This is a genomic window from Marinomonas dokdonensis, assembly GCF_052747885.1.
The window spans coordinates 560,711-618,381 of sequence record NZ_JBRAND010000002.1; the positions used below are offsets into that span (position 1 = coordinate 560,711).

At 43.7% G+C, this 57,671-nt stretch carries 41 protein-coding genes, 7 tRNA genes and 1 riboswitch (1 of these 49 cut by a window edge); of the genes, 37 read left to right on the plus strand and 11 right to left on the minus strand.

Annotated features, from left to right (window positions below; all coding sequences use genetic code 11):
* Positions 1-13: 13 nt before the first annotated feature.
* The 19 genes from ACUM5Y_RS07160 to ACUM5Y_RS07250 all read left to right on the plus strand — a co-directional run bounded on the left by ACUM5Y_RS07160 (position 14) and on the right by ACUM5Y_RS07250 (position 23,051).
* Positions 14-89: transfer RNA gene (locus ACUM5Y_RS07160), tRNA-Val, on the plus strand.
* A gap of 50 nt (positions 90-139) precedes the next feature.
* Positions 140-216 (plus strand) — tRNA-Asp (locus ACUM5Y_RS07165).
* A gap of 25 nt (positions 217-241) precedes the next feature.
* Positions 242-317: transfer RNA gene (locus tag ACUM5Y_RS07170), tRNA-Val, on the plus strand.
* 50 nt (positions 318-367) lie between these two features.
* Positions 368-444, plus strand: a tRNA-Asp gene (locus tag ACUM5Y_RS07175).
* A gap of 113 nt (positions 445-557) precedes the next feature.
* Positions 558-633, plus strand: a tRNA-Val gene (locus tag ACUM5Y_RS07180).
* Between the two features lie 50 nt (positions 634-683).
* Positions 684-760 (plus strand) — tRNA-Asp (locus tag ACUM5Y_RS07185).
* Positions 761-898: 138 nt separating this feature from the next.
* Positions 899-974 (plus strand) — tRNA-Val (locus ACUM5Y_RS07190).
* Positions 975-1,374: 400 nt separating this feature from the next.
* Entirely contained in the window at positions 1,375-1,854 is a 480-nt protein-coding gene (locus ACUM5Y_RS07195) for a YHS domain-containing (seleno)protein (protein ID WP_445976180.1), read from the plus strand.
* Positions 1,855-2,096: 242 nt separating this feature from the next.
* On the plus strand, positions 2,097-2,354 hold the full coding sequence (locus ACUM5Y_RS07200; protein WP_445976181.1) for a type II toxin-antitoxin system Phd/YefM family antitoxin: 258 nt from the start codon (positions 2,097-2,099) through the stop codon (positions 2,352-2,354).
* Positions 2,342-2,638: a type II toxin-antitoxin system RelE/ParE family toxin gene (locus ACUM5Y_RS07205; protein ID WP_445976182.1), complete on the plus strand. Its 297-nt coding sequence runs from the start codon at positions 2,342-2,344 to the stop codon at positions 2,636-2,638. Before ACUM5Y_RS07200 ends, ACUM5Y_RS07205 begins: the two co-directional genes overlap by 13 nt.
* A gap of 446 nt (positions 2,639-3,084) precedes the next feature.
* Entirely contained in the window at positions 3,085-4,566 is a 1,482-nt protein-coding gene (locus ACUM5Y_RS07210) for a sigma-54 interaction domain-containing protein (RefSeq protein WP_445976183.1), read from the plus strand.
* A 49-nt stretch (positions 4,567-4,615) separates the two neighbouring features.
* Positions 4,616-7,999: a type I restriction endonuclease subunit R gene (locus ACUM5Y_RS07215; protein WP_445976184.1), complete on the plus strand. Its 3,384-nt coding sequence runs from the start codon at positions 4,616-4,618 to the stop codon at positions 7,997-7,999.
* A gap of 15 nt (positions 8,000-8,014) precedes the next feature.
* A complete protein-coding gene (locus ACUM5Y_RS07220) occupies positions 8,015-9,613 on the plus strand; it encodes a type I restriction-modification system subunit M (protein WP_445976185.1) in 1,599 nt (532 codons plus the stop codon).
* Complete coding sequence (locus tag ACUM5Y_RS07225) at positions 9,610-10,755, plus strand: restriction endonuclease subunit S (protein WP_445976186.1); 1,146 nt, start codon at positions 9,610-9,612, stop codon at positions 10,753-10,755. Before ACUM5Y_RS07220 ends, ACUM5Y_RS07225 begins: the two co-directional genes overlap by 4 nt.
* A gap of 58 nt (positions 10,756-10,813) precedes the next feature.
* Positions 10,814-11,650, plus strand: a complete 837-nt coding sequence (locus ACUM5Y_RS07230; RefSeq protein WP_445976187.1) for a hypothetical protein — start codon at positions 10,814-10,816, stop codon at positions 11,648-11,650.
* A 236-nt stretch (positions 11,651-11,886) separates the two neighbouring features.
* Positions 11,887-12,882 carry a 5'-nucleotidase gene (locus ACUM5Y_RS07235; protein WP_445976188.1) on the plus strand — a complete coding sequence of 332 codons (996 nt, stop codon included), beginning with the start codon at positions 11,887-11,889 and terminating at the stop codon, positions 12,880-12,882.
* Positions 12,883-13,010: 128 nt separating this feature from the next.
* Positions 13,011-13,475: a hypothetical protein gene (locus ACUM5Y_RS07240; protein WP_445976189.1), complete on the plus strand. Its 465-nt coding sequence runs from the start codon at positions 13,011-13,013 to the stop codon at positions 13,473-13,475.
* Between the two features lie 12 nt (positions 13,476-13,487).
* A complete protein-coding gene (locus tag ACUM5Y_RS07245) occupies positions 13,488-16,742 on the plus strand; it encodes an STY4851/ECs_5259 family protein (protein ID WP_445976190.1) in 3,255 nt (1,084 codons plus the stop codon).
* Between the two features lie 3 nt (positions 16,743-16,745).
* Positions 16,746-23,051 (plus strand): DEAD/DEAH box helicase, encoded by a 6,306-nt coding sequence (locus tag ACUM5Y_RS07250; protein WP_445976191.1) that lies wholly within the window; start codon positions 16,746-16,748, stop codon positions 23,049-23,051.
* A 390-nt stretch (positions 23,052-23,441) separates the two neighbouring features.
* Here ACUM5Y_RS07250 and ACUM5Y_RS07255 read toward each other — a convergent pair whose 3' ends face one another.
* Positions 23,442-23,741 (minus strand): type II toxin-antitoxin system RelE/ParE family toxin, encoded by a 300-nt coding sequence (locus ACUM5Y_RS07255; protein ID WP_445976192.1) that lies wholly within the window; start codon positions 23,739-23,741, stop codon positions 23,442-23,444.
* On the minus strand, positions 23,738-23,980 hold the full coding sequence (locus ACUM5Y_RS07260) for a type II toxin-antitoxin system ParD family antitoxin (protein ID WP_445976193.1): 243 nt from the start codon (positions 23,978-23,980) through the stop codon (positions 23,738-23,740). Before ACUM5Y_RS07260 ends, ACUM5Y_RS07255 begins: the two co-directional genes overlap by 4 nt.
* A 281-nt stretch (positions 23,981-24,261) precedes the next feature.
* Here ACUM5Y_RS07260 and ACUM5Y_RS07265 point away from each other — a divergent pair, with 281 nt between their 5' ends.
* Positions 24,262-24,666: a GFA family protein gene (locus ACUM5Y_RS07265; RefSeq protein ID WP_445976194.1), complete on the plus strand. Its 405-nt coding sequence runs from the start codon at positions 24,262-24,264 to the stop codon at positions 24,664-24,666.
* On the opposite strand, the gene ACUM5Y_RS07270 is transcribed toward ACUM5Y_RS07265, so the two are convergent.
* The 5 genes from ACUM5Y_RS07270 to ACUM5Y_RS07290 all read right to left on the minus strand — a co-directional run bounded on the left by ACUM5Y_RS07270 (position 24,663) and on the right by ACUM5Y_RS07290 (position 30,168).
* The gene (locus ACUM5Y_RS07270; RefSeq protein ID WP_445976195.1) at positions 24,663-25,739 is read right to left on the minus strand and encodes a methyl-accepting chemotaxis protein; all 1,077 of its coding nucleotides are present in this window, start codon (positions 25,737-25,739) and stop codon (positions 24,663-24,665) included. The two genes, ACUM5Y_RS07265 and ACUM5Y_RS07270, sit on opposite strands and share 4 nt — an antisense overlap.
* 78 nt (positions 25,740-25,817) lie before the next feature.
* Positions 25,818-27,191: an APC family permease gene (locus ACUM5Y_RS07275; protein WP_445976196.1), complete on the minus strand. Its 1,374-nt coding sequence runs from the start codon at positions 27,189-27,191 to the stop codon at positions 25,818-25,820.
* Positions 27,192-27,236: 45 nt separating this feature from the next.
* Positions 27,237-28,529 (minus strand): NAD(P)/FAD-dependent oxidoreductase, encoded by a 1,293-nt coding sequence (locus tag ACUM5Y_RS07280; protein ID WP_445976197.1) that lies wholly within the window; start codon positions 28,527-28,529, stop codon positions 27,237-27,239.
* A 23-nt stretch (positions 28,530-28,552) separates the two neighbouring features.
* Positions 28,553-28,975 carry a RidA family protein gene (locus tag ACUM5Y_RS07285; RefSeq protein WP_445976198.1) on the minus strand — a complete coding sequence of 141 codons (423 nt, stop codon included), beginning with the start codon at positions 28,973-28,975 and terminating at the stop codon, positions 28,553-28,555.
* Positions 28,976-29,028: 53 nt separating this feature from the next.
* Positions 29,029-30,168 carry an ornithine cyclodeaminase family protein gene (locus tag ACUM5Y_RS07290; protein ID WP_445976199.1) on the minus strand — a complete coding sequence of 380 codons (1,140 nt, stop codon included), beginning with the start codon at positions 30,166-30,168 and terminating at the stop codon, positions 29,029-29,031.
* 254 nt (positions 30,169-30,422) lie between these two features.
* Between ACUM5Y_RS07290 and ACUM5Y_RS07295 the strand changes: the two genes are divergently transcribed.
* The 16 genes from ACUM5Y_RS07295 (at position 30,423) to ACUM5Y_RS07370 (ending at position 49,764) form a co-directional block, all read left to right on the plus strand.
* Positions 30,423-31,256: a helix-turn-helix domain-containing protein gene (locus ACUM5Y_RS07295; protein WP_445976200.1), complete on the plus strand. Its 834-nt coding sequence runs from the start codon at positions 30,423-30,425 to the stop codon at positions 31,254-31,256.
* A gap of 155 nt (positions 31,257-31,411) precedes the next feature.
* A complete protein-coding gene (locus ACUM5Y_RS07300) occupies positions 31,412-32,008 on the plus strand; it encodes a class I SAM-dependent methyltransferase (protein WP_445976201.1) in 597 nt (198 codons plus the stop codon).
* Positions 32,005-32,994 carry an HNH endonuclease gene (locus ACUM5Y_RS07305; protein WP_445976202.1) on the plus strand — a complete coding sequence of 330 codons (990 nt, stop codon included), beginning with the start codon at positions 32,005-32,007 and terminating at the stop codon, positions 32,992-32,994. Before ACUM5Y_RS07300 ends, ACUM5Y_RS07305 begins: the two co-directional genes overlap by 4 nt.
* A gap of 318 nt (positions 32,995-33,312) precedes the next feature.
* A riboswitch (guanidine-I (ykkC/yxkD leader) is annotated at positions 33,313-33,418 on the plus strand.
* Between the two features lie 62 nt (positions 33,419-33,480).
* Positions 33,481-34,533: a putative urea ABC transporter substrate-binding protein gene (locus ACUM5Y_RS07310; protein ID WP_445976203.1), complete on the plus strand. Its 1,053-nt coding sequence runs from the start codon at positions 33,481-33,483 to the stop codon at positions 34,531-34,533.
* Positions 34,534-34,588: 55 nt separating this feature from the next.
* A complete protein-coding gene (locus tag ACUM5Y_RS07315; RefSeq protein ID WP_445976204.1) occupies positions 34,589-35,407 on the plus strand; it encodes an ABC transporter permease in 819 nt (272 codons plus the stop codon).
* The gene (locus ACUM5Y_RS07320) at positions 35,404-36,216 is read left to right on the plus strand and encodes an ABC transporter ATP-binding protein (RefSeq protein ID WP_445976205.1); all 813 of its coding nucleotides are present in this window, start codon (positions 35,404-35,406) and stop codon (positions 36,214-36,216) included. The genes ACUM5Y_RS07315 and ACUM5Y_RS07320 overlap by 4 nt, the downstream gene beginning before the upstream one ends.
* Positions 36,216-36,932 (plus strand): urea amidolyase associated protein UAAP1, encoded by a 717-nt coding sequence (locus ACUM5Y_RS07325; RefSeq protein WP_445976206.1) that lies wholly within the window; start codon positions 36,216-36,218, stop codon positions 36,930-36,932. Before ACUM5Y_RS07320 ends, ACUM5Y_RS07325 begins: the two co-directional genes overlap by 1 nt.
* A gap of 2 nt (positions 36,933-36,934) precedes the next feature.
* Complete coding sequence (locus ACUM5Y_RS07330; protein WP_445976207.1) at positions 36,935-37,576, plus strand: urea amidolyase associated protein UAAP2; 642 nt, start codon at positions 36,935-36,937, stop codon at positions 37,574-37,576.
* Positions 37,577-37,664: 88 nt separating this feature from the next.
* Positions 37,665-41,288, plus strand: coding sequence for an urea carboxylase (gene uca, locus ACUM5Y_RS07335; protein ID WP_445976208.1), 3,624 nt, complete (start codon positions 37,665-37,667; stop codon positions 41,286-41,288).
* A gap of 26 nt (positions 41,289-41,314) precedes the next feature.
* Positions 41,315-43,144, plus strand: a complete 1,830-nt coding sequence (atzF, locus tag ACUM5Y_RS07340; protein WP_445976209.1) for an allophanate hydrolase — start codon at positions 41,315-41,317, stop codon at positions 43,142-43,144.
* Positions 43,145-43,531: 387 nt separating this feature from the next.
* Positions 43,532-44,443, plus strand: a complete 912-nt coding sequence (locus ACUM5Y_RS07345; protein WP_445976210.1) for a LysR family transcriptional regulator — start codon at positions 43,532-43,534, stop codon at positions 44,441-44,443.
* 160 nt (positions 44,444-44,603) lie between these two features.
* On the plus strand, positions 44,604-45,629 hold the full coding sequence (locus ACUM5Y_RS07350; protein WP_445976307.1) for a TRAP transporter substrate-binding protein: 1,026 nt from the start codon (positions 44,604-44,606) through the stop codon (positions 45,627-45,629).
* Between the two features lie 45 nt (positions 45,630-45,674).
* Positions 45,675-46,160 carry a TRAP transporter small permease gene (locus ACUM5Y_RS07355; protein ID WP_445976211.1) on the plus strand — a complete coding sequence of 162 codons (486 nt, stop codon included), beginning with the start codon at positions 45,675-45,677 and terminating at the stop codon, positions 46,158-46,160.
* Positions 46,154-47,431 carry a TRAP transporter large permease gene (locus ACUM5Y_RS07360; protein WP_445976212.1) on the plus strand — a complete coding sequence of 426 codons (1,278 nt, stop codon included), beginning with the start codon at positions 46,154-46,156 and terminating at the stop codon, positions 47,429-47,431. The genes ACUM5Y_RS07355 and ACUM5Y_RS07360 overlap by 7 nt, the downstream gene beginning before the upstream one ends.
* Before the next feature lies 1 nt (position 47,432).
* Positions 47,433-48,200: a M15 family metallopeptidase gene (locus ACUM5Y_RS07365; protein ID WP_445976213.1), complete on the plus strand. Its 768-nt coding sequence runs from the start codon at positions 47,433-47,435 to the stop codon at positions 48,198-48,200.
* 115 nt (positions 48,201-48,315) lie between these two features.
* Positions 48,316-49,764: a uracil-xanthine permease family protein gene (locus tag ACUM5Y_RS07370; protein ID WP_445976214.1), complete on the plus strand. Its 1,449-nt coding sequence runs from the start codon at positions 48,316-48,318 to the stop codon at positions 49,762-49,764.
* 112 nt (positions 49,765-49,876) lie between these two features.
* On the opposite strand, the gene ACUM5Y_RS07375 is transcribed toward ACUM5Y_RS07370, so the two are convergent.
* Positions 49,877-50,758: a LysR family transcriptional regulator gene (locus ACUM5Y_RS07375; RefSeq protein WP_445976215.1), complete on the minus strand. Its 882-nt coding sequence runs from the start codon at positions 50,756-50,758 to the stop codon at positions 49,877-49,879.
* A gap of 149 nt (positions 50,759-50,907) precedes the next feature.
* Here ACUM5Y_RS07375 and ACUM5Y_RS07380 point away from each other — a divergent pair, with 149 nt between their 5' ends.
* Positions 50,908-52,074 (plus strand): MFS transporter, encoded by a 1,167-nt coding sequence (locus tag ACUM5Y_RS07380; protein WP_445976216.1) that lies wholly within the window; start codon positions 50,908-50,910, stop codon positions 52,072-52,074.
* A 79-nt stretch (positions 52,075-52,153) separates the two neighbouring features.
* On the opposite strand, the gene ACUM5Y_RS07385 is transcribed toward ACUM5Y_RS07380, so the two are convergent.
* The 3 genes in view from ACUM5Y_RS07385 to ACUM5Y_RS07395 are tightly spaced (at most 3 nt apart) and all read right to left on the minus strand, a layout consistent with a single transcriptional unit that may run on beyond the window.
* Complete coding sequence (locus ACUM5Y_RS07385; RefSeq protein WP_445976217.1) at positions 52,154-53,551, minus strand: efflux transporter outer membrane subunit; 1,398 nt, start codon at positions 53,549-53,551, stop codon at positions 52,154-52,156.
* On the minus strand, positions 53,548-56,661 hold the full coding sequence (locus ACUM5Y_RS07390) for a multidrug efflux RND transporter permease subunit (RefSeq protein WP_445976218.1): 3,114 nt from the start codon (positions 56,659-56,661) through the stop codon (positions 53,548-53,550). Before ACUM5Y_RS07390 ends, ACUM5Y_RS07385 begins: the two co-directional genes overlap by 4 nt.
* 3 nt (positions 56,662-56,664) lie before the next feature.
* Positions 56,665-57,671, minus strand: partial view of an efflux RND transporter periplasmic adaptor subunit gene (locus ACUM5Y_RS07395; RefSeq protein WP_445976219.1) — the 3' portion only. The gene runs 217 nt beyond the window's last position; the window shows 1,007 of its 1,224 coding nt (coding positions 218-1,224); its start codon lies off the right edge, out of view; it ends in the stop codon at positions 56,665-56,667.

Below are 57,671 nucleotides of genomic sequence, written 5' to 3' on the forward strand. Positions count from 1 at the left end.
TGTAAAACTATATGGGTGTGTAGCTCAGTTGGGAGAGCGTCGCCCTTACAAGGCGAATGTCGGGAGTTCGAACCTCTCCACACCCACCATCTTATCGATGTAAAAGATAAGTCTGATGAGACTCAAAATACTTACTGTTGGAGCAGTAGTTCAGTTGGTTAGAATACCTGCCTGTCACGCAGGGGGTCGCGGGTTCGAGTCCCGTCTGTTCCGCCATCTTTCTAAAGATGTAAAACTATATGGGTGTGTAGCTCAGTTGGGAGAGCGTCGCCCTTACAAGGCGAATGTCGGGAGTTCGAACCTCTCCACACCCACCATCTTATCGATGTAAAAGATAAGTCTGATGAGACTCAAAATACTTACTGTTGGAGCAGTAGTTCAGTTGGTTAGAATACCTGCCTGTCACGCAGGGGGTCGCGGGTTCGAGTCCCGTCTGTTCCGCCATCTTTCTAAAGATGTAAAACTATATGGGTGTGTAGCTCAGTTGGGATTCTTTCCTACAAGGCGCATAGACAGTGGGAGTTAAGAACTCCGATCGGAAGATCTAAAATTGCGTTGGGTGTGTAGCTCAGTTGGGAGAGCGTCGCCCTTACAAGGCGAATGTCGGGAGTTCGAACCTCTCCACACCCACCATCTTATCGATGTAAAAGATAAGTCTGATGAGACTTTAAACACTTACTGTTGGAGCAGTAGTTCAGTTGGTTAGAATACCTGCCTGTCACGCAGGGGGTCGCGGGTTCGAGTCCCGTCTGTTCCGCCATTTACTTCTGATAAGAGTAAATAGGTTTAGCGATACCATCAATAGATGGGTGTGTAGCTCAGTTGGAATTCGTTCCTACAAGGCGCATAACCACCGGGGGTGAGAACTCCACATCTACCTAAAGATGTAAAACTATATGGGTGTGTAGCTCAGTTGGGAGAGCGTCGCCCTTACAAGGCGAATGTCGGGAGTTCGAACCTCTCCACACCCACCATCTTTTGGCTGCTACAGCCACTCTAGCTTTTCCCCTAAATTTTGAAATAGCAATTTGATTGCTCTTATTTTTACTAATCCCGTATTTATTTTGCCTCCTGATAATCTTCTCCAAAACTACATTTAGCCATGTGGCTATGCTGTGGCTGTATTGTGACCGTGCCTGTTTTAAAACCTTACATCACGCCACCAAACCAACTTCTTTCAGATACTTTAATCCTCAACTGATCCATGATCGGTTCATTCTTATTTCATTTTTTCTAAGAAATAAATTCAGCTCTGTTGTTTACATTGGTAGATGAATACAAAGTCTTTTAGTATCAGTGTCTAGGCTCTCGGTGTAGTAATAACAAGCCGTGGGTGAAATAGATTGGGCAAACAGAGCAATTACAAGAGAAAGAATGATGAAAAGCAGAAGACTAGTGCAATGGTTTTACTTGGTGATATGTATTCTATGTGGTTCTGCTACTGCTATGGCGGCTGAGCCTGTAAGTACTGGATTTTGGAGTAATTCTGCTATCGGTGGCCACGATGTATTGGACTATTATCGTGAGGGCATTGAAGGCAGTAGTCCAGTCGCGAAAGGCACTAAGAAATTTATCGTGACATGGAGCGGTGCAGAATGGCATTTTGCCAGCCAAGCATCGGCGGATAAATTTGCGGCCAATCCTGATAAATACGTTCCCCGTTATAATGGATTTTGCGCCAATGCACTGGCGTTAGGCGAAGGCTTAATTCCGACGAGTGGTCAGGTTTGGGAATTTTTCGGAGAAGAGTTGCACTTATTTTTCGCAGAGCGTGGCCGCCAAAGATGGTTAAATGGCGACTGGAAAACTTACCAAGCCCAAGCGGATAAAGCTTGGCAAGCTTCTCTTGATTAGGTGATATAAAGATAGTGGTTTTCGTTTGCTTGTCTTAAGAACACACCTAAAGGGCGTATTGTTTCTGATTAAAATGTCCATTGTTTAGACAAGCTAACCCCTAGGTCGCGCTTAAATTGAGGAAAACACGCAACGTTAGTCGGGAAGTTCGCGTTACCGCAGCTTCGGGTGTTGAGCTTTACGATTGAGTCTTTGTATGAAGGTGATACTATAGTGACACTTTAGTGCTCAAGGTGAACATCATGAAAGTCGAATTAGTAACTACCTTAAAAAGACACGCTACAAAAATATTGGCAGATCTTCATACATCAAAAGAGCCTGTTCTAATTACAGAGCATGGCCAGCCTTCGGCGTATTTAGTCGATGTCGATGATTATGAGATGATGCAAAAGCGTATGGCCATACTAGAAGGTATTGCCCGTGGTGAAAAAGCCATAAAGGAAGGTCATGTACTTTCAAATGCGTCAGCCAAAGAGCAAATGAAAAAATGGCTGAAATAGTTTGGACCGTTCCTGCGCTGAATGAAATTCGCGCAATAGCAGATTATATTTCGCTATCAAATCAATATGCAGCAGAGAAGCTAGTTGCAAATATTTTTGAAACAATCGAGCGCTTAGAAAGTCATCCTGAGTCAGGGAAAGTGCCAATTGAAATACCAACGTTAAATTACCGAGAGGTTGTGGTAAATCCGTGCCGGATTTTTTATAAATTTGAAAACGATAAAGTCTTCGTATTACATGTAATGCGCCAAGAGCAAGACCTTAGGCGCTTTCTTTTAATTTAAGTTAACCTGTTACAATATTTAGGAATAGAGTAAAGTTAAGCTTCCATATTGGCTGGATACTTTAGTTAATGGGTGCATACGTAGAAAATACTGAATCTGATGAAGAATAGCTCGGGTCAGAAAGAACAGACAAGTCGAGGAAGTGCGATTTTACTCTAGCCTCAATCATTTTCACTTCTTGATGGTTAGGTGGAGGAGTAGGGTGTTTGTTGTGATGAACAGTAAGGCTTCTTTACTCAACCCAATAATCTTGCTTCATTCAATAAAACAGTCTATCGATTTGTTGTATCTAGGTCTTACTATCCAACTCTTGTTCTCCTCCCAATATATTAAGCAAATACCTGAATTTAGAGAAATTTTTCATTAAAAAGGTTGATTTTGAGGGGGCATTTCTTAGTATAGATGGTATTAAGAATTATTTGTATTTATTTGTTAAGGAAGTATAAATGCAGCAAAGGGTGTTGATTTCATGGATAGGTGAAACAGATTTAAGAGCTGCGACATCCTTAGTTCCTTTAGATGCTCCAATTTCTTCTACGTTACAGGCTATTCGTTTTGATCGTATTGTCCTCCTGTGTTCATACCCCAGGGCGAGAAGCGAGCCTTACATAGAGTGGCTGACACGTACTACAAACCTCCCTATAGAGTGCCATCATGAATCATTGTTATCGCCTGTTGATTTTGAATCCATATATCAGGCATGTGATAAACACTTAGGTATTTTAAAAGGGGCGAACGTTGACCTCTCCATTTTACTGAGCCCTGGAACGCCTGCTATGCAAGCCATCTGGATATTGCTTGGCAAAACAAAGTACGTCGCTAAGCTTTATCAATCCAGTAAAGAGCAGGGTGTTCAAGAGGCCAATATTCCTTTTGAAATTTCTGCTGAATACACTCCAACTGCTACCAAGCTCACTACAACACAACTTACACAACTCTCTAATGATGATGTGGTATCTGACGCAGCCTTTGACAGCATCATTACACAAAACCCAGTCATGCAACGTTTGAAATCCCAAGCGTATATTCTTGCTAAACGTGAAGTGCCTGTACTCATTCAAGGTGAGACAGGAACAGGCAAAGAGCTTTTTGCTAGAGCGGTTCACAATGCAAGTGAAAGATCTGATAAACCTTTTGTTGCCGTGAACTGTGGGGCATTTCCTACTGAACTTGTTGATTCAATGTTGTTTGGTCATAAAAAAGGCGCCTTTACTGGGGCTTCGTCAGATCAACCTGGTTATTTCCAACAGGCCAATGGTGGAACACTTTTTTTAGATGAGTTTGGTGAGTTAGCGCCAAGTGTTCAGGTTCGACTGCTGCGGGCATTGCAGGAAGGGGTCGTTACACCTGTTGGAGCAAGTAAAGAAGTCAAAGTAGATGTTCGCATTATTACTGCAACTCATAGAAATTTGATACAAGCCGTTCAAGATGGGCATTTTAGAGAGGACTTATTTTATCGTGTTGCAGTGGGTGTACTGACATTGCCCCCATTAAGGAATCGACAGGGCGATATTACCTTATTAGCCGATACATTATTGGCTGATATGGCAACACAAGATACAGCATTGATAGGTAAGAAAATTTCTTCAAATGCAAAAAATATTATCCTTTCACAACCATGGCTGGGTAATATCCGTGAGTTAAGGTCAACTATATTACGAGCGTCTCTATGGAGTGATGAAGATGTAATAACTGAGGAAGATATCAGGCAAGCTTTATTTGAACGACCTCATGATAGTACTAACTTGTTAGATAGGGATGTATCTCAAGGTATTGATATACAAGATATTATTTCAGATTTGGTGAGGCATTATATCCCTAAAGCACTGTCTCATTGCAATGACAGCAAGTCGAAAGCAGCGAAGTTATTAGGGCTTAAAAACTACCAAACATTAACCAATTGGATGGATAAATACGACGTGAAATAGAAGTTGGCACGACCTTCGCTATAACACAAGTATGAAAAAAATATTATTTATGAAATCACAAAATTTTGAGTTTTTACGCGCAGAAAATGAAACCTTAGCAAACCTAGGTGGTATGGCTGAAGCGATATTGTTTATCGACCCTGGCAGTGCATTGACGCGACTTCGAGCGTTCGCAGAAGAACTCACAAAATCCATTTATAAAGAAGAGCGCCTGCCTCGATTGCCAGAGGCCACATTTAATGACCTCATTCGAAATCACGTATTCCAGAATTGCGTAAACAAACCTCTAATATATCAACTTAATTACTTGCGAACACAAGGAAATGAAACGGCCCATGGAGCAGAAGGTGACCTTCGCACGGCGCATATGGCGCTGGGTACCGCTCATCAATTAGCAAGTTATTTGGCCGTTAAGTGCTACGGTAAGAAAAGAGAAAGCCTCCCTGAATTTATTGACATAAAAGATAATCGAGCAGAAGCCGTTACCTTAAAAGGTTCATTAAACAAATACAAAGAAGAGTTAGAAAATCAGAAAAAGCTCAATGACGAATTGCTAGAGCAAGTTGAAAAAGAACGTACGAAAAACCTTCAGCATTTAGACGCCCCTGCTTTGCCAGATCAAGCCAAACTTAAACAAGAAAGTGAAGCGGTTGCCGATAGCTTGCAATGGAGTGAAGCGAAAACACGAAAGCTAGTTATTGATACCATGCTCAGCCAAGCTGGATGGAATGTGTCTGATGAAGAGAGTGTTGGCATTGAAGTAGAAGTCGCCTTTCCCAATAGCCCATCTGGTAAAGGCTATGTTGATTATGTTTTATGGGGTGACGATGGCAAGCCTTTAGCCGTTGTTGAAGCAAAACGTACTGGCAATTCTTCCGACCAAGTTGGCCGAGAACAAGCACGTCTTTATGTCGATGCGCTTGAAAAACAATATGAACAACGACCAGTGATCTTCTATACCAACGGCTACGAAACCTTTATCTGGGATGATGCTCAATACAATACACCGCGTATGGTATATGGGTTTTACAGTCAAGATAGCCTTAACTATTTAGTTTATCAGCGTCAGTATCGTGACAACCAACTTGAGCAAAACAACCCCAATTTAAACATTGCCGATCGCCTATATCAGATTAATGCTATTAAAACGGTGGCAAAAAACTTCCAAGAACAGCGTCGTAAAGCATTAATTATTCAAGCGACAGGCACGGGGAAAACCCGAGTCTCAATTGCATTGGCAGACCTCATGCTAAATGCAGGTTGGGCAAAGAGAGTGCTGTTCTTGTGTGATCGTAAAGAGTTGCAAACCCAGGCCAGCGATGCTTTTAAAACGAACTTACCCAGTGAGCCCCGTTGTGAGATAGGTGAATCCTATAATATTAACGAGAACGCCCGTATCTATGTGTCAACTTACCCAAGTATGATGAATCGCTTTGCGCAATTAGATGTTGGCTTTTTTGACCTGATCATCGCCGATGAAAGTCATCGTAGCATTTATAATCGTTACCGAGATATTTTTGATTATTTTGATGCCTTACAGGTAGGGTTAACCGCCACCCCAGTGAAATACATTAGTCGTAATACCTTTGACATGTTCGGCTGTGAAACCACAGACCCAACTTTTGAGTTTGGTCTTGAAGAGGCGATTAATCATGAGCCGCCTTATCTGGTCGACTTTAAAGTAAAAGATGTCACTACTGAGTTTCTACGCAATGGTATTCATTACAAAGATTTAACAGATGAGCAAAAGCGCCAGCTTGAAGACGATCTAGGAGTAGATGAGGCCCAAAATGCTAAGTATCAAGGGAAAGACATAGGTCGTAAAATCTTCAGTGAAAAGACAGATCAAGAAATTCTAGAAAACTTAATGAATAATGGTATTAAAGACGAAACCAATTCATTAGTGGGTAAAACCATCGTCTTTGCGAATAACCAAAAGCATGCTGAACACCTAGAAAAGCTCTTTTGTAAGCTTTACCCACAACATGGCAACAAGGTGTGTAAAGTCATACACAACAAAATTCCTCACGTAGAAAGCCTCATCAAAGAGTTTAAAAAAAGCGACAACGACTTTCGTATCGCCATTTCTGTGGACATGATGGACACAGGCATTGATGTGCCAGAAGTGGTCAACCTAGTATTTGCCAAAACCGTGAAATCATCTGTTAAATTTTGGCAAATGATCGGCCGTGGTACACGTCTTTGTAAGAATCTTTTTGGGCCAGGTAAAGATAAAAGCGAGTTCTTGATTTTTGATCACTACGGTAACTTTGAATACTTTGAGCAAGAATACAAAGAAGCTAATGACATTGGCGGTAAGCCGTTGTTACAGACTTGTTTTGAGGCACGGGTAAACCTTGCTATTCAAGCGTTAAAACATAATCACAAAGACGCTTTTGATACCGCTATTGAACTTATTAAAGCGGATTTGAGCGATCTACCAAGAGACAGTGTTGCTGTACGCAAAGAGCTACGACAAATAGACAGTTTAATCCAGACAGAACGGTTACAAACCCTTGATGCTACCACTCAACACCTGTTGCTTGAGACGATAGCTCCCTTAATGTCTTCTCGACCATTGCAAGATAAGCATGCAACTCAGCTGGATCGCTTAATTGCCACAATAGAGACGTGCATGGTTGAAAAAGCTAGCTGCTTTGAAGACGGTCGCGACACACTGGTCGAGCAGCTTTCTGCCTTAGCAGTGAATATTCAAGCGGTTCGTCAGAGGCAAGCAATAATAGATCAAGTGAACAGTGCAGAGTTCTGGGTAGATTCAAGTATTGAAAAGCTGGAAACTGCGAGGTCTCAGTTGCGAGGCATTATGAAGTTCCGCCAGAACAATGCAAACGGGAATTATGATGTGCTTAAAACACGTACACAAGATGGCGAAGTGCGTTCGGATGAGCGCAAACACAACTTGTTTAGTAAAGATGAAGTGAGTGTGTATCGCCGCCGAGTGAAAGAGCTATTAGATGAATTAGTGAGTAGTAACCCCATATTGCAGAAAATCAGGAACAACGAAAGGGTATCGGAAGAAGATCTTAAAAATCTCACCTCGACCATCTTAACAACATATCCAACAGTGAGCTTAGATGCCTTGAATGAATTTTATGGCCGCACGGCGGATCAACTGCACATTACTTTACAGGAATTGATAGGATTAGAACCTTCTAAAGTGAATGAACATTTCACCGACTTTGTTCACCGACACCCAAACCTAACCGCTCAGCAAGTGCGTTTTATGGATATGTTGAAGAGCTACATAGCTAACTACGGATTTATTAATCTTGCGAAGCTTTACGAAGCGCCTTTCACCAGCGTCAATTCAAATGGCATTGATGGCGTGTTTAATGAAGCAGATGTAGAAGACCTAGTGGCTGTACTAAAACCTTTCGTAAAATCGACTGGCCCAGAGCAATCGGCACCCTAATTAAAGAGAGAATTTATGCTAACCGGACCAATCCGTAATGACATCGACAAACTTTGGGAAAAATTCTGGACAGGGGGGATTACCAATCCCTTAACCGTGATCGAACAAATCAGTTACCTCATGTTTGCCCGTATGCTCGACATGCAAGAAGAAGCCGAAGAGCGTAAGGCAAATCGTACTGGTAAAGCCTTTGTTCGCCTTTTTCCAGATACCAAAGAAGGGCAATTACTACGCTGGAAAAACTTCAAAAACTTGTCTGGTAAAGAGCTTCATAAACACCTTAAAAGCGAAGTGTACCCGTACTTTTCCAAACTAGGGCAAGTGGCTGATATAGAAGAAGCAGATGAAAATACACCCACCAAAGCGCTTGGTCACATCAGTGACTACATGGAAGATGCGGATTTAGAAATCAAAAACGAATCAGTTTTGGTGGCTGCGTTAGAAATGGTCGATTCCTTACCGCTAAACCAAAGCGATGTAAAAGGCGACATTTACGAATACCTGCTAAGCAAATTAACAACCGCTGGCATTAATGGTCAGTTTCGTACGCCACGGCACATTATCGATGCCATGATCGAAATTATTGATCCACAACCCTTTGATACCATTTGTGATCCATCCTGTGGTACAGCGGGTTTCTTGGCGCGGACAATGGAATACCTAAATCGTCAGCACACCAGCCCAGAAAATATTTGGGAAGACGAAGAAGGCAATAAACATTACCCAGGAGACAAGCTAGAAAGCTACCGTGAGCATATTAGTGATGAAATGTTCTGGGGATTTGATTTCGATACCACCATGTTACGCGTGTCCAGCATGAACATGATGCTACACGGGGTGAACGGTTCTAACGTGCTCTACCAAGACACCTTGAACAAATCCATTCGTGAAAACTTCCCCAAACAAGAAGAAAACTTCTTTGACGTGGTGCTGGCGAACCCACCCTTTAAAGGTAGCCTAGACGAAACTAACACCAATCCAGAGCTGTTGAGTATGGTGAAAACCAAAAAGACCGAGCTCCTGTTTGTCGCGCATATTCTACGTTCCTTAAAACTGGGTGGTCGTGCGGCGGTGATCGTGCCAGATGGTGTGTTGTTTGGTTCCTCCAAAGCCCACCAACAATTGCGTCAAGAGCTGGTGGAACAAAACCAGCTGGAAGGCATCATCAGTCTACCTAGCGGTGTGTTTAAGCCTTACGCAGGTGTTAGCACGGCTATTTTGCTCTTCACTAAAGGCGGCTCTACAGAGCGTGTTTGGTTCTACGATCTACAAGCGGACGGTTATTCATTAGATGACAAACGCACGCCATTAAAAGGCGAAGACAGTAACGACCTACCAGATGCCATTGATCAATGGAAAGCCTACCGTCAGCTGGTACTGGATAACGCTACGGTGGAGCAAATAAATGAGCAATTTGGCGACAAGACCCAAAAAGCCTTTGTGGTGGATGCGGCCGACATTACCAGCAATAAATACGATCTCTCCATCAACCGCTATAAAGAAGTGGTCTACGAAGAAGAAGTCTACGAAGACCCGAAAGTCATCCTCGGCAAACTGATGAACCTTGAAAACGACATCATGGCAGACCTGAAGGAACTGGAGGGGATGCTATGAAATGGCCTATGGTGAAGTTGAGGGATGTCGTTACTTTAATAAATGGGCGAGCCTACAAAAAGAATGAGATGCTAAGAGAAGGCAAGTATCCATTAATGCGAGTTGGTAATTTTTTTTCAAATCGAGATTGGTACTACTCAGATCTAGAGTTACCAGAAAAGCAATATTGCGATAAAGGTGACCTTATCTACGCATGGTCGGCGTCATTTGGTCCACAAATTTGGCAAGGTGGAAAAGTAATTTATCACTACCATATTTGGAAACTAATAGTTGACGAAAGTTTAGCTGACAAAAAATATTTATTTTATGCTCTAAAAAGGGATGTTGATTTTATAAAAGCTGAGCAAGGTTCAGGCTCCACGATGGTTCATGTCACAAAAACTGCTATGGAAAACAGGGAAATCCCCCTCCCTCCACTAGAAGAACAAAAGCGCATCGCCACCATCCTCGACAAAGCCGACGCCATCCGCTGCAAACGCCAACAAGCCATCGACCTCGCCGACGTCTTCCTACGCTCCGTATTCTTAGATATGTTCGGTGACCCTATTACTAATCCGAAAGGGTGGAAACAAGGGGGTTTTAGCGATATTAGCGCTATAAACCCAAAAGCCGAAAAATATGATGATAAACTTCCAGTTTCATTTGTAGCAATGTCAAATGTGTCAGAAGATTCGCATGTTTTGGATGCTTCAGATATTCGAGTTTATTCAGATGTTAAAAAAGGTTTTACAGCTTTTAAAGAAGGTGATGTGCTTTTCGCTAAGATTACTCCGTGTATGGAAAACGGAAAAGCTGCGATTGCAACAGGGCTGAAAAACGGAATAGGGTTTGGCTCTACGGAGTTCCATGTATTTAGACTTGATAATACCAGCTACGCCCCATTCATATATAGTTTGATACATTTGCCTATTTTTAGAAAAGTTTCTGCTAGCAACTTTTCCGGTGCTGTTGGTCACAAACGAGTCCCTAAAGACTTTTTAAGTAATTTTAAACTTATACTTCCACCGATTGAGTTGGTTCTAAAATTTAAAAATGTTTTTGAAGCAGTGAATGAAAGCAAAACTAAATTTTCAGCAAATACATTTGAAAGTAGTGAGTTGTTTCATTCGCTAAGCCAAAAAGCTTTCGCTGGTGAGCTTTAATCAGGTTGTAACTTGTTAAATGGATAGATAGGAAAAACTTAAAAGGGAGAAATAGCCGATGTGGCTTGATATATCACGAGGTTCGTATCGGTTAGTAGAATTTAATCAGGCTTCCATTCGAGGGCTGAATGCACTGGGTGAAAACAGTTTTGTCCTGTCCTTACAAGGGGCAAGAACCACAGAAAAAGCACGAATTTTGAATATTCGAATCTCCATCTTCAGTAAAGGAGATCGTAATAATATTGCCAGTAACCTTTCGTCCAATGAGCAACTCATTGAGCTGAATGGTCATCCTGGCAATCAATCCTTATCTTTTAGTGTATCGCTGACGAATGAACAACTGCTCGCCATTGAAGACTATCGGCAGTTTGGGGATTTGGCTTTGCATTGTCGCTTGGAAGCATTAGTGCTGAGTGAAGATGGTGACATTAGACAAAGCAACAGTGACAGTGATTACCACATCCCTCAACAAGAGTGGGTAAAGGCCTTAAATCAATCAGGCTTTCAAGACTCCTATCTTTATGAAATTCCTCTTCCTGCAACGATATCCGACATTAAAGCCATGTTATCTAAAGCACAGTCTTGTATTGATATTGGAGATTATCAAAACGCAGTAATGGAATGCCGGAGAATCATCGAGCGAGTAGAGGAATTACGTGGAGACCATTCTCAAGCCAGAACGGCAAGTAATAAGCTTAAAGATAATGGTTTAAGAAAAGGCATGACAGCAAACGAACGCGCCTTAGCATTACGGGAAGGGGTAAAAAACATCTGTCAGCTAGGCGCACATGGCAGTGAAGAATTCTCAAGATCCCAGGCTCGAATGATACTAGGAATGACATTGACCTTACTGTCTGAACCGACAGTAGGGTCAGTGGTAACGAAAGAAGGCTGATTAAATCAGTAGGGACAACAGGTGTATTCATGGCAGTACAACATGGGATCTGGCGATAGGGGCTGGGTGAATATACCGAAAACAGGCTATGTAGGCGTTGCTGAAGTTGGCTTATTTGGTAACCAAAACTCCGTTGCAAGACCTAGGGCTTCTAAATGGGGTTACACCGTAAAGCGGTTGAAAGAGGTTTGGGCAATATCTTAAGCCTGAAAATTATAAACACTATAGGTAGTTAAATGGCATTTGATTTAAGTAATACCCTGGTTGTTGGCATCTCTGCCACTGCCTTGTTTGATATGAGTGAGTCAGATCAAATTTTTAATGATGCACGCCTGGAAGACCCGTCAACGGCTGTTGAGGTTTATCAAAATTATATGCTTGAGCGAGAAAGTGAGCCTTTGGCACCAGGTGCTGGCTATCACCTTGTTAAGGCATTGTTGTCGCTGAATGAACATAGACAAGAAGAAGACAAATCTCCATTAGTCGAAGTGGTTGTTATGTCTCGCAACAGCCCAGATACGGGGCTACGTGTCTTACAGACAATACGAAATGATAAGTTGAATATCACAAGGTCGGCTTTCACTGCTGGAGAATCAGTGCCTGATTACCTTGAGGCATTTGATGTGGATTTATTTCTAACTACCAATGTGGATGATGCTCAAAAAGTCATTGATTCCCGCCAATGCGCGGCGGCTATTTTAAGAGAGCCGCCTAAAGATGCCCCCAAGATTCCAGATGACCAAGTTCGTATTGCTTTCGATGGTGATGCTGTGTTGTTTTCCGATGAAAGTGAGCTTGTATACAAAACCCAAGGAATGGCCGCTTTTCATGCACAAGAGGATGAGAAACAAGATATTCCAATGGAAGAGGGGCCTTATGCGAGCCTTCTGAAAAAATTATCAAAACTGCAGGACCGCTTGCCTATTAGTGTTGAATCCTCTCCTGTACGTATCGCCATTGTTACTGCGCGAAACAGCCCTTCAGAAATGCGAGTTATTAAAACGCTTCGAGCATGGGGTGTTTACGTAGACGAGGCATTCTTTCTTGGTGGTGTTGGCAAAGGCAAGGTATTGAAAGCCTTCAATCCACATATCTTTTTTGATGATCAGGATATTCATTTAGACGCTGCTTCTCAGTTGGTGCCCTCTGCCAAAGTGCCTTATTTAAGCTCGTCAAAATTGAGTGAGAAGGCTGGTAGCGCTAAGAGTAAAAAAACCAAAAAGAATAAGTAATATTATCTATATATAAAATAATTTATCATGTTTTGTTTTTTTATTTTATTTAAGTGATTGATTTAAAAGAATAAAAAAGTTGGCACACTCTTCGCAATATACATGTTAACTATTATGAGGAGATATCTATGAAGAAAATGTGTTCAGTCGTGCTTGTGTTTGCTGCCATCATCCCATTTCTTGGATTTGGTGTTATGGAGTTTTATCCAAACCTTGAAGAGGCATCATACTTTTCAACCACTTTTGGTATTGGTGCAAGCTTATTCTCTGGTGCTGCTTTGGGATTAGCGATTTATTCGTTTGTTTTACAGCAACATCAGAATGATCAATTCGAACAAGCGACTTTGAAATCATTAGAAGGGCAGGTTGAGGCGCTTGGCCTACTGAAAAAAGCAATTGATGAACAGGCTTCAACAGCTAAAGTAACAGCGCTTAACACATTGATTATGATGGACGAGCGACGTGTGCAAGACCTAAAAGAGTGGGGTAAAAATGCTGGTGATATTAATAAGTATGCCGGCGGGATAAAGAAAGCGAAAAATCGGATTGAAGAGAATAGATTAAAAGTAGAACAAATTAATGATTCAATATAAGGACATGTCGAAATGGATATTACATCATTTATCCCTGTTTCTTGTAGTAGTTGGCTTTCTGCTATGTTCCAAAAACGTGGCTTGGCAAGTTCCAATCAAAAGCCATTGTTTACCTACCAGCTAACGAACGATGAGTATCAAGAATTAAAAGTCGTTATTAGAAGGTTAGATGTTTCAAAAGAAAGGCTTAGAAACGCTGAATGGTGCGCGGCATTTTGCCTGTTTTGTTCGGAGTGGTATCGCCGTGAATATAAAGAGGGCTGGTCCTGGGATGGGATTTGGAATGCGTTAGATTTTAAGATCGAAGCGAGCCAAAGGCCCCAATTGATTGAAAGAGGTTTGAGTTACTGGGGGCGAAAAGTTAATCGCTATGAAAGTGATCGGAATGATTTTCTAGGTACTGTGTTCAGTGAAGGTGGTTTACCTTTTGGTTTATTAGCGAATCAAGGTAGCCGGTATCAGCAACTCTTCAAGCGATTGCTTAATGAATTTGATAAAGCAAAATCATTTGGTGTTTCTCCAGTACCACTTATACAAAAGCAATTAGAGGGTTTTCCCGATGCCTTTCAAAAAGAAACGACGGTAGCTTTACTTGATGAAATGGTTGCTAGGTTATATGGCTTCATAGATCGTTACGATTTGGATAATCAGTCAGATCCAGTTGCTCACCTTGATAATTCACTCCCATCATGGAGAGGTAGCTTTCCTATCCCTTTAGAAGATTCAACTGGGAATGAGTTCTTAGCTGGATTACTGACTTCGGCAGCGACACAGCGAAAAGATATTAAGCAACGACAAAAGCGTTTAGCTATACAGCAATGGCTGTCCCACTCAGAAAACATTGGCTTCAAAGGTCAAGTCGAATGTGACAAGCGCATCCAAATACCTATTGGTAAAAGTGAGTTTTCTCACCCTAATGCCGAGCTTTTCCTGTATGAAGGTAAGCAGCAGATTAAGAGCTTAGGGCGTGTACGTTTAGAATGCGATCAAGAAGTGACTACTTTACACCTAAGGTCTACAAAATTTGAATTCTCTCGTGAACGATGGGAAGCACCTTTAAGTCTTGTGGTGATGCAATCAGGTACGATTCGTTATCAAGAGGTCATCCCTGATTCGTCAATTTTACTATCAGATATGCCGGTAGTGCTTGAGCAGGTTGACGGTCGTCATCACCTAGTTGGTCTTGGAGGCGTTAGTAAAAAAGCAGAAAGCCTTTATGTTTTAACATCCAGTTACTTTCAAGCGCTAACGCAAGAGGAATCTGCCAACATTTTTAGCCATGAAAAACTAGATGGCGGTTACCAGTTCATTCATTTTGCTGGTGAGCTGACACTCTCCTCACATTCCGATGACTTAAGTGATCAGTATGTTATTTCCACTAAAGCAGACGCATTTACTAAAGACCTATTAAGTATTATTGGTGCGGAGTTAGCCTACGAGTCTGTTCAAGGTTACCCCGTTTTCAAAGGTGTTCCAAAAATATCTTGTCAGCTGCCTAGTGCCGTGATCTACATTGGTGATTCTATCTACGGAAAAGGGGAATACCTTGCTGCAATATATGGACGCCAAGTATTGCGCGTGAAAGTAGGGGGTAAAACGCTGTATCGCCGTAAAATAGCGATTTTACCTGAAAGCTTGCAAATAAAAATTGAAGCAGGCAATTCGCCAACAACTGGAGCGATTTACTTAGACTGCGAGCAAAATCTAACTTCTAAGGTAACAACAGATATTGCGACTAAAATTATTAAAACTGATGTGGGTAAGAGTATCGGTCTTATTGCAGGTGATACTCCGCCTTCTGAAGTTGAACTTGAAGTTCGTGCAAACTTATTAGCAGATCCAATTGTCTTTAGAATACCATTTCCTTCTAAAGGAGCATTATTAGTTGATGCGGATGGGCAGAAATTAAACAAAAAAGTGGTTGTCGAGGAATTGCTAGGAGCGCGGGCGCTTTTATTTTCTGAACCAGGAAAGGGTAAAACTAAATTTGATATTGAGTTACAAGCACCTACACGTTCAAAGGATAAAGTAAGTTTTAACTATACCTATTTAGTAAGCGACTCATTTACAGAGATAAGTCTGTACGAATTTAGACATAAAATAAAAGGGTTACTCTCTACATCTGTCGGTTTAGATGAAACAGTAAGGCTTATTATCAGTAGTACCAGTACTGATCCAGTTCAGTATCAAATTGGTCGCTATACAACCAGTCCAATGAAAGAAGGGGACTTGTTGGTTTTTAATGAGAAAGAAGTGGGCGATTTTGGGAGCATACAGGTTGAGTTAATTAATTTAGAAAACCCTGAAGAAAAACCTATTAAACTGATACAAAGGAGCTCAAACAGTTCACCGATTGGAAATTTTGAGCTTCCTCTTCAGGTAGGGTCACCGAAATTAGCGGTACCAAGCAAAACTTCTAGAGTTTCATTTCGTGCTTCTTATTTGGCACCGGATCACACCGTGCTAAATACAGAAAAAGCTAAAACACTTAATAAAGCGGTATCGGAATTTCATCCTCTTCATAATTCGAATCCATTTAGGACTATTTTTGATGATATGGCTGTTAATTTTTCTCATTCAGGCTGGCTATACCTCGATGCTCTATTTGAAAATTTCTCGCACTTACCCATGTCAACATTTGAAGTCTGGAAAGCTTTGGCTAAACATCCGCTTTGCTTAACTTCTTATCCTCTGGCTAGCAGGCATAATACAGAAGACATTCTGCAAGCATTTCAGACAGAGTTTAATATCATATGGGAACTGAATTCTTTGTATAGTTGGAGCAAAGCACTAAGTAGTTATAAAGAATCCTTGCAAGCGCAGGCATACCCGGATGAACTTGTTAAGCTTTTTGAAATGCGAGAATTAGATAAATTGATGAACTTTTTAGGTTTACCTGAGTTATTTAAGGCATCTGAATCAAATGGTGCCGTTTATCCAGCTTTAGTGAATATTTGGAAGGGAGATTTACTAAGGGTAAATGCAGACAATGAAAACTGGCCTTCACACTATGACTTCTTTTTTAATCAATGGCTCTTGAATCATAAGCCGGAACTGCTTTGTTTCGAAATACCACACAAATTCCAAACAGCAGTAGCGTTATTTCCTATTATTGCGGCGGCTGTTGTTTCGGGAAAAACGACATGGTCAGATGTTTTAGGTGCAACAGGCGCAAATTACTTATTACTGAGACAACTAATGGACTTCGATCGAGATTGGTTTAATTCTGTTTTTCAATGCTGTTTATCTATTTTTGCCACGGAGTAAGATATGGCTGGTTACTTTTCGACACTTAAACAACAAGCGAACTCTCGTGCTAAAGAAGCAACATTGAGTGTTCTTGGAATTAGCAACCCTAACTTGCGTAATCACTTAAATGATCTATTTGAAAGTGAGGAGCCATTTGTTCATGGTCCAGTGTTTGAACAGATGTTTGGATGGGAGCCTCACACTGAGAAGATTTGTGAACTGAATAAAATTTTATCCCCGAAAATTATTGATGCATTGGATCACGAAAATAATGGACGATATTCCTTTAAAAAGGACTGGAGTCCTTTTAAACATCAATATCAGGCGTGGACAGACTTACTGGATGAGAGCCCGAAGTCACGTATTATTACCAGTGGTACAGGCTCTGGTAAAACCGAATGTTTTATGGTTCCAGTGCTAGAGGATCTTTATAGAGAGACGCTTCAGGATGGTCAAGCCCTTACTGGTGTTAGAGCGATATTTCTTTATCCATTGAATGCTCTCATTAACTCGCAACGTGAGCGTTTGAATGCTTGGACAAAGCACTTTGAAGGCGATATTCGTTTTTGTCTCTACAACGGTAAAACGCCGGAAAAACTTAAAAGTAAAGATTGTCAAAAGCAAACTGCAACCCCACAAGATGTGATGAGCCGCCAAGGGATGCGCGACGACCCAGCTCCCATTCTTGTTACTAATGGTACTATGTTGGAGTACATGCTGATTCGTCAAGCAGATGCTCCAATTATCAAAAAATCTAAAGGAAAGTTGCGCTGGATCGTTCTAGACGAAGCACATACTTACATTGGTTCTCAAGCAGCGGAATTAGCGTTGCAGTTACGCCGTGTTATGCAAGCCTTTGAAGTTAAAGCGGAGGACATTCGCTTTGTAGCAACCTCGGCAACCATTGCAGGAAAAGAAGCTGAAGAAAGTTTAAGACGTTACTTGGCTAATCTTGCAAACATTTCGGTTGATCAAGTAGCGGTAATCGGTGGCAAGCGAATTGTACCTAAGCTAAACACAGCTGAGAGCGTCAACCGTACAATTGATGAAATTGAGTCTATCGATCCAGAAGGCCAGCTACCAATAAAGCCAAAAGAAGGTCGGAAAGAAGACGTTTCTAGCAAACGCTTTAGAGCTCTAGAAGAGTCTCGAATTGCAGTACATCTTCGCAATGTATTAACTGCAGGGAGTTCAGGGCCTAAGTCAATTTATGAGTTAGTTTCAGATATGTCTGACTTTAAGTTGAAAGAAAGTGATATTTTTCGCTGGTTAGACCTCTGTACGAATACTAAAGAAACTTCGAGCTCTGAGGCCTTTTTAAAAGTTCGCTCTCATTATTTTCAGCGGACTTTAAGCGGACTTTGGTCTTGTGTGAATCCAAATTGTTCTCATAAGCAACACTCAAAATTGCAGAAGAACTGGCCTTATGGCTATGTCTACACAAAGCAGCGGCCACACTGCGAATGCGGTTCCCCTGTCTTAGAGATAGTATTCTGTCATAAGTGTAGTGAACCACATTTACTAGGAACTATTGACAAATATAGCAGCAAGCTAATGCCCTGGGTTGATCGCTCCCATGATGCATTTACTCTAACGGAAGATGATTCTGATGAAGAAGGTGATATCTTAGATAATTCAGACGAAAGTGAGAATGAGCAAGTCCAAGGTTCAAGGGCTTCTGGGCTTGTTGTTATTGGCGCAAACACCACAGAAGAACACAATTACTTTCCGAGATCATTTTCTAAAGATGGGGCAGAATCTTTTGATGAAAGTGATTTTTCTTTGGCATTGAGAGACGATTTAGAAAAGCCAGTTTGCTCAGATTGTGGACATTCTGGAAGAGGGCTCCACGGGCAAGCATTAAGACGTTGTATGCTGGGCGCTCCGTTTTATTCCACTAATGCTGTTCCCACCATATTAGAATATTGTCCAGACTTTGAGCCTGAAGAAGATGCTAAGGTTAAGTTGACCCCTGCTGAGCTACCGTCTCGTGGGCGACGTTTGATTACATTTACTGATAGTCGTCAAGACACGGCCAAAATGTCGGTTAGCATGCAGCAAGAGGCTGAGCGCTCTTTGCTACGTGGCATTATGCTTAGAGAGCTTAAGAATCATTTAGAAGAAAGAAGTGATTTAGATGAAGCAGTTTTTGAAAGAGTCAAGATGTATGTGGGGTTCGCTCCTGACGTAATTCAAGACTTTATATTTTTACAAAAAAACAAAGACCCTGAATTAGCTATGGCTTTAGAGCTGTATTTAGATTCCTTGAGTGCTGAAAAAGTATCAAGTCCAACTCCTGTTACATGGCAGGAATTAGTTCGAGAGCTAAAGTCAGATCAAAATGTTTCTCACTCTATGACGTGGGAAAACCGATACCTAGACCCCGATGCTTTTGATAAAAGTGATGCAACGATACTTTCAGAGATGATTTTAACGCGTGAGATCGCCCGCCGACCTAAATATCGAAATAATGTGGAAACTCAGGGTTTAGTTCGTATCGTTTACCCTGGGATCGAGTCTATCAATTCGATTCCAGATAAATGGTCTGAATATGGGCACTCTCTAAAAGACTGGAAAGATTTTCTCGTGGTATGTATGAACTTCTACGTTCGAGAAAACACCTTTGTTCAACTTAATAAAAGCTGGTCTAAATGGATTGGAATGCGTTTCTATGAGAAGCACTTAATTAGTCCTGAGTCAAAAGATGATAAAGGCATCAGGGTGAAACCTTGGCCACAGGTGAGGTCAAAAGCCAGGCAGCAGTCTCGCTTAATTTCGCTGTTAGCTAAAGCAAGCAAGTTAGATCCGACAGAAAAAAAAGCAGAAGACATTATCAATACCTGGCTTAAAGCCGCATGGAATTGCTTAGTTAGCGGTCAATCTAAATCTCTTAGTGAGTTTACGGGTAAACAGTACCAGCTGAGATTGGATACCATCAGTTTCTCCATGATGACGAAGGCTTATGTTTGTCCGATCACTAATAAACTAATAGATACTGTTTTCAAAGGGATTACGCCTTATATTCCTTGGAACAAATATCCAGATAGAGAGCCAGACAAGTACTTATGTAAACAGGTTGATTTACCAAAAATCTGGCAGCTTGATACATCAACGGATAACAGTCGCTATATTTCAGTTATTCGAGAGAATTTGGCTTCTAACGACATAATTAATCAACTACGCCAGCAAAATTTATGGACGGATATTAATGATCGAGTGGTCGAGGGTGGAGTTTATTACACTAACGCAGAGCACTCTGCACAGCAATCATCAGAAAAGCTAGAGAAATATGAAGAGCGATTCAAACAAGGCCAAAAAAACGTCTTAAACTGCTCGACTACAATGGAAATGGGGGTAGATATTGGTGGTATCTCTGCTGTTGTTATGAACAATGTTCCGCCACACCCTGCTAATTATCTCCAGCGTGCTGGGCGAGCAGGGCGCTCAAAAGAGGCTCGTGCGATTGGCTTTACACTTTGTAAGAATAATCCTCATGATCAGTATGTGTTTAACAATCCCAAATGGCCCTTTGAAACAAATATTCCTGCGCCACATGTAGCCTTCAGCTCTGCCAAAATAGTACAACGCCACATAAATGCTTTCTTGCTTGGTACGTTTCTACGAAATGTAATTGGTGAAGTAGATAAGGAACGGTACTCACTACCACTTCAATGGTTTTATGAGCCTGGAAATCCTGAAAAATCTGTTTGCACTCGATTTATATACTGGCTTGAGGGTAACCCGCTTCAGTTAGAAAAAGAAATTAAAACACTTACATCACAGACTAAGTTGGAAAGCTCAAGCGTAGATAGTTTAGTCACAATGACATCTGAATCGATCAAGGCCTTAAGAGAAAAGTGGTTAAATGAGTTTCAATTTATTCAGTCAGAGCTTACTTCTGCTGATAAAGAAAGTGCTCATGCTTATAAACTGAACGGTGATTTAAATCGTCTTTGTAATGAGTATTTGCTCCGTGATCTTGCATGCCGCGGTTTCCTTCCAGGCTACGGCTTTCCTACAGATGTTGTTAATTTGAATGTGGGTAACCTAGAAGACTATCTCCGCGAGAAAGAGGGTAAGAAGAATAAACAAGATGAACGCGAAGATAATGTCGCGATCAATAGGGGGCTACCAAGTCGAAATTTAGCCGTTGCTATTCGCGAATACGCGCCAGGGACTGAAATTGTACTTGATGGCCGTGTACATAAAACAGCTGGTATATCGCTTGGTTGGCAAAAAGCTCATGTAGAAGGACTTAAAGAAACGCAAAAGTTTGACGTTGCGTGGCACTGCTCTCATTGTGGTCAAACGGGATATGAGCCGGATCTCAGCCAACAAAATAATATCATGTGTAGCAACTCGGCATGCGCAAAGCCCATTAAAATAAAAGATCAGCGTAAGGTGATACAACCAACAGGTTTCGTGGCAGATTTTTACCTGCCGCCAAGCAACAATATATCGCAGACCGCTTACATTCCAGTTCAAGATCCATGGGTGATGGGGAAAGGCGATAAAGTTACATTACCTAATTCCGAACTTGGTTATATGGCAGTTGATACCTCAGGACATGTTTTTCATTACAGCTCAGGCTTAAATGGTACAGGTTATGCTCTTTGTCTTGGTTGCGGTCGAGCAGAATCTATGACCGCAACAGGTGAGTACCCAAGATTACTTAATCCTGAAGGGACGCATAGGCCACCTATGCCAAATAAATTCCAACGTGATGAAAATGGTAAACCTGAATGTGGTGCATCAGGAAAGATAATGGAAAGTATTCATCTTGGGTCTAATACCACAACGGATGTATTTGAGTTAGTCCTTCGTAATCCTGTAACAGCTGAGTATCTAAATAATAAAAGTATTGCGGTTACAATGGCTGTTGCTCTTAGAGAAACCTTAGTTGATCAACTTGGTATTTCATCTAATGAAGTTGGTTATAGCACCAGACCAGCAATTGTAGAGCAAGGTAATAAAGCACAAGTCATTCAGCTGTTTGATACAGTCAGCGGTGGTGCAGGATTCTCCATATCTGCGGCCGCCAAGATTAAAGATCTCTTAAAAGGTATGAAAAATGTTCTAGAATGCAAAGATCAATGCGACCTTTACTGCCACTCTTGTCTTTTAGAGTCAGACTCACGGCATGATATTGATCGCCTAGATCGTAAGACAGCACTTACTTGGTTGAATGAAGCTGATTTTGACAATCATCTTGATCTTCCAGCCGAATATCAGAATATGTTCGGTTCTGTAGATGCAATTTACAATTCAATGTCCATAAAGGAGAAACTTGCTGAGCAACTTCGTAATAAACCTTCCTCTGTTAAGTTTATCTTGTCTAAGAATATTGAAGATTGGGATACCTCTCTTGGTTATTTAACATCGTACTTCCATCGATTGTTAGGTGAGAATTTGAATGTTCAAGTAGTTGTACCTGAGATTAAGTGGGAAAAAGAAGTTAGAGAGTTTCTGGCTCAGCTTTCTGCTATGAAAGTAGATATAGTGGAAGCAGACGTTAAGGTTCCCGCGGTGGTCCAGGTGTGTAGCGAGTATTCCTGTGAGACGATAGGGTGTCTTGACGAACAATCAAGAACTTTAGGTGAAAATTGGCTTAATTCCTCTGATATTTCTGTTACAACGGATGCCATACCCGAAATCACAGGCAAGGTACTATCATTCTCGGAACCTTCGACTGTACAAGGTGCGGTTGATATAGCTGTTAAGAATGAGTTAAATGGATCCTTAAAGGGCTTTGGATTAAGACTTTTGGAATTATTGGGTAAAAAAGATAGCAGGCTCGAAAACTTATTTGAGAACGATAAGCTTATCTCGATTAATTATACTGACCGCTATTTACAAAGCCCATCAAGCCTTTTGATGCTAGGTGAGCTTCTAAGCTCTATTTCTAACCAAGATAATGATGTAACGGTGACAACTTGCTTTGATCAAAAAGGAAATAACCCTGGTCATGCGATACATCATGACTGGATATACGAGGATGACTATGAAGTGATCTTCACAGGGTGGATAAAGCAGATTTGTGGTCCTAATACATCAATCCAATTGGCCAATAAATCAGATATACCTCATCGACGTAGTTTAATTTTAGGATTTGAATCAGGTTCTAAAGCACAGATTATTTTTGATCAGGGGCTGGGTTATTGGCGATTAAAAGTGGAGCGAGGGCTTCATAACTTCGATTTTCGTAGGAGTATTCCTGATCAAGTTACTAGGCTTGGAGATGCAAGAGGCAATGCAAAGATCTCTCATAGCGACTACTGTGATTGGGATACATTCATTACGGTAAATATAGAAAAAAGCGATTTATAACACATAAAACCCTCTTGCTTTTTCCAGTTTAGTGTCCTAGTGAAGATGCGTTCATCTGATAGTGGTCACAAGTAAAAATAAAATGCCGAAGTTGATTCTTCGGCATTTCTTTAAAGATATTTTTGAATCTGGTGGGCGCGTAGAGGTAGACCATTTGTAATTTCATTCCAGTTTTACTGGCACCAGTTATGTGAATCGACCAGCGTGAGGAGTTAACTGATACTCATGTGTCAGCTTTAATTCAAAGTGCAGATAAACTTGGCCTAATAAACAGCTAACAAATTGCTTAAGAGTGACAGCTAACCCTGAGCATTTTTCGCTTGGTCGGCTTCAGTGTTTACGTGGCTTTGCTTGAGTTCAGTGGTGGGTTAGCTGCACCTTAGCAAAGCGTTATGCGCCTAAGATTGGTGCTACATCCATACTTTTGTGTAAAATTCTGACGATTTGAATTTGTTGATTGCCTATCAGCTTGTAAAAAATGATATGGCTACCCTGTGGGAACTTATGATAGCCCAATCGGATTTCATCACATGACCGACCAATATCGGGGTTTTCAGCTAAAAGCCAAAACGACTCATCAAATTGCTTGACGTAGATATTTCGTTGCTCTCTCCCCCAACGACGCTGTGTGAAGATCGCAATATCTTTTAAGTCTTCTTTTGCTTTCTGAGTAAGTTGAAATGGCTTCACTTTTGCGTCTTATTGTCCAATTCAGCGATAAAAGAATCAACATCGTAATCCGCAACTCCACTCTCTTCGCCTTCAGATAATAATTGGCGCAGCGAATTGAGTTTAGTCTCATGTGACTCTAGAAGGCGAAGTGCAGATCTCACAACTTCACTTGCTGAGCCATATCGTCCACTTTGAATTTGACTAGCGATAAAGCCGTCAAAATGTTCGCCTAGAGTAATGCTGGTGTTTTTGGCCATAATTGTTCTCCCGATACCAATATATACCAAATTATGGTATATATTGCGTAATAGTCAATAGGCGCATGGCAAGTCAATAAAAACGGATAAAAACCTGTTGGCTTGTTACTCGTGCCTCGCTAAAGTATACCCAACTGATTTTTAGCCTCTTATTGAGGTGTTAGTTTGCATGGATAAACTCTCTCCCCAGTTATTATTTCTAGAGTGTAAGTCGTGTTATTTCAGGTGATTCTGGGGGAGCTGTGATTGACCTAAGGCAGCAACCATCTAAAGGTTACAGTATGAAGAATATCTACCAAGGCTCCTGCTTGTGCGGCAAGGTGAGTTTTAGTGTCAGTGGGTTTAGTGAGCAAGCTGCGAACTGTTATTGCACTATGTGTCAGAAATTCCATGGGGCGGCGTTTGGCACCTTGGTGGGTGTTTCTGGGCTGATATGGAATTCAGGAATTGAGCTTTTAAAGCACTACACAGCGGATAACGGTACGGTGCGCACTTTCTGTGGTGAGTGTGGTTCTAGCCTAGGTTTTAGAGTGAAAGATGCACCTATGGAAGAAATGGAGCTGGCCATTGCCACGTTTAACGATGACATCCCTGTGACGATAGATGCGCAAATCTACACCAAGTACCGAGCCAATTGGTGCCAGTTAGCGTCTGATCTACCAGCATTTGACGAAGGGCGAACTTAGCCTAAGTGCTCAAATAAATAGCCTTGTAATGTGTCTAAATGCAGATAAATCCTTTTAATGTGAGAAGACGCTTTCTCTTCCAGTTCTGCTAATGTTTGAATGTTGCGACTGTCTTCTTGGCTCATGCGCTTCGCTAATTGTTCTAGTTGCGTTAAGTCATGATCAATTTTAATGAAGTCGCTGTGCCCTCTAAAGTTAAACTCATTGTCTGTGCCCTGATAATACCAGTCACCAAAGTTTGTGGTGCGAATATCAATCGGGCCTGATATCTCATTCCCTTGTAATGCTGCGCTCAAATAGTTGGATTTCCATAGGTTTAGCTCAAGCAGCGAGGCGGCGGAGTGGGCGAACGCTATAGATTGATAGCCCATGGTAACTAAGGTTTCTGTGCTGTTGGCGGTTTTTGCAAAGGAGTCTTTAAGCTTATTGCTGGCAGCTCCAGCATTCACCATAGACTCATGTAAGTTACCGATCTGTTTGCTTACTTTGCTGCTACTGGTGTCTATGCTTTTCACGAGAGTTGAGATTTTTTCGCTCGAATCTTTCGACTTAGTGGCAAGGGCTCTGACTTCGTCGGCGACCACGGCAAAGCCTCGGCCATGTTCTCCGGCTCTGGCGGCTTCTATGGCGGCGTTAAGCGCCAGTAAGTTGGTTTGCTCCGAGATACTTTGAATGGTGTCTATAAAACCTTTTATATCGTCGGCGATGGCCTTAAGCCCGGTAACATCTTCTAGACTCACGCTGATTTGATCGGAAATCTCGAGCAATGCATGACTCAGTTGTGAAATCTCTTCACGGTTACGTTCTATGTCTGCATTGTTGCCTTCCGATTCGCTCATGGGGGCGAATAACCGTTCGGAAATTTCAATTACAGCATCCAGCACATGGGTCAAAACAGACTGTTGGGGGGCGAAAAACCTTTCATCTACGGTCGATATTACTTGGGCTGGCTTGTCTTTTAATCTGCTCAGTTCTTGTTGCAAGTCGCTTAGCTGCTTCTGGTTTTCTAACTGTGCTTGCCTTGCTGATGCCAACTCTGCTTCGAGTGCTTTTATACGCTTGTTACCAAACATTTAAACTTACTCCATGTTTCTAGGAAAAAAGAAAAAGGCATCAGTTTTGCTAAAACTGATGCCAAAGGGTATTTCCAGTTAGCTCATGTCTGGCTCAAATAGGCCGCGTTTCATGTATAACTTCACCCAAAGTGCCGCGATAATGCTGAGCACCAACAAAATGCTCCCAGCGATGCTGTATACCAGCTGTGTCATTTCTGGAGCAGGGGAGTTATTCGCTGCGACATAAAGCATGCCTGCAATACCTAGAATTTGAGGTAATGGGTAGAAAGGCGTTTTGTAAGGGCGATCCAGATTCGGAAAACGCTTGCGCAAAACGATTACATCAATGTGTGCAACACAGTAGGCCAATAGCCAGCTTGTAGTGGCTGCGATGATCAATGGAATCAAGGCATCAATGTCAAAGATGAAGAATGGGATCATGACACCAATGGCCATTAGCAAAGTACCCACCCAAGGAACATTGTACTTATTCGTTGCTTTGAGTTGAGGGAAGGCCTGTTTGTTCTCGGCCATACCTTGTAGCATTTTTGGTACGGCAGAGAGAATGGTGTTCATGGTGCTGCAAGTGGCTGTGACCGCCATGATGGCTGCAATGATCAAACCACTCTGGCCAAATACCGCATTGGCATAGTCAATAAATGGTAGCGGAGAGCCCATAATGCCTTCTACATCCATCAGTAAGCTAGCGCCGTAGGCGAAGGCAACAAAAATGGTGAAGATCAAGAACAAGGATAAATGCATTGCTCGTGGGATGTTCTTATTCGGGTTTTTAACGTCATTGATCAGTGGGCAAATGAATTCAACCCCAACCATGGTCCACAGCGCTAAACCAACCAAGCCAATGACACTGCCGTTTAAGGCGCTAGCGAAACTTAGATCCACTGCTGTACCTGCCATCTCAACTGGTGCGTTAAGGCCACTCGTGATTGCGGTTGCACCGGTAATCACTAAAGCAGAGATAAGCACAAACGCGAGCAGATTTTGTACTTTTGCAAACACATCCGTGCCCACTAGGTTGGTAATGGTAAAAATACCAAGGATAAGTAGCGGCGCCAGCTTTTCAGGTAACAAGCCGGGGAAGAGCTCCCCAAGAATGGCATCCACTAAAAACATTTCTACTGGTAACGCCAGAATCGCCACCACAACATAGCCTGCAAACACGGATACGATGGCAGGGAAGTGGCCGATGGCTTTTTGAGTGTAGGTTGCCAGAGTACCTTCCTGCGGGAACATCAAAGAGAGCTCCGCGAAGCTCATAGCATTAAATTGCGCCAACATAAGGGCAATGATCATGGCAAAAATAAACGCCATACCGCCAATACCAATGCCTTGTAGTGCGGTAATCATCACACCTTGTGCGACAACTAATCCAACACAAATGGCCATCATGGTCACAAAACCTATCTTTTTATTCGCCGACGAGGCAGCAGAACTTTGAGTATTGCTCATTTATTGGTTCCTCTTGTGAGTGGTCTTTACGTTTCTATAGGGTCTTTAGAGTCGGTCAAACCGGTAAGGGCTTGGGTCAATGAGGGGCTCAACATTAGACACAAGGTCTGCTGCTAGCTGCCCTGCTGCGGGTCCTGTGCCAAATCCATGTCCTGAAAATCCAGTGGCTATGGTCAAGCCGGGAATCGCTTCAATTCTGTCGATTACCGGATTTGAATCTGGTGTTACATCAATGATGCCTGCCCATTCTTCGTCTATTTCAGCTTGGTTGAAAACAGGCCAAGCATTGCAAAGGTTGGTGAATGCCTCTTGGTTAAGGTCTGGGTTGGGCTTAGGGTCGTTGACTCTGACTTTTTCAAAAGGGGAGATCTGGTGGGTTTTCCAGCGTCTCGCCAGTTGTAAGTCTTTGAGGAAATCCATGCCCAAAGAAGGGCGTAAAAAGCTGCGTTGCGCACGTAATTGGCTTAGATAACGCCAGCCAATTAAGAGGTGGTCTAGGGTTAGTGGTGCATCTAACGCACCGCGCTGGGTGATAATAAAGCCACCGTCTTGGTGCTTACGAAATGAAAAATCAGGACCGCCCACGGCAATGTCGGTTGGGCCATCGATGGGTTTTGTTCTCATCACAGAGCATACAAGGGGTAAGGTGAGTAGGGCGACACCGTGATTGCCTAGAAAACGACGAGACCAAGCACCGCCTGCGAGCAGAACTTGTTCGCAGCGAATCTCGCCTTTCTCTGTGACGACGCCACTGATCTTACCGCCAATGGTTGATAAGCTGCGCACCGCACAATGCTGAACTATGGTCGCGCCTTTGTTGATCGCGGCTTGGGCGATGGCGCTGGCCGCAATGGCGGGTTCTGCACGGCCATCCGAAGGCGTGTAAATACCGCCAGCCCAATCTCCCTTACCACCGGGCACTGCGTCGTTGATTTCCTTACTGCTCATAATTCTTGAATCTAAGGAAAGTGATTCAACTGATTTTAACCAAGACTCATGGGCCGCCACTTGTTCCTCAGTTTTGGCGAGAAACATAATGCCTGCTTGCTTATAGCCAACCTCTTTACCAATGCGCGCTGGCATTTCAGCCCAAAGTTTGTCGGCAGCCACCGCAAGGGGAACATCTTCAAAATGGCGACTGGTTTTGCGAATCCAGCCTAAATTTCGTGAAGACTGTTCTCCTGCTACGTGGCCTTTTTCTAGCAGCACCACAGGGATGTTTCGCTCTGCTAACGTCAGGGCAGCGGTTACACCAACAATGCCACCGCCAATAATGACCACAGTGGTTGAGTCGGGTAACTGATCTGAGGTGTGAACTTTTTCTAGAGTCTTGGTCATTGAATCATTTCCTACGGTAATGCTTAGTTGGCCAGATTGATTTTCTTAACGTTTGCAGAAGCCGCGCCCTTGTATGCCGTAACTTCAAGCTCAACTTTGTAGGTAGTGGAGCCAAGTGGCGGGCAGGTGACGGTGGTGGCTGGGTCAATGCTGTGGAATTTTGAACCTATATATTCCATGACAGTATGGGTATCGGCTGGGTTTTGGATGAAAACCCGAGACATCACCACATCCGCAAAAGATGCATCGACAGATGCTAATGCCGTTTCAATGTTTCTAAATACTTGCTCTGTCTGCTCAATGACATCGGAAGGGATTTCTTTGGTGTCAGGGTTACGGCCTGCGGTGTTGGAAACAAAAATCCAGTTGTCGACACAAACTAGGCGAGAGTAACTGCCAATTTCTTCGAATTTAGAGCCTGTTTTTACCTTGATAATATCTGTCATTTTTTTACCTAATAATTTGTTGAATGAATTCGTTAGTGACGGTTCGAACGCCGTTACTTAAGCTCTGGGCTGTCCCATAAGTTCAGCTTTACGCCGATATTTTGTTGGAGGGCGTTACGGTAAATTTTGGTGGCCCAAGCCACGTCTTCTACTGGCATGCCACCAACAGAGAGGATGATAATTTCATCGTCATTTTGACGACCCTGTTTTGCGCCCGCCGCGATGTCGGTTAAATCTTCAAGTTGGTCTTTCGTCATGCTGCCTTCGGCGATCATGTCCATGAAACGCATGCCAACCAATGGAATGTGGTTGTGAGCCGGTTTCGGTACTTCTTCATACCAAGCCTCGTAAAGGCCGCTGTTATCGAGGACCTTTCTGACATCATCTGCACTCATGCCATCATCCAAGCTGCAGCTGGCTGGCATAGCGAGGAAAGCACCTGCTTTGATCCACTCTCGTTTCACCAAAGGGTAAGTGGATGGGTCACCTGTCTCGCCAGAGTTGCAGTAGGTCACAATGTCTGAATCACGTACGACTTCTTCAATGCTCTGTACGACTTGGATCGTGGTGATTTGTGGGAAAGTGTCTTTTGTCCAAGCAACAAAATCGTCTAGGCTTTTTTGACCACGACCTTTGATCTTGATGGTGTCAATGTCAGGGCAGGCGGCGATAAAGGCTGCGACAGAAGTTTTGCCCATGACCCCAGGGCCAAGTAAACCGATGACTTTAGAATCTTTACGGGCGAGATGACGAGCACCAACCCCCGGGATCGCGCCAGTACGATAAGCTGAAAGTAAGTTGGCCGACATGTAAGCCAAAGGTGCACCGGTATCTATGTCGTTTAAGATGAACATTAAGATTGAACGAGGAAGGCCTTTCTCGCGATTGGCGATGTTGGACCCGTACCATTTAACACCACAGGTTTGAAAATCCCCCCCAAGGTAAGCAGGCATGGCCATCAAGCGGCGATCCGCTGTAGGTTTTGGCATGGTAGGAAAAGGGGACTCTTCCGGAAAAGTGACCATGGCACCGTGGGAGTCACTGTTTGGGCCAGCCATGCGATAGTCGCCTTTGTGCAGCAAGGTAAACATCTCTTCCATGGTATCTACACATGCTGGCATGTCAGTGACACCGGCTTTGATCATGTCTTGTTCGGATAAATAAATAAAATCGATCTTAGTGTTATTGGACATCTCATCACCTTAATTAATTCGATAGCGTTTAGGTTGCACCGCGAAGCTTAGGGTGGCTGTTGACGTCAGCTTAATCGGCTAAATCAACTTCAAGCTCGCAGTAGATGTTTTCGATCCTAGACGGTCAAAAAACTTTCGTATTGAACTTTTGCGACATGGGGTAATAAAAATGCTAAAAAATATTTTTTACTGTGTTTGGCATTCTGTTTGCAGGAGATCGAGGATATTCGATGTTTTTACGGCAGGATCGGTTCATGGCACATTCACCTTTGATCAGTTATTTAGCAGGAATTCGCTCTAAACAACCTTGGCTTGTGTTGAGTGCTGCCGACAAATTTTCGCTGTCTGGTTCTGACCATCCGACCATTTCTCATTTTTACAGCTTTGAATCTAAAAGCTCGGAAGAGCAGACGTTTGTGATTCCCGATGGCTGCATAGATATTCTGTTTGATTGTGATGAAAATAACCCAACAGCTGAGGTATTTGGCACCCCAATGGAAGCCGTGAATGTGGGGCTAGATAAGGGTAACCGTTACTTTGGTGTGCGTTTTGTATCGGGGGTGATGCCAGATATTTTAAATATCTCGGCAGGAGAGCTTATTGATCAGCACTATAATTTGCTAGACCTTGTGCCACAGGCCAGTCAGATGGTTGAGGAGGTGGTCGGCAGTTCCAATTTTATGGAACAAACCTCAATGTTTGGCTCGTTCTTTGGCACGGAAGAAATTCGTCAACCCTCAAACCTTACCTCTCATGCCCTACGTAGTATTTGTGACAGTAATGGCACAATTCAGATCAACGAATTGGAAGAAGAAACAGGCTACACGCTTAGGACGTTGCAGCGACAATTTCGTGCAGATATGGGCATGTCGCCTAAGGCTTTTAGTCGCATAATTCGTTGTCAATCCGCCGTTTATGATATTAATCAGAGTGAAGAAGTCGCCTTCTCAGACCTTGCATCTGAGCTCGGCTTCAGCGATCAAGCACACTTTCAGCGTGAGTTTAAAAAGCTGGTAAACACCACCCCGTTGGAATATCTGAGCCGCGTTAAACACGAAAATTACTTGAATCGAATTCAATATTTGTGATTTAAAATAATTCAAAACGCCTTTCTTATGTGCCTTTTTGGTGCGCTCATGGTGGTGTTTCGTATTTAAGCGAGCAGCCCTCTTTAATCCAAGATTTTCACCTATCTTCCTGTTATATTTCTCCTAACATTACAAAAATTAATGGATAGGGCTAAATGGATTTAAAAAATAGTACCGCTTTGTATTACGACACCTTCGCCAAGGACTTTGCCGAGGGCACTGTCCATGCAGATATGTCGGCATTGTATGAACGCTTCCTTCCTCTAATTCCAGAAGGGGCTTACATCCTAGATGCAGGGTGTGGCAGTGGCCGTGATACAAAACACTTTCAGTCATTAGGGCATAGGGTACTAGCCTTTGATGCCAGCCCAGAACTGGCTCGATTGGCCTCGGAATATCTGCAAACAGATGTTTTGGTTAAAACTTTCCAAACACTCGATGAGTCCAATAGGTTTGATGCTGCTTGGTGCTGCGCAAGTTTGCTCCATGTTCCAAAATCAGAGCTTAGTGATGCGATTTTAAAATTGCATCGCGCCCTTAAGCTGGGCGGGATTTTGTATATGTCTTTTAAATACGGTGATCAAGAAAGGCTTAAAGAAGGGCGTTTTTTCTGTGATCAGAATGAGGGAACCATAGTCGATTATTTAGACGGCTTTGATGTGCAGGATATGTGGGTGTCAGGCGATGTGCGGCAAAATCGCAACGCTGAACAATGGCTCAATGTCTTAGTAAAAAAGAAGCTATTCAAATGACCATGAAATCAGCGGTCGACTTCATTGCGTATATTCAGCGCATGCTGGTGGAAGGGGATTTCACCGCCACCTATAAATATGCACTCTTACATGCCATAGCGGATGTTTGTGTAGAAAGCCCAAATATCACTGTAAACAGCAAACTTATCATCTCATTTGATGTGTTAGCCGATAAAATGTTGAGGTTATACTGGGCCCAAGCAAGGCCCTTTGGTCGCCAATCAGAGCAACGCTTGCTTCATCAGAACAATGACTCACAAAAGCAAATCGCCATAATTGCCGCCGTGCAAAAAGTCCAGCAAACGGGCATTTACAATATTAACCAGTTATACAAAAGCCCTTATTACAAATCGGTTCACAGTGTTGCCAAAACAGCCCTCAAAAATGGCCCCCTATGGCGTTTGCAAATCCTCGCGAAAAAAGAAGAGTGCTTTTTATATCCTCATGATAAAGGGCAAAAGCATATTCAACTAAATGCGGGGATAGCGGGTTACTTTCGGGAGTTCTATCACCTCATTACCTATCTGGCACGTGCTGCATGGATCGATAAAATAAGCTCTTTTAAGCACAATCAGCAATTGGTGGGGGCTCAAGCAAATTTGCCCGAGTTTTTATTTGGGCAAGACCGTAAAGCACTAGGTTACGCAAAATCATTACTGCAAGAGCTGCAGCAAAACACATGTTTCTACTGTGGCAAAAAACTCAAGCACGATGCTGAAGTGGATCATTTCATTCCTTTTGCGAAATATGCCTTTGACCTAGGCCATAACTTTGTACTGGCTGATCGGGCTTGTAATAACAGCAAGCGAGATTACCTTGCCAGCTACCCACACAAATACAAATGGGAAGAGAGTAATCTAGGTCAGCACGCCAAGGTGATCTCTGAAGAGCTTTCTCGATATGTCGAATGTGATGTCGAAAAGTCACTTGCTGTTTCGGATTGGGCTTATCAAATTGCCAGCAGCAGTACTTCGAATTTGTGGTAACGGAAAGGCGAATTTCGGTTAGCCTAGTACCTACTTTTTTAGTATCCCAAACTATTCTTTCGCTCTAATCCCTAAATTTTTTTTGTCGCTAGTTACGCTTGTCGAGTTTAAATTATGTAATTTTCTTGTCGCAACTTGGTGCAAGAGGAACAGAAATGGTGCGAACAATTTATATTAAATATAATTTAAATTTATGATTTTTAGGTTTTGTTTTTGTTAATCGATTGAAATATATGGATTTTATTATTTTGGCACGAACTCTGCTAATATCTTGTTGTGTTCGTACCCTTGTCAAGTCGAACATCACAATCTAGTTTACCAATAGAAAGCTAGGGTTCCGATCAAATAGATTATTTGGTGTCTGGTCCGAGAGCTTTCGACCTTGAAGTTTGAGGTTACACGGCGGGATAAAAGCCCGGGAGACCGCATGGCGATTTTGCCAAGGGTACTCCATGTGTAATTAAACAAACTGAAAAGGTAGCTTCCATGAAAAAATTTCCTAGAAAAGTAACCGTTCTGCTGTTTTCTCTGCTTATGTCCTTCAATGCGTCAGCAAGGGATAGCTTCGATATTTGCTGGTCTATATATGTGGGCTGGATGCCTTGGGCGTATGCCGATCAAGAAGGCATCGTTAAAAGATGGGGCGATAAATACGAGATTGATATTAATGTTGTGCAAATTAACGATTACGTTGAATCCATTAACCAATATACCGCAGGCCAGTTTGATGCATGTACCATGACTAACATGGATGCACTGACGATTCCTGCCGCGGGTGGCGTGGATAGCACCGCACTTATTGTTGGTGACTTTTCTAACGGTAATGACGCCGTTATCTTAAAGGGCACAGACAAGCTGGCTGATATTGAAGGGCAAGACGTTAATCTCGTTGAACTTAGTGTCTCTCATTATTTGCTTGCCCGTGCTCTAAACAGCGTGGGTTTAAGTGAAGCCGATGTGAAAGTTATTAATACATCTGATGCAGACATGGTGTCTATCTATGGCACGGATGATGTTAGCTCAGTTGTCACATGGAACCCTCTAGTCAGTGAAATTCTGGCAATGCCGAATAGCCACAGTGTATTCGACTCTTCACAAATTCCAGGCGAAATCATCGACCTTCTCGTGGTCAATACTGACACTTTAAATGCTAACCCAAAATTGGGTAAAGCTCTTGTTGGTGCTTGGTATGAAATCATGGGCTTGATGGATGGTGATGACCAGGCTGGTATTGATGCACGCACGGCAATGGCAGAAGCGTCTGAAACTGACCTAGCAGGTTACGATGCTCAGCTGGCCAGCACTAATATGTTCTACACTCCAAAATCCGCGCTAGATCTTACTAATAGCCAAGACTTGTTAACCACTATGAAGAATGTTGCTGAGTTCTCGTTTGAGCATGGCTTATTAGGAGACGGTGCACCTGATGCAGGTGCGATCGGTATCGAAATGCCAGCCGGTGTTTACGGTAATACCAGCAATATTAAATTCCGCTTTGATCCAAGCTACATGCAAATGGCGGCTGACGGCACTCTATAACCTTATAGCTTAATCGTGGCCTTCTGACACGAAGGCCACTATCTGGAGTGTCATTATGAAAAAATTCATAAACTATAAGCCAAATAGAAGTAATACTATCTTGCTTGGCCTATTACCTTTCGCCTTATTGATCTTGGTTTACATGATAGGCTCTGATGCCCGTTTAGCGATTAACCCGAGTGATAAATTACTACCATCCTTTAGCCACATGGGTGAATCCATGATGCGCATGGCATTCGAGCCAAGCCGTCGAACAGGGGAATACTTATTTTGGCAAGACACTCTAAGCAGTTTGTCACGGTTAGCTTTTGGGGTCCTTATCGCTGGTAGTATCGGGCTATTAGTTGGTGTCTTGACTGGGTCCTTGCCCTTTATATCTGCTGCTTTTTCGCCTTTGCTAACCGTGATTTCATTGGTACCACCTTTGGCGCTATTACCTATCTTGTTTATCGTAGTGGGCCTAGGTGAAGTGTCAAAAATCGCCTTAATCGCCATCGGCATTGCGCCTTTCATTGCTCGTGACATTCAGCGCCGTACGCAAGAAATTCCCAGTGAGCAATTAGTAAAAGCACAAACCTTGGGAGCCAATACCAGCCAAATTCTTATTCGCGTTATCTTGCCGCAGATTATGCCAAAACTGATTGATGCGGTGCGCTTGTCGTTAGGCGCTGGCTGGTTGTTTTTGATCGCCGCTGAAGCGATCGCTTCAACGGATGGTCTGGGTTATCGAATCTTTCTGGTACGCCGTTATTTAGCCATGGACGTTATCTTGCCCTATGTGGCTTGGATTACTTGCCTCGCTTTTTTGGTGGATTACCTATTGGGTAAGTTAAATCAAAAGCTCTTTCCGTGGAGTCAGGAGGCAAAATCATGAGCATGATCCAAGCTAAGAACATCAGTAAGCGCTACGGCCATGATGTCATTTTAGAAGGTGTGAGCGTAAACGTAGAAGAGGGAGAGTTCATCACTTTGGTTGGTGCTTCTGGTTGCGGCAAGAGTACATTTTTGAAAATGATATTAGGGATTGAAAATGCCACTGACGGGGAATTATTACTCGACGGCAAGCCAATGCCAGATGAGCCGGGCCCGGACCGAGGCATAGTCTTTCAGCAGTATTCTGTGTTTCCCCACATGACAGTGCTGGAAAACGTTATAGCCGCCAAGGGCTTCCAAAAACCTTCCCTAAGCGGATACTTATTTGGTGCTGAAAAACGTCTTGCCAAACAACAAGCCACGGAAATGCTCGATCAAGTAGGCCTCAGCCATGCGTTACACCGTTATCCCCATGAACTTTCAGGTGGTATGAAACAACGCCTTGCCATCGCCCAAGCTTTAATCTGTCAACCTCGAATCTTGCTGTTGGATGAGCCGTTCGGCGCGCTCGACCCCGGCATTCGTGCAGACATGCACGCTCTTGTTTTGGACTTATGGAAGAAACATAAGCTAACCGTATTCATGGTGACTCATGACCTTAAAGAAGGCTTTTATTTGGGCTCTCGCCTGTGGGTGTTCGATAAGATTCGCCATGATCCACATTCACCAAATGCCTACGGAGCCTCTATTACCTATGACCTGCCTGTAGGTCAAACCATGAAACCTCTATATGAAGAAATAGATAACCGCATTCGACCGGTTGCAACGACCAATATCGATGCTGTGTTAGCCACTCAGGAGAATCACTAATGACAAAATATGAAACCATCATACCGGCCTCAAGCCATTGGTCTTTGCGCATCCCTCGGGGCACGCAAATGACCCTGACGGACCTTGAGGGCGACGCCAATGTGGGCATGGTTTTCTACAACCCAGAAAACCTTTTAGAACGTTACAACGCACCGGATACCTTGAAAGGTCAGCATACATTTAAGCTGTCTAAAGGCCATTGTTTGTACTCAGACATGGGGCGAATTTTCGCCTCTATCATTGATGACACCGTAGGCTGGCATGAGACGGTCAGTGGAAATTCCCACAGTAGTCACATTGAAGCCAAATGGGGCAAGCGAGACTACCAAGAGGATCATAACGAATGGCTGCAAAACGGCCATGATGCAATGCTGGTGGAGATGGCAAAGTATGGCTTAAGCAAAGCCGATATCACTGCCAATTTAAATTTATTTAGCCGTGTTAAAACCGATGGCGACGGCAATATGTCATTGGTAGAAAACAACAGTGTGGCGGGTTCGAGTGTCACATTGCGTTTTGAGATGGACACCCTAGTGATCCTGCACACCTGTCCTCATCCTTTAAGTACTGCCGAAAGTTACCCTAAGAAACCCGTCGCCATCCTCCTAGAAAAAGCCGCACCGGTGGCGGAAGACGACTACTGCAAACATTTTCGCCCAGAAAATACGCGAGGGTTTGCAAACAATGCACTTTACTATTTTGGACAGGAGGCATAGAGATGATTAAGGAAAGTACCTTAGCGGCTGCAGTGGCAGAGCAAAGTTTTATTATTGATTCTGGTGATTATTTCATAGCCAAAATAGAAGCAGGCAAGACCTTTCGAATTGTGGATATGGAAGGAAACCAAGCAGCAGACACCTTGTTTTACAATGCTAATGACCCAGCTGAACGCTACAGCGCAACCGATACCATACGTGAGCAGGGGAATGTCTATTTAACGGCGGGTAGTCAGCTACGCACAAATGAAAACAATGTCATGATCGAGATTGTTGCTGACACTTGTGGCCGCCACGATACCTTGGGTGGTGCCTGTGCCACCGAGAGCAACACGGTACGTTACGACTTAGAAAAACGCTGTATGCATGCCTGTCGTGATAGCTGGATGCTTGCTATCGCGGAAAATCCAGAATATGGCTTATCAAAGCGTGATATCAGCCACAATATTAACTTCTTTATGAATGTCCCTGTCACTGAAGCTGGTGGTTTAACTTTTGAAGATGGCATATCAGCGCCGGGTAAATACGTCGAAATGGTCGCCAAAATGGACATCATAATTCTCATTTCAAACTGTCCGCAATTAAACAACCCTTGTAATGGCTATAACCCGACACCGGTTAATCTTTTAGTGTGGAATGCCTGATAAGCCACGTATTGGCTGTTGCTAAATCCTATCAGTGGACGACCACTGACGTATTCTTAAGCTGGGACGACCCAGCAAAGGTTTAGTTATGTTTCAAAAAGTTCTGATAGCTAACCGTGGCGCCATTGCCACTCGTATTATTCGAACACTCAATACTATGGGCGTAGGTTCGGTTTCGGTATACGCCGAATCGGATGCAAAAAGTCTGCATGTAAAGCTTGCTGATGAGTCGTTCTCATTAGGGGAGGGCAGTGCCAGCGACACCTACCTTAATATTGAAAAGCTTTTTGCTATTGCGAAAGACGTTGGTGCGGATGCTATTCACCCGGGTTACGGTTTTCTCAGTGAGAATGCCAACTTTGTTCAGCGTTGTGAAGAAGAAGGCATAGCTTTTATTGGCCCGACCGCTCAACAAATGATTGATTTTGGTCTTAAACACAGAGCCCGCGAACTAGCAGAAAAAGCCCAAGTGCCTTTGTTGTCGGGATCTGACTTATTAACCTCTTTGGAAAGCGCGCTACAAACGGCCCATGAGATTGGCTACCCAGTGATGCTAAAAAGTACCGCTGGCGGTGGCGGCATAGGTATGCAGCTATGTCATGATGAACAAGCACTACGGGATAGCTTCGATTCTGTACGTCGTTTAGGGGCCAATAATTTTGCCGATGATGGCGTGTTTTTAGAAAAATTCATTGCCCGCGCCCGCCATATTGAAGTGCAGATATTTGCTGATGGGAAAGGCAATGCCTTGGCCTTAGGCGAGCGCGACTGTTCTAGCCAGCGTCGAAACCAAAAAGTGGTGGAAGAATGTCCAGCGCCGAACCTTAGTGAGGCTGTTCGTAAGCAGCTTCATCAGACCGCAGAGACCCTGCTGTCATCGATTCAATATCGTAATGCTGGCACGGTGGAATTCATTTACGACATGGACACAGACAAGTTTTACTTTTTAGAAGTAAACACCCGTCTGCAGGTGGAGCATGGAGTTACCGAAGAAGTATATGGAGTGGATCTTGTTGAATGGATGATACGTCTTGCAGCCGGGGAAGAGCTTGCCCTAGAAGAAAAGCGTAAACACTTAAAAGCCAATGGTCATGCGGTACAAGTGCGCTTATACGCGGAGGACCCTTACAAAGATTTCCAGCCTTTCCCAGGGTTATTGAGCCAAGTTCATTTTCCGCAGAATTCAGGCGCTGGTCGGGTGCGTATTGATCATTGGGTAGAAACGGGTATTGAGGTGTCGCCGTATTTTGATCCGATGATAGCTAAAGTGATTGTGCATGGGGAGAATCGTGAGAGCGCGTTTGCAGCCCTTAAAACCACCTTAGATGAGTGTTCTTTATATGGCACAGAAACCAACTTAGATTACTTGAAAACGCTTGTTACCGATCCAGTTTTACTCCGTGGTGAGGTGAGCACTCGATACCTCAATGAGTTTAGCTACCAGCCACGTCGTATCGATGTTCTTAGTGGTGGGACTCAAACGACACTACAGGATTTTCCCGGTCGCCAACATCATTGGAACGTGGGCGTACCACCTTCCGGGCCATTTGATAATTACCACTTCCGTTTGGCGAACCGTCTGTTAAACAATGCTCTTGATGTGGCCGCTATGGAGATCACCTTACAAGGGCCAACGCTTAAATTTAGCTTCGCGACACAAATCGCTCTATGTGGTGCCAAGATAGATGCAAAGCTAGACGGGCAGCCAGTAGTGAATAACCAAATTATTAAGGTGCAAGCTGGCCAGACGTTAACCCTAGGGCGTATTAAAGAACAGGGTGCGCGTGCTTATTTAGCCATTGCTGGTGGTTTTGATTGCCCTGATTATTTGGGCTCTAAATCTACATTTACCTTAGGACAATTTGGTGGCCATAATGGACGCGCCCTACAAACTGGGGATGTGTTGCATGTTCTTGCAGCGAATAACCACGCCACCGAAGTAGCACTACCTAGTCAATTATTGCCCGAGCTTGGTAATGAGCATCAGCTAAGGGTGATCTACGGGCCACATGGCGCCCCTGATTTCTTCACTCCAGATGACATTAAAATGTTGTTCGATACCCCATGGGAAATTCACTACAACTCAAGCCGTACTGGGGTACGCTTAATAGGCCCCAAACCACAGTGGGCAAGAAACGATGGCGGTGAGGCTGGCTTACACCCCTCTAATATTCACGATAATGCCTACGCATTTGGTAGCGTTGATTTTACTGGTGATATGCCGGTGATATTAGGGCCAGACGGTCCATCGTTAGGGGGCTTTGTTTGCCCTATGACGGTGATCACAGCTGATTTGTGGAAGCTGGGGCAGTTAAGGGCGGGCGATAAAGTTCATTTTATTCCCGTTACCCTAGAGGATGCAGTTGCCCTTGAGGCGGCACAAAATCACAGTTTAGAAAGCTTAGCCCCTTTTGATCATCAGCTAACCCCCTGTGCAGCGCCGCACATAGCTGGCTCACCCATTTTGAAAGTATTGCCCGCCGAGCGCTTTGGCGACCAGATTGTTTATCGCGCTGCGGGTGATCATTTCATGCTGGTGGAATATGGCGAGCAAATACTCGATATTCGCCTGCGTTTTCGGGCTCATGCCTTAATGCAGTGGCTAGAAAACAACACATTGGCAGGTATGCGTGAGTTAACACCGGGCATACGTTCACTGCAAATTCATTACGACAGTCAGCAGCTTAGTTATCTGGATTTATTGGATCATTTAGAGTCCGCAGAACAAGCATTGAGTGAGCAACTGGATGAGTTAAGTGTTCCTTCTCGAACTGTGTATTTGCCTTTGTCTTGGGATGATAAAGCCTGCCAAGAAGCCATAGATAAATACAGCCAATCGGTACGCTCAAATGCTCCTTGGTGCCCCAGTAATTTAGAGTTTATTCGCCGCATTAATGGCCTAGAGAGCATTAATGATGTGAAGGATATCTTGTTCAGCGCCAGTTATCTGGTGATGGGCTTAGGGGATGTGTATTTGGGGGCGCCTGTGGCAACACCAGTGGATCCACGTCATCGATTGGTGACGACTAAATACAACCCCGCGCGTACTTGGACGGCAGAAAACTCCGTGGGCATTGGTGGTTCTTATTTGTGTGTATACGGTATGGAAGGGCCAGGGGGCTATCAGTTTGTTGGGCGAACTTTGCAAATGTGGAACCGTTATCGTCAAACCAGCGCCTTTGAAAAGCCTTGGCTACTACGTTTCTTTGACCAAATCCGTTTTTATGGGGTGAGTCATGAGGAACTGACGCAGATACGTAAAGACTTTCCCCATGATAATTACCCTATTCGCATTGAAGAAAGCACCTTTTCTCTTGCGGAGTACCAAGCATTTATTGAAGACAACCGCGACAGTATCGACGCCTTTAAGCAAGTCCGAAATAAAGCGTTTGAAGACGAGTTAGCAAACTGGCATGCCAACGGACAATTCCATTTTGATATGGAGGAAGCGCAGGTGGCACCTACCGAGGTGACTTGGAGCGAAGACGCTGTGGTGATCGATAGCCCAGTGTCTGGCAGTGTTTGGCAAACTCAAGTGACCGAGGGAGAGCATGTAGAGGCAGGGCAACTCTTAGTCATCTTAGAGTCGATGAAAATGGAGATTCCTTTATATGCCACCTCTGCAGGTGTGGTTTCTAAGCTTTTACTCGTCGATGGTAGCCGTGTTAATGCCGGACAAGCTGTTGTTGTATTAGAAGAACGCAACGCATAAGCCGTACAGAATTAGGAGAACAAAACATGAATGTAGATGTTAACAAAAATATAGATATGGGCTTCGAGGTCTTACGAGAAGCCTATAAAAATGCTTCAAAAACCCCACAACAAGTCATGGCGGATATTCGTGAACGTGCTAAACATTATCAACAGCATAATATTTGGATACACCTGCTGACAGAGGAAGAGCAGGCGGTTTGGCTGGAGCAATTGAGTCAAAAAGATCTCGAATCCCATCCCTTATGGGGAATTCCATTTGCCATAAAAGACAATATTGATCTAGCGGGAATTCCAACTACAGCGGGCTGTGCAGAGTTTGCTTATACGCCAAAAGCGTCTGCTAAAGTAGTGCAACAATTGATTGATGCTGGTGCCATTCCGGTTGGGAAAACCAACCTAGACCAGTTTGCAACTGGCTTAAATGGCACGCGTTCACCGATCGGAGCTTGCCATAATTCATTCAATTATGACTACATAAGTGGCGGCTCCAGTTCAGGCTCTGCGGTAGCGGTGGCGCTAGGGTTAGCAAGTTTTAGCCTAGGGACAGACACCGCAGGATCAGGCCGTGTACCAGCTTGTTTTAACAATCTAGTTGGCGTTAAACCCAGCATAGGTTTGTTGTCTTCTACCGGCATGTTACCTGCTTGTCGAAGCTTAGATTGTATGACTATCTTTGCTTACAACACAGATGATGCCAATACAGCTCTAGCCGCTGCAGAAGGTTTTGACCCACAAGACGGCTATAGTCGAGTGAACCCATTTGATAACCAAGCAAGGCATTATGGTTTGCGCACAGGGCCTCTTAAAGTCGGTGTGATTCCTGAGTCGCAATTGAAATTCTTTGGGGATACGGCCTATCAAGCGGCTTACCTTGCCACCTTAGATAAACTTAAGGCTAAGGGTTTTGAATTCCAAGAAATAGACTATGCACCCTTTGATGAAATCGCCCAATTACTTTACGAAGGGCCTTGGGTCTCTGAGCGTTATTTGGCAACCCAACCACTTATTGATGAAAATCCAGATGCTATTTTTCCAGTGGTAAGAGCCATCATAGAGCCTGGTGGCCAACCCCCAGCGACGGCTTTATTCAAGGCTCAATACCGCATTAATGATTTGAAACAAATTTGTTTAGCACAATTGGCAGAAGTGGACTGTTTACTGACCCCAACTGCAGGTCGTCACTTTACCATTGCTGAAATGCTAGAAGAGCCGATTAAACGCAACAGTGAATTGGGTTATTACACCAACTTCATGAATTTAATTGATCTGGCTTCTATCGCAGTGCCTACCGTTATGACTGACGCAGGTATGCCGTTTGGTGTGACTCTAGTAGGGAACACCTTTAGTGATCGCATGTTGATGTCGATCGCTAATCGGATTCAGCAAGCTATGCCATTAAATAAAGGTACTTTAGGCGTTATAGCCACCCCTAAAAATCAAACACCAGTGCAAGATAACCAGTTTATCGATGTGTTAGTGTGCGGTGCCCATTTAGAGGGGCAGCCCCTCAATTGGCAGCTGCTTGAGCGTGGAGCGACCTTGAAAACTAAAGCCAAGACTGCCCCCATTTATGACATGTATGAATTGGCAGGAGGCCCTCCATATCGTCCTGCTTTAGTGCTAAGCTCTGCGGAACAGGGAACAGCCATTGACGTGGAAATCTGGACCATGCCCAGTGCAAACTTTGGCAGCTTTGTTGCTGGTATTCCCGCACCTCTTGGTATCGGAAAGGTAACTCTTGCGGATAGCAGTCAAGTCACAGGCTTTATCTGTGAACCTTATGGTATTGAAAATGCCACAAACATTAGCCAATTAGGGGGGTGGAAAGCCTATTTAGATGCCAAAGGTGCCTAAAAAACAGTTAAATTCAAGACATCAAAAGTCAGCCTGAGATACTTCAAGGTTGACTTTTTAGATGGTTCTTTGAAACTGGACGTTAAGAATTAAAACTAAAGTAAATTAAGGGAAAAGGACAAAATTAATATTGTAGACTTCCTGAATAAGCCAACCAATACGATATTAATGTGATGGTGCACTTATTTATCCGAATGTACGCATTCGTGTTGTTAGATTGTGCTTTGGAATAATAGGTTAAGATAGGCTGCTGGTTTTTTGAACTCTTATAGGGCTGGGAAATTGTTGTTGAATATCATGCTTAACCTTTTTATTTTTCAATGAATATAATCTGACTCGGAAAAAGAGTTGTTTTTCTCAATGTGAATATATATTCAAAGGCTATTTATGCATCAAATAACACCAAGGGCGTTAGAGTACCTTAATGCTATTGCCCGTTATAAAACGCTCAGAAAAGCTGCTGCAAGGTTAAATGTTGACCCTTCTGCTGTTAGTCGATTGTTATCGCAGCTAGAAGAGAATCTTATGTTGCCGGTTTGGGACAGAACCAATAATCGAAACCCAATTACCCCAGCAGGAGAAGAACTACTAATTTACTATCGCAAGATGTCTGCCAGTGAGCGGGTTGCCTTATCTAGGATTAATGACTTACTTAATCTAAGGACGGGCGAGGTCAGGATCGCTGTAGGAGAAGGTATTATTGGTGATTTGATCTCTTCTTCGTTGCAATCCTTTCTGGAAAAAAATAAAGGGATTCAGCTTTCAGTAGAAATGGCTGGCGCGCAAGATGCTGTTCAGTTACTGCACGAAGACCATATTGATTTTGCGTTAACTTATGCCTCTGTTAATACTCCTAAATTGTATTGTCACTTAGAAACAAATCACCCTTTGCAGCTTATAGCGCCCCCTAATCATCCTTTGACGAAGCACAAGGAACCTGTGACTTTTCATGAAATTGCCGAACATCCTATGGCGTTGTTAGACAAATCAACAGGTATGGGTCGATTGGTGGCGTTGGCGGAAGAGCTTAATCATTTAAAACTTACGCCTCGTCTTCAAACGAACTCTGTTGCGGCACTGAAGAATTTTGTGATGTCGGGGTTAGGCCTTACTTTTATGCCTTTGTTAACTGTGCGTGAAGAAATTGAAAAAGGAGTCATTGTTGTTGTTCCAATGAAGAGTGATCTTTTCGCTCAAGCCAAAGTACGAGTATTAAGTATTGAGAATAGGCCTCTAACCTTAGCCTCCCAAGCGTTACTAGACCATCTATCGGAAACAATGGCATTTTTGGCTCATTAAGAGTTAGAGGAATATATTTTTATCTATGCTGTTGACTAAATTGCAACGCTTGATGGCTTGTGGTGTCAACACCTCAAGTCTATGTTGATTGTGCAGGTCAGTACAAATGTTTAGAGAGTTTATTACTTTAAAGCCACTAAGGAATTTAATGATGAAAGCAATGAGCAAATTACTAACGAAAACACGTTTGATTAAGGCAATGGCCCTAGGTGTAGCAATTACAGGAATGTCATTTTCTGCACAAGCGCAAACAATTAACTTAAGTTATAACGGCGCTGCGGATGAAGATAAAAATGCAGTACATCTATTTGCAAACAATCTTAAAAAGCTAGTTGCAGAAAAGACAGATGGAGAGATTACTTTAAAACTATACCCAAATAGTATGTTGGGTGAAGAAGAAGAGCGTATGGAGCAAGTTCTAAATACACCTAGCTTAAATATTGCCTCATTTGGTGGTGTTTCTCCTTTGATGCCTGAAATTTTTGTGAGTGCGATCCCTTTCTTATTTAGTGACTTTGATCATGCACGTGAATTCTTTGACGAAGGCGAATACTGGAAAGCGATTCAAAATGAATTCTATCAGCGAACCGGCGGTCATCTTATGGCGGTGGTGGAAGAAGGTGGCTTCCTAGCATTTACCAATAATAAGCATCCAATTAAATCTCCTAAAGACTTTCAAGGGTTACGTTATAGAGCGATGGATAAGAGTCAGGTTGCTTTGTATAACGCTTTCGGTGCATCAGGCACGCCTATTCCTTGGACGGAAGTTTACTTAGCGTTAAAAACTGGTGTGGCGGATGGTCAAATGAACCCGCCTATGTACATTATTCTGGGCAGCCTGTTTGAAGTTCAAAAATACATGACTCTAGCGAATATCCAATACTCGGATCAGTTTTTGGTTGGTAATGATGAGTTGTTAAATAGTTTAAGTGAGGATGATAAAACAGCCTTGTTGGAAGCGGTAAAAGAAGCGAACGAAATTAATCGTAAAGCTGTACAGAACCAAGTAGAAACACGGATTTTGTATCTAGAAGAAAAAGGTATGGAGGTGTATCGCCCGACTGCTGAAGAGCTAGAAGAGTTTCGTAAACTTGGTCAACCATCTTTCTTTAAGTGGTTAGAAGAAGAAGGAATTGATCAGAAGTGGGTAGATTTAGCATTAAAAGATGCAGGGTTTAATCAATAATAACATTATTATCACGGCGCCTTAGGGCGCCGTTATGAGGCTTGCATGAATCTAACTTTTATCCGAACAACGTTGTACCGTTTATTTTTACTGACATCCGTGTCTATCTTAGCACTTAACGTATTGCTGATTTTATACAGTGTATTTACCCGTTATATTTTGAACCATTCTCCCATTTGGTCAGACGAGCTTTCACGATATGGCATTATTGCCAGTGTGATGCTCGCCATGTCATGTGCCTATGTTGAATCAAAACACATGAAAGTTGCATTTATAGAGTCGGCTGTAAATGTCTCGATAAAACGCCTTATTCGTTTATACCAGTGGTTCATCGTTTTAGCTGTGGCCCTCTTTTTTACTTACATTAGTACGCAATATGCTTTGTCCTTAAGTAAATTTTCAAGCATGAGTCTTGGTATCAGCAAAACAATTCCAATGCTTTCGGTCCCTATTGGCTTCGGAGCGCTATTTTTCATGGTCTTATTGCAGGGGCCCTTTCCTCAATCTAAACAAGGCGCGGCGTCATGCTAATTGCAATTGTTATAACTTTTCTAGTTAATATTTTATTAGGGATACCGCTCTTTATTTGCCTAATACTAGCCTCTATCGTTGGCTTTTATTTTGTCGATTTTTCATTGGCTTTCCGAATGATACCGCAGCAGTTTTTTTCAGGTATTAATTCATTTGCACTCATGGCAATCCCACTCTTTATTTTTGCCGGCAACCTTATGAACTCATCAGGGTTAACATCACAGTTAATCAAGTTGGCAAACTCTCTGGTAGGTCATCTAAGAGGGGGATTGGGGTATGTGAATGTCGTGTCGAGTGTGTTTTTTGCTGGCGTAAACGGCTCAGCCGTGGCGGATACTTCGGCTCTAGGGTCGTTATTGGTGCCAGCAATGAAAAAAGAGGGCTATTCTACGAGCTATGCAGCGGGGTTAACTGCTGCAAGTTCATTGATAGGGCCAATTATCCCTCCAAGTATCTTTATGATTCTTTATGCGTCACTTACTAATACATCCGTTGGGGACTTATTTCTTGCTGGTGTCTTTCCGGGGTTATTGCTTGGCGGCGCCTTTTTGATCATGAATTATATTTACGCAAGAAAAGTTGGTATCCAAAGTCAAAATGAAAAAGCGAGTCTTAAAGGGGTCTTGCTGGCCTTCTGGTATTCTGCTCCAGCATTAATTGCGCCTTTTATCATCGTTTCTAGTATTGTTTTTGGTTTCGTAACACCTACTGAATCCGGTGCTTTAATTGTGGCGTATGCGTTAATACTAGGGGTGTTAAATCGAAGTTTATCGTTTTCTAAACTGTGCCTTGCCTTGGTTGATACGGCGATTTTGACAGGTACAATTTTTGTGATCATTGCAGCCTCATCTATCGTGAGTTGGTTGCTTGCATATGCACAGCTGCCGACGGAACTCGCTGCATACCTAGAACCTTATAGTCAGAATCCCATGGTTGTTTTGCTTATATTAAGCCTCATTACTTTTTTCATTGGTATGTTAATGGAAGAGGTATCGGCATTAATGTTACTGACACCTGTATTCTTTCCTGTCGCCATTGCTTCGGGAGTAGACCCTGTACATTTAGGGGTGGTTATTACGATAAACATAACGATAGCTTTGATTACTCCACCAATGGGGGCATGTGTATTTGTCGCTGCGGCTGTGAGTAAAATTGAAATTACAGAAATGTTCAAGAGTATTTGGCCCTTTGTTTTAGTGGCGATTGTAGCTCAGCTATTTGTTATCTGCTTTCCTAGCTTAACCCTATACCTGCCGAGTGTGTTTAATTGATATGTGTCGTAATCAAGAGCAAAAAAAGATTCCTGAAACCTGTGATTTTTCATGGAATGACTATAGGAAAATCACAATTGAGGATAATGGTGAGGCATTAATACCGCTAAGCACTTCGGGCAAAATTGTTACATATCCTTTTTATGCAAAAATGGGTATAGCCAATGCAATTCCTGAATGTTTTGTCCGGGAAACAGTATTTGAAAAGCTTCATGAAGTAGTAAGTTTATTGCCAAAGAGGACAAGGCTAGTAGTGTTAGATGGCTGGCGGCCATTCTCCGTACAGCAGTACTTGTTTGATACTTTGATTAATATTCTTAAAAAGTCGTACCCTGAGTGCCCAGAAGAATATTTGCATGAGAAGGCAAAGCGCTTAGTGTCTCCCCCTAGTACCGATGTCAAGTCGCCTAGCCCACATCTCACTGGCGGTTCAATAGATGTGACCTTGTGTGACAATATTGGTCGCTTTATCGACATGGGAACGCATTTTGACGAAGCAAGTCAAGATTCTTGGACAGATGCACTTGAGGCTTCTCGTTGGGAAAATACAGAAGCTCAGCGTAATCGACGGATTCTGTTTCATGCAATGACAGAGGCTGGTTTTACAAATTTGCCCAGTGAGTGGTGGCATTACGACTTTGGTAATCAGCTATGGGCTTATCGAACAGGCAATACGCAGGCGAATTATGGTGTAACGCGGCCAAGAGATATTATTCGACAATGGGAAAGTGAGATAGTAGGGAGTGACTTTATCAGGCCCATGCCATAGTTATGCATAATTATCGAGAGAATCAAATATACATTACTTTTAGTGGTGTCTGAAAATGGGTATGGATCTTGCTTTTCTTCATGTGTAGTCAAAATTATCAATGGAGTGCAGAACTATGCCTAAAGAGAGTAGCTCTCAAACAAATTCTTTGTTGGGTACACCAGAACAATTACGCGACCCAAATTACACACCACCGATAGGCTTTGCGGTTCCGTTAGGGATTCAGCATGTTTTAGCCATGTTCATTGCCAACGTAACCCCTGCGATTATTATTTGTGGTGCCGCGGGTTTTGGTTTTGGTTCGAACTCTCCAGACTTCGGTAATATGGTTTACATGATGCAGATGTGTATGTTTTTAGCAGGTATCACGACCTTGCTACAAACCATCGGCATAGGCCCTGTGGGCTCTCGTCTTCCTATTGTTCAAGGCACCAGTTTTGCATTCATTCCTATTCTTATACCATTGGTTGCTGGCCAAGGTGTCGCCGCCATGGCGGTAGTCACTGGCGGGGTTTTGGTGGGTGGTTTGGTACAAGCCGCCATCGCGCCATTTGTCGGACGTTTACGCTTCGCATTACCTCCTTTAGTGACTGGCCTTATCGTATTGATGATAGGCCTTTCTCTATTAAGAGTGGGTGTTCAGTATGCCGCTGGTGGTGTTCCAGCCATGAATACTCCTGCTTTTGGTAGCCTAGAGAACTGGCTAATTGCTGGCGTTGTTATTGCGACGACCTTAGGCTTTAAGTTCTTCTGTAAAGGCATGCTGTCTGTATCTTCAGTGTTAATTGGCCTTATCGTAGGTTACGTGGTTGCTTATATGTTTGGGCAAGTAAGCTTTGGCAATGTGGCTCGTGCGGGCTATTTTGAGCTTCCTAAGATCCTGCCATTTGGTATTGAGTTCACTATGACCGCCATTATAGGTGTGACTCTCATGTCTTTAATTTCAGCCATTGAAACCGTTGGTGATGTGTCTGGTATTACCAAGGGGGGGGCTGACCGTGAGGCAACAGATGTTGAGATTAAAGGCGCTACCTTTGCGGATGGTTTGGGTACTGCTTTTTCTTCTTTCTTCGGAGCATTACCTAATACTTCCTTCTCACAAAACGTTGGTCTGATCGCCATGACGAAAGTCATGAGCCGTCATGTTGTCACCTTTGGTGGCATCTTCCTGATTATTTGTGGCCTAATTCCCAAAATCGGTGCAGTCATCGCCAGTATCCCAATTACTGTATTAGGCGGTGGTGTCATCGTTATGTTTGGTATGGTGGTGTCTTCAGGCGTGAAAATGTTGGCAGATGTGGATTGGACCTCGCGCAATATGCTGATTTTTGCGCTGTCTGTCTCCGTTGGTTTAGGCCTTATGCTTGAGCCAAGCGCTTTGCAACACGCCCACCCAGTTGTTAAGTCTTTGTTGGCTACGGGTCTATTACCAGCAGCAAGTATCGCCATTGTACTTAACCTTGCGATTCCTGAAGAAGTGAAAGCAGACCAAGTCGATGAGGCTGTTGAGAAAGCTGAGCAAGCGGATGTTTCTACAGTAGAAGCGAAAGAAGTTCATGCTTAATCGCTAGCTCTAAATAGCATTTATGGCCCCAATAGTGATGGATCATTATTGGGGCTTTTTTGTGTCTTATTAAAACTTGAAGGTGTAGATAGCAGAGTAATAAGCAACATTTTTAAAGTGTTAACCTTGGCTTTATAAATTCAATGAAAGCGGAGATGCGTTTGGCTACGCTGGAAGACCGATAATAGACCGCATTAATTTGCTCTCTTTTAGGGTGAGGGATTTTTTCATTAGCCAAAATAGAGATGAGGTTACCTTGGGTAATGTCGTCATTGACCATAAATCCAGACAAGCAAGCAATGCCATTGTCAGCCAAAGCTAATTGTCGAACCGTTTCCCCATTGCTGGAGGTTAGATTCGCTGGCTGCATGGTGAAGCCTTTTAAAGGCCATTCATTGAGGATTTTTGGGCCAGTAAAGCCGATAATACTGTGCTCCTGTAGATCACTGGTGTGCTTGGGGACGCCGCGCGTCGCTAAATAATTCGGTGAAGCCACTAGGTGTAAACTACTCATCCCCAAAGGCGTCGCGTGAAGAGTTGAGTCAGGTAACTGGCCAATGCGAATGGCTAAGTCAGTACGCTTCTCAATGAGGTCAACAATACCTTCATTGGAGGTAAGCTCCAACTGAATATGCGGGTAGTGTTGTTGGAAAGCTTGTACTAGAGGCACGATTTGGTGAAACACAAAGGGGCTGGCGGCATCCACTCGTAAACGACCTTGGGGCAGTTCCCCTTGAGAGATAATATCCTCTTCAGCCTTGTTGATCTGATGAATACCCTGACGAATAGCGTCAAGAAATAGGCGGCCTTCTTCGGTAAGTTCAATGCGCCGAGTGGTGCGGTTAAGTATGGTAACGCCCAATTGCTTCTCTATCTTGCTCACGGCTCGCGAAACACGGGCTACTTGGATATCTAATAGTTCAGCAGCGGCTGAAAAACCGCCACTATTGACGACAGTCAGCAAGATCTCTAAATCATCCGATCGGGTGAGCATACTAGTACCTCAACAGCTATTTGAGTGAAGGCGTAATTTTTGTCTTTTATTGCGGATATGACAAATATTATTTGTAATATGTGCTGTTTTTGACAATAAACATGATGGGCATAATGGCGCGATCAAAACTTAACAGAGAGACTTGTATTATGCCTTTAGCATTGCTTGCATTGACGCTGAGCGCCTTTGCGATTGGAACCACAGAATTCGTCATTGTTGGGCTCATACCCACTATGGCAGAAGATCTAAACGTTAGCTTACCCTCAGCAGGGTTACTGGTGAGTTTATATGCCCTCGGTGTGGCCATTGGCGCACCAGTGTTGACGGCTTTAACTGGGCGCTGGAATCGGAAATCATTGCTATTAAGTGTCATGTTGCTATTCGTAGTTGGCAACTTGCTGGCTTGGCAGGCGCCGGGCTACAACACTTTGGTGATGGCACGTATTCTTACCGGCTTAGCGCATGGGGTCTTTTTCTCCATAGGCTCAACCATTGCCACGGGCCTAGTACCAAAAGAAAAAGCAGCCAGTGCCATTGCTATTATGTTCACCGGCTTAACAGTAGCCTTGGTAACTGGTGTGCCGCTTGGTACTTATATCGGTCAATGGTTTGGCTGGCATACGACCTTTTTAGTGGTGGCGATATTAGGCGTGATTGCCTCGTTGGGCAGTGCCGTGCTGATTCCGAAGAATTTAAAACAAGCAACACCAGCGACATTTACTGAACAACTCACTGTGCTTACTCAGCCAAGGTTGTTGCTAGTGTATGCCATGACCGCTGTTGGTTATGGTGGCACCTTCGTCGCCTTTACCTATTTAGCACCAATACTTGAGCAAGTGAGTGGCTTTGCGCCCAGTGCTATTGGCTTAATTATGTTGGTATATGGTCTGTCTGTAGCCATAGGCAATATTTTCGGCGGTAAAATGGCCGATCGTATGGGGCCAGTTAAAGCACTACAGATTATTTTTAGTGCATTAGCATTGGTGTTGTTGGCCTTTACATTCACCGCAGCACAACCGCTTGCTGCTGTCATAACGGTATTGATATGGGGGGCGTTTGCCTTTGGTAATGTGCCAGGTCTGCAAGTTTACGTGGTCCAGCTGGCTGAAAAATATACGCCAAATGCGGTGGATGTTGCATCAGGCTTAAACATAGCTGCCTTTAATGTGGGAATCGCCATAGGTTCTATCGTCGGCGGTGTGGTGGTAGAGAGCATGACACTAATGGATACCTCATGGATAGGAGCAGTTATTGTCTTGGTAGCGATTTTGTTAACTAGGCTGTCGGCCCGTCTTGAGGGCAGATCCAGTGAATAACTAGCCTAAGCAGACTAAAAAACGGAAAAGCGCGGTGAACGCTTTTCCGTTTTTGGGTAGCTTACTAAGTCTGTTGTACTTAAGGTTGAGCGACCGTTTCTACCTTCGTTTCTTCACTGTTTTGTTCTATATCTGCAAATCCAGCCCCAGCACCGATGGCTATTTGCAAGGCAGCCCATTCTTGCAGGGTAGTATTGCGAGCGGAAGCTGCACTGATTTGCGTGCTGGCTTCGGAGCGGACGGTATCCAACAAGTCAAGCAAGGTCATGGCGCCATTCTTGAAATTATTATGTCCAAGCTCAAGCGCGGTACTGTAGGACTCTGCTGCTTGCTTTAACAACTCAGATTGTTGCAGGTACAGAGTGAAGTTGGATTGGGCAACATGCACATCTTCTACCGCATCTTGCACACTGGAACGCCAGTCAATCTCAGCCTGATTAGCGGCAGAAATCTGTGCATCACGTTGTGCTTTGAGTAAGCCGCGATTAAACAAACCTAGCGAAATAGAGGGGCCAAAGCTCCAGCTATCGGCAGAATTGGCATGAGAAACCGAGCCCGTTAAGCTGATAGAAGGGTAGAGGTCCGCTTCTTCTGCCCCTATTTTTGCCACTTGTTGGTGCAAAATAGCTTCGTAATAACGAATGTCAGGACGGTTACGCAGCAAGTCTGCTGGAATGCCTGTAGCAATAGTTGTGGGCAGGGTTAGCTGATCCGCGCTGGATTCCATGGTTTCCAAAATCTGTTTAGCCGGTTCATCCATCAAGGTTGCTAAGGCAAAGACCGCTGCTTGATACTGAGCTTGATAACCCGGTAGGTCCGCTTGAGCAGTTTGTAACGCGGCTTTTATTTCGGCCAACTCATAATGGGTAGACAAGCCGTTATCCAATTGCCTTTGGGTAATGGCTAGGGTGTCTTGGCGAGTTGTGATGGTGGATTCAGTAAGCTCAGCGGCTTTTTGGTAGTAGCGGGCATCCGCATACATTTCAATCAACTCTGCTAACCAAGCTAAACGCTCTGTGCCGATATCAGCCTGAGCAGCGGCCAAATAGGCTTGAGCCGCCTCTTGCTCGCGGCGAATACCACCAAATAAGTCGATAACAAATTCAGCATCTAAACTCGCGCTGGAACTGGTTGAGGTTGACACGTTTTGCCCACCAGAACGTAATCTGTCATAGGACAAAGAACCATCTAGAGCAGAGTTAATACCTGTTTCACGCAATAGGGCATTGGCTTCACGGATACGTTCTTTCGCTTGCAAAATGCTCAGGTTTTGCTCAAAACCCTTTTCCACTAAAGCGGTTAGGGTTGGGTCATTAAACTCTCGCCACCAAGCTTGGTAAGCCACATCGTTAATACTGCTACTTTCACCGCTCACGAAAGTGCTTTCCAACTCTGTTGTTGGCGCTTCCCAATCAGGACCCACCGCGGCACAACCGGTTAACAATATGAAGGGCGCTATTTTTAATAAATTCATCATTTTACTGTTTCCTTCTTGCCGATACTTTTCACCATATCAACAATCTTCATAATGGCGAGGTATAAGACGGGCACCATCAGGATGCCGAAAATTGCTGAGAACACGATTCCACCAAGCATGCCAGTACCAATGGAGTTCTGTGCGTTAGCCCCAGTGCCATCGGCGGTTGCTAAAGGTAAAACACCAAAAGCAAAGGCGAATGTGGTCATCAGGATAGGGCGTAGACGCATTTTGGCAGCGGTAATAATGGCTTCCACAATGTCTGTGCCTTGCTGTCGCATGCTTTCAGCAAATTCAATGATCAGAATCGCGTTACGGGCCGCTAGACCTATGGTGGTCAACATACCGACTTTGAAGTAAACATCATTGGACTGACCAAAGATCCAAGTGGCTAATAGCGCACCAAGAACACTAATTGGCACTGCCAGAATCACAGCCAAAGGTACTGACCAGCTTTCATAAAGCGCCGCAAGGGCAAGGAATACCACAATTGCAGAGAGTAGGTACAAGATGAGTTCTTGGTCACCGGCAATTTGCTCTTGGTAAGACAGTCCTGCCCAAGCGTAATCGTAATCAGGACCAAGTGCGTCTACCAAGCGGGCCATTTCATCCATAGCTTCCCCAGAGGTCGCACCGGGTGCGGCAGAACCTTCTAAAGAAATCGCTATTTCACCGTTATGGTGATAAAGCGTGGTGATGGTTTCCCCCCAAACTTGTTGGCTGAAAGCGGCCATTGGCACCATTTCGTTGTCACTGTTGCGCATGTACCAATCGTTAATATCAACCGGCTGCATGCGGTGTTCTTGGTCGCCCTTGACTCGAACGTTACGAAGCTTGCCATCTAGAACGAAATCGTTGACGTATTCGCCACCAAAAATGATCGACAAGTTGTCATTAATATCAGACAGACTTAGGCCAAATGCTTGGGCTTGCTGAGCGTTGATGTCCATGGTCAGCTGAGTGGCTGTGTTGGCATCAAAGCCTCGTACGGCAGTCACTAGCCCCGACTGCTGGGCGTCAGCCGCTAGCTTTTGAGCTTGTTGCTGTAAGGCTTCAATACCATTGTTACCACGGTCAATCAGGTACATTTGGAAACCATTAGACGTTCCCAGACCTTGGATAGCCGGAGGTTGCAAGAACAGAACCTGTCCATAACGACCGCTACCAAAGTGTCCGTTGGCCTCAGCAGCAATTTGTGCAGCCGATTTATTAGGACGCTCGGAAATATCTTTTAGCTTAACAAACGCCATGGCTTTGTTCTGACCACTACCATCAAAGCTGTAACCAATAGGCGAGAACACACCTTCAACGTAATCACCTTGTTCATTCAATAGGTAATCTTTGAGGGCGGTCGCAGTCTTAGTTGTTTGTGCGCGAGTGGCATTTTCTGGCAAAGACACGGTGGCCATCAGAATACTTTGGTCTTCTGTTGGGACAAAGCTAGAAGGCAACTGCTGGTATAAGTAGTTACAGGCAATACCAATCAGTGCAACGGATAGCAGCATTCGGAAGGGGCTTTTCAAGAAGCGTGCAACGCTACCAGAGTAGTTCAGGTTTAAACGGTCAAACGCCTTGTTGAAGGTACGCGCTGCAACGTTTTTAGGCTTACCATGGGACGGTTTGAGCAAGGTGGCACACATGGCCGGGGTTAAGATAAGCGCCACGAACAGAGACAACACCATGGCGGAAATAATGGTCACCGAGAACTGGCGATAAATAATCCCCGTGGAGCCGCTCATAAAGGCCATAGGTAAGAATACCGATGACAGTACTATCACTATGCCCACCAAAGCAGAGGAAATTTCTTTCATACTTTTTTCGGTGGCCGCCAAGGCGCTGAGGTTTTCTTCTTCCATGATACGCTCAACGTTTTCGACCACGACGATGGCGTCATCCACCAACAAACCGATGGCCAGTACTAGCGCGAACATGGTGAGAGTATTAAGAGTTAGACCCGCTGCTTCCAGAATGGCAAAGGTTCCCAATAATACAATTGGCACCACGATTGTAGGAATCAAGGTGGCTCGCCAGCTTTGCAAAAATACCAAGATAACGATAAATACCAAAGCAATGGCTTCGATCAAGGTATGGAAAATTTGCGTAATGGATTTTTCAATGAAAGGCGTTGTGTCGTAGGAATAAACAACTTCTATGCCTTGAGGAAGACCTTCAGACAACTGAGAAATGGTACTGTGAACGCGCTCTGAAGTTTCTACCGCGTTCGCACCGGTAGACAAGTTTACGCCAAAGCCCACCGCGTTGTAGTTGTTGTAAATGGAGGTAACATCGTAGTCATCGTTATCAAGCTCAATTCTGGCAACATCGCTTAAAAATACCGACGAACCATCATCGTTCGTCATCAATACAATGTTTTCAAAATCGCTGACAGACGTCAGTTGTGAACGTGTTTTTAGCAAAATCTTAGTCTGCTGACCTTCAACACTTGGCGTCGCACCCAAGGAACCAACGGTGACGTTAGTGTTTTGGCTACTGATGGCGTCGGTCACATCACTTGGTGTTAGGGAATATTGATACAGCTTGCTTGGGTCTAACCAAACACGCATCGCATATTCACTACCGAACAAGTTAACATCACCCACCCCTTCAAGGCGTTCCAGCTGTTTTTGCATCTTGTCAGAAAATAAATTACCCAAGGCAACATCTGTATATTTACCATCAGTGGAGACTAATCCACCCACCAATAAAATACTGCTGCTAGAGCGGGTAACTGAAATTCCTGTGCTGGTCACAGCGGTTGGCAACGAGCCTTCCACCAGCTGTAACTTATTCTGCACCTGTACTTGTGCAATGTCTGGGTCAACCGCACTGTCAAAGGTTAGGGATATACTTGAGCTGCCTTCACTAGAAGTCGAGGTCATGTACAGCAAACCGTCAAGGTCTGTCATGCCGTCTTCAATTACCGAGGTAACTGAGTTCGCGACAATTTCACCTGAGGCACCCGAGTAAGTGGCATTAATGTTCACCGAGGTTGGGGCAACTTCTGGGTATTGTGAGATGGCCAGACTTTGTAAGCCAAAGGCACCGATAATCATCACCGTGATTGCTAATACCCAAGCAAAAACAGGTCGATGGATAAAAAACTGTGTCATGGTTTACTTCTCCAGCTGAGTCATCTGCGCACTGTGTGCTGAGGCTGAAGAATCAGCAGGATCAACATCAACAGTGGTGCCATCTTGTTGGATGGTCACCAGCACAGGGTCAACGTCGCTGCCTTCCACTAGGTTTTTCTGACCATCAACAATCAGCTGTTGGTGAGCTGTTAAGCCGGATGTCACAATCCAATTGTTGTTGTAGCTCCCAAGAGTGTCGAGCTTAACGATTTCGGCCTTGCCTTCATCATTCACAACAAATACTGACAACTTGCCATCAGCACCATGAGTTCCAGCTCTTTGCGGAATTAAATAAGCCTGCTGAGTACCAGGTTGCAAGGTGCCTTGGATAAACATGCCGGGCAGAATCACATGATCAGGGTTGTCGAACTGAAAACGTGCAGTCACCACACCTGTGGTAGTCGAGACAGTAGGGGAAGAAGACACAAGCATCCCCGTGCCTTGGTAAGTTTCACCGTTGCTTAGTTGTAAGCTTGCAGAGAGTTTCGTGCCTTCTTGGACCAGTCCTTTCTCGATGTTTCGGCGCATTTTTAACACTTCTGCAACCGGCGCCACCATATCGACATAGATAGGGTCTAGGGTTGTAACCGTGGTTAAGTTATCGCTTTGCCCCGCTGTGACTAAATCCCCTAGCGATACATCAGACACATCAACAATGCCTTGGATCGGCGCTGTGATGGTGGTCCAGCTCAGTTGTGTGCGAGCATATTTCAATGCGGCTTCTGCGGTTTGTAGTGTGGCTTTAGCCGATGCTAAGGAGGATTTTGCTGAGTCCACATCGTCGGAGGTGTAGCCAGAGCCTTCCAGTTTCTTCGCTCTATCATAAGCAGCTTGCTTAACAGGCAAATCCGCTTCCGCTTCGGCAACGGAGGCTTCATATGTAGCGACACTGGCTTGATACGTTGAATCGTCTAGTTGGAATAAAGGTGTGCCTTTTTCAACGAGCTTACCCGGCTCGTAAAGTTTCTCGATGACCACACCTTCAACAC

What these genes read in the sequence shown, in the direction of transcription:
- ACUM5Y_RS07195 (WP_445976180.1), top strand. Translation starts at nt 1,375, where the DNA reads ATGATGAAAAGCAGAAGACTAGTGCAATGGTTTTACTTGGTGATATGT.
- ACUM5Y_RS07200 (WP_445976181.1), top strand. Translation starts at nt 2,097, where the DNA reads ATGAAAGTCGAATTAGTAACTACCTTAAAAAGACACGCTACAAAAATA.
- ACUM5Y_RS07205 (WP_445976182.1), top strand. Translation starts at nt 2,342, where the DNA reads ATGGCTGAAATAGTTTGGACCGTTCCTGCGCTGAATGAAATTCGCGCA.
- ACUM5Y_RS07210 (WP_445976183.1), top strand. Translation starts at nt 3,085, where the DNA reads ATGCAGCAAAGGGTGTTGATTTCATGGATAGGTGAAACAGATTTAAGA.
- ACUM5Y_RS07215 (WP_445976184.1), top strand. Translation starts at nt 4,616, where the DNA reads ATGAAATCACAAAATTTTGAGTTTTTACGCGCAGAAAATGAAACCTTA.
- ACUM5Y_RS07220 (WP_445976185.1), top strand. Translation starts at nt 8,015, where the DNA reads ATGCTAACCGGACCAATCCGTAATGACATCGACAAACTTTGGGAAAAA.
- ACUM5Y_RS07225 (WP_445976186.1), top strand. Translation starts at nt 9,610, where the DNA reads ATGAAATGGCCTATGGTGAAGTTGAGGGATGTCGTTACTTTAATAAAT.
- ACUM5Y_RS07230 (WP_445976187.1), top strand. Translation starts at nt 10,814, where the DNA reads ATGTGGCTTGATATATCACGAGGTTCGTATCGGTTAGTAGAATTTAAT.
- ACUM5Y_RS07235 (WP_445976188.1), top strand. Translation starts at nt 11,887, where the DNA reads ATGGCATTTGATTTAAGTAATACCCTGGTTGTTGGCATCTCTGCCACT.
- ACUM5Y_RS07240 (WP_445976189.1), top strand. Translation starts at nt 13,011, where the DNA reads ATGAAGAAAATGTGTTCAGTCGTGCTTGTGTTTGCTGCCATCATCCCA.
- ACUM5Y_RS07245 (WP_445976190.1), top strand. Translation starts at nt 13,488, where the DNA reads ATGGATATTACATCATTTATCCCTGTTTCTTGTAGTAGTTGGCTTTCT.
- ACUM5Y_RS07250 (WP_445976191.1), top strand. Translation starts at nt 16,746, where the DNA reads ATGGCTGGTTACTTTTCGACACTTAAACAACAAGCGAACTCTCGTGCT.
- ACUM5Y_RS07260 (WP_445976193.1), bottom strand. Translation starts at nt 23,980, where the DNA reads ATGGCCAAAAACACCAGCATTACTCTAGGCGAACATTTTGACGGCTTT.
- ACUM5Y_RS07265 (WP_445976194.1), top strand. Translation starts at nt 24,262, where the DNA reads ATGAAGAATATCTACCAAGGCTCCTGCTTGTGCGGCAAGGTGAGTTTT.
- ACUM5Y_RS07270 (WP_445976195.1), bottom strand. Translation starts at nt 25,739, where the DNA reads ATGTTTGGTAACAAGCGTATAAAAGCACTCGAAGCAGAGTTGGCATCA.
- ACUM5Y_RS07275 (WP_445976196.1), bottom strand. Translation starts at nt 27,191, where the DNA reads ATGAGCAATACTCAAAGTTCTGCTGCCTCGTCGGCGAATAAAAAGATA.
- ACUM5Y_RS07280 (WP_445976197.1), bottom strand. Translation starts at nt 28,529, where the DNA reads ATGACCAAGACTCTAGAAAAAGTTCACACCTCAGATCAGTTACCCGAC.
- ACUM5Y_RS07285 (WP_445976198.1), bottom strand. Translation starts at nt 28,975, where the DNA reads ATGACAGATATTATCAAGGTAAAAACAGGCTCTAAATTCGAAGAAATT.
- ACUM5Y_RS07290 (WP_445976199.1), bottom strand. Translation starts at nt 30,168, where the DNA reads ATGTCCAATAACACTAAGATCGATTTTATTTATTTATCCGAACAAGAC.
- ACUM5Y_RS07295 (WP_445976200.1), top strand. Translation starts at nt 30,423, where the DNA reads ATGGCACATTCACCTTTGATCAGTTATTTAGCAGGAATTCGCTCTAAA.
- ACUM5Y_RS07300 (WP_445976201.1), top strand. Translation starts at nt 31,412, where the DNA reads ATGGATTTAAAAAATAGTACCGCTTTGTATTACGACACCTTCGCCAAG.
- ACUM5Y_RS07305 (WP_445976202.1), top strand. Translation starts at nt 32,005, where the DNA reads ATGACCATGAAATCAGCGGTCGACTTCATTGCGTATATTCAGCGCATG.
- ACUM5Y_RS07310 (WP_445976203.1), top strand. Translation starts at nt 33,481, where the DNA reads ATGAAAAAATTTCCTAGAAAAGTAACCGTTCTGCTGTTTTCTCTGCTT.
- ACUM5Y_RS07315 (WP_445976204.1), top strand. Translation starts at nt 34,589, where the DNA reads ATGAAAAAATTCATAAACTATAAGCCAAATAGAAGTAATACTATCTTG.
- ACUM5Y_RS07320 (WP_445976205.1), top strand. Translation starts at nt 35,404, where the DNA reads ATGAGCATGATCCAAGCTAAGAACATCAGTAAGCGCTACGGCCATGAT.
- ACUM5Y_RS07325 (WP_445976206.1), top strand. Translation starts at nt 36,216, where the DNA reads ATGACAAAATATGAAACCATCATACCGGCCTCAAGCCATTGGTCTTTG.
- ACUM5Y_RS07330 (WP_445976207.1), top strand. Translation starts at nt 36,935, where the DNA reads ATGATTAAGGAAAGTACCTTAGCGGCTGCAGTGGCAGAGCAAAGTTTT.
- uca (WP_445976208.1), top strand. Translation starts at nt 37,665, where the DNA reads ATGTTTCAAAAAGTTCTGATAGCTAACCGTGGCGCCATTGCCACTCGT.
- atzF (WP_445976209.1), top strand. Translation starts at nt 41,315, where the DNA reads ATGAATGTAGATGTTAACAAAAATATAGATATGGGCTTCGAGGTCTTA.
- ACUM5Y_RS07345 (WP_445976210.1), top strand. Translation starts at nt 43,532, where the DNA reads ATGCATCAAATAACACCAAGGGCGTTAGAGTACCTTAATGCTATTGCC.
- ACUM5Y_RS07350 (WP_445976307.1), top strand. Translation starts at nt 44,604, where the DNA reads ATGAGCAAATTACTAACGAAAACACGTTTGATTAAGGCAATGGCCCTA.
- ACUM5Y_RS07355 (WP_445976211.1), top strand. Translation starts at nt 45,675, where the DNA reads ATGAATCTAACTTTTATCCGAACAACGTTGTACCGTTTATTTTTACTG.
- ACUM5Y_RS07360 (WP_445976212.1), top strand. Translation starts at nt 46,154, where the DNA reads ATGCTAATTGCAATTGTTATAACTTTTCTAGTTAATATTTTATTAGGG.
- ACUM5Y_RS07365 (WP_445976213.1), top strand. Translation starts at nt 47,433, where the DNA reads ATGTGTCGTAATCAAGAGCAAAAAAAGATTCCTGAAACCTGTGATTTT.
- ACUM5Y_RS07370 (WP_445976214.1), top strand. Translation starts at nt 48,316, where the DNA reads ATGCCTAAAGAGAGTAGCTCTCAAACAAATTCTTTGTTGGGTACACCA.
- ACUM5Y_RS07375 (WP_445976215.1), bottom strand. Translation starts at nt 50,758, where the DNA reads ATGCTCACCCGATCGGATGATTTAGAGATCTTGCTGACTGTCGTCAAT.
- ACUM5Y_RS07380 (WP_445976216.1), top strand. Translation starts at nt 50,908, where the DNA reads ATGCCTTTAGCATTGCTTGCATTGACGCTGAGCGCCTTTGCGATTGGA.
- ACUM5Y_RS07385 (WP_445976217.1), bottom strand. Translation starts at nt 53,551, where the DNA reads ATGATGAATTTATTAAAAATAGCGCCCTTCATATTGTTAACCGGTTGT.
- ACUM5Y_RS07390 (WP_445976218.1), bottom strand. Translation starts at nt 56,661, where the DNA reads ATGACACAGTTTTTTATCCATCGACCTGTTTTTGCTTGGGTATTAGCA.